Consider the following 46,299-nt stretch of genomic DNA (forward strand, 5'->3'; position numbering starts at 1 on the left):
GGGCCCTTCCGCGTCGCGCAGCCGGGCGCCGGCCTTGAAGTACAGGTGATGGCTGCTCCAGGCGCTGTCCAGTTGCAGGCCCAGATCACCGGTACGGGAACCCGCGCCATGGGCACGGACGGTGAGGACACCGCTGCGGGCCAGCTTGATGTCGTAACTGAAGCGACTGGCCAGCGGCAAGCGCTCCAGCAGGATCACATCCTTGGGATCGTCATCGGGACTTTCCCGCAGGCGGGCGATCAGCTTGCCCAGCTCCTGCTGGCCCTTGTCGGCCATCGCGCTGTCGACCCGGTAGACCAGTTGCAGCACGGCCTCGGCCGGCTTCAACGGTGCACTGGTCTGATCCTCGATCTGGCTGAGGATGACTTCGGGCCGCGAGGGCACCTGCTGCACGGCGGCCTCGGCCTGCAACAGTGCATCGGCCTCGCGATATTTCCAGGAATAGGCACTGCCGTCGGGCCGGGTTTCCCGCAGTTCGGTGGCGGGATAGTCATCGAAAGCCTGCGGGGTACCCGTGACCGGGACCCAGAACACCAGGGACCCGCCCTCACCCCGGTAGAGATAAGGACTACGGAAATTGCTGCTGTTCAGCTCGGCGGTCGTGACCTGGGCCACGGGCAAGGGCACGGGTACCGTCAGATTCCATTCGGCGAGATCGATCATGGGGTTCTCGGTTGCCAGACGCCTGACAAGCATCGCGCAGTTCGGCGATGCTGTCAGCGTGACGCGCCCGTCCCGGGCGCTTCCAGGGCGATCAGCCGTGCGGCTTGAACACCAGCAGGCCGAGTGGCGGCAACTGCAGGTTCAGCGACGCCGGCTGGCCGTGGGCGGCGATTTCCTCGGCCGTGACGCCACCGCCGTTGCCAAGGTTCGACCCGCCGTAGCGCTCGGCATCGCTGTTGAAGATCTCCTGCCATTGGCCCAGGGACGGCACACCCACGCGATAATCGTGGCGCGGGACCGGGGTGAAGTTGGCGATCACCAGCAGCGGACGCTGCTGGGCATCCTTGCGTAGCCAGGCGAAGACGCTGTTGCCATTGTCGTCGCCCACGACCCAGTCGAAGCCCTCGGGCAGGTGGTCGCGCTGATGCAGGGCCGGTTCGTGGCGATAGAGATGGTTCAGATCCGCCAGCAACTGCTTCACGCCACTGTGGGTGCCGTGCTCGAGCAGGAACCAGTCCAGCTCACGGTCATGGCTCCATTCCCGCCACTGACCGAACTCGCAGCCCATGAACAACAGCTTCTTGCCCGGATGGGTCCACATGAAGCTGAGATAGTTACGCAGATTGGCGAACTTCTGCCAGATGTCGCCCGGCATCTTCTCGATCAACGAGCCCTTGCCGTGCACCACCTCGTCGTGGGAAATGGGCAGCACGAAACGCTCCGACCACGCATAGACCAGGCCGAAGGTCATCTGATGGTGGTGATACTGGCGATAGACCGGATCTTCCTCCACGTAGTGCAGGGTGTCGTGCATCCAGCCCATGTTCCACTTGTAGTCGAAGCCCAGCCCACCTTCGCTCACCGGCGCACTGACGCCCGGCCAGGAGGTCGATTCCTCGGCAATCACCAGGGCGCCTGGTGCCTCTTCGTGAACCACCTCGTTGAGGTGCTGCAGGAAGGCGATGGTCTCCAGGTTCTCGCGGCCGCCATGGATGTTAGGAATCCATTCGCCCTGCTTACGGGAATAGTCGCGATAGAGCATGGACGCCACCGCATCCACCCGCAGGCCATCGATATGGAAGTGCTTCAGCCAATGCATGGCCGAGGCCAGCATGAAGCCATGTACCTCATGGCGACCCAGGTTGTAGATGTAGGTGTTCCAGTCCTGATGGAAGCCTTCGTAGGGGTGCTCGTACTCGTAGAGCGCCGTACCGTCGAAGCGGGCCAGGCCGTGTTCGTCGGTGGGGAAATGCGCCGGTACCCAGTCGAGGATGACGCCGATGTCGGCCTGGTGGCAGGCGTCGACGAAGGCGGCGAAATCGGCTGGCGTACCAAAGCGCGAGGTGGGCGCGAACTGGCCGAGCGGCTGGTAGCCCCAGGAGCCACTGAAGGGGTGCTCCATGATCGGCAGCAGCTCGATGTGGGTGAAGCCCATCTCGCGGATGTAGGGAATCAGGTGCTGGGCGAGCTCGCGCCAATTGTAGAGACGGCCCTCATCACCCCCCTCGCGACGCCAGGAGCCGGCATGCAGCTCGTAGATGGACAGTGGCGCTTCCAGACCCTGGCGTTCGCGCCGATGGGCCATCCAGTCCTGGTCGTGCCAGGTGAAGGGCTTGTTGTCGGCCACCACGGAGGCGGTGCGCGGTGGCAGCTCCGCGGCCAGGGCGATGGGGTCGGCCTTCAGCGGCAGCACGCCATGCTGCCCGAGGATCTCGTACTTGTAGGCGGTGCCGACTGGCAGGCGCGGGACGAACAGCTCCCAGACGCCGCTATTGGCGCGCAGGCGCATGGGCAGGCGGCGGCCGTCCCAGGAGTTGAAGTCGCCCACCACCGAGACACGCCGGGCGTTGGGCGCCCAGACGGCGAAGCGCACGCCTTCCACGCCATCGACCTGGCAGCGCTGGGCACCAAAGGTCTCGCCGAGGTTGCGGTGGCGCCCCTCGTTGAACAGATAGAGATCGGTCTCGCCCAGCAGCAGCCCGAAGGCATAGGGGTCCTCGGTCTCCTGCACCCCGCTCGGCCAGCGGATGACCAGCTTGTAGGGCGCCGCGTAATCCAGCCGGGCGACGAACAGTCCAGGCACGCGCCCGGGCTGCATCTGGGCCAGGGACCGGCCGCTCATGCGGTCGACCAGTTCGACGCCCAGGGCGTTGGGCAGGAAGGCGCGGACGATCACCCCGTCGCCGTCGGCATGGGGGCCGAGGATGGCGAAGGGATTGCCGTGCTCGCCACGTGCCAGCGACTCGGCCTCCGCGGGCGAGAGCCGGACGTCGTCCAGGGGGGCGACGGGGGCGGTGGTGTGATCGGTCATGCGCGGGCTCCAGACAAGAGGGTCTCGACGATGGCAGCGACGCCACGTAGCGGGATGTTGATCCAGGTGGGTCGATTGGCGGCCTCGTAGCCTATCTCATAAACCGCCTTCTCCAGGCAGTAGAGATCCAGTGCTGCCTGCTCCCCACACTCGCCCCATTGGTGGCCGATATCGGCCGCCGCAGCGCGGTAGGCCTCCAGGAAGGCCGCGTAGGACGAGGTGCGATAGGTCTCCGCAGCCTGGGCACGCAGGTGCAGATGCTCTTCCGAGGTGTCGGCACCGGCATTGCTGGACTGGGTGATCATGGCTGCCGCGTAGTCGAAGGAGCGCAGCACCCCGGCGACGTCCTTGTGCGGGCCGTACTTACCGCGCCGCTCTTCCAGCGACCGCGCCGGCTCGCCTTCGAAGTCGATGAGGATGGCATCGTCCTGGGCCACCAGCACCTGCCCCAGGTGCAGGTCGCCGTGGACCCGGATACGCAACCCGCCCGCCACGTCACCCGCCAGGGCTTCGATGCGCTTGGCCAGGGCGGCGCGCTTGCCGACCAGGCCTTCGAGCAGTTGCTGGCTGGTGGCATCCAGCTGGTCACGCATGCCTTGCAGCGTGTCCAGGGCGCCGTCCACCTGCTGTCGCACGCGCTGCGCCAGGGCCTTGGCGGCTTTGGCATCCACCTTCTCGGGTGCGAAGGCCGGATCCTTGGTGGGCTGCGCCAGCACGCGATGCATTTCGCCGAGACGCTTGCCCAGCACCCCGGCGAAGGCGATGAGATCGCCCATGGCGGTGAATTCGTTCTCCACCCCCGAGATGCCCCCGCTGAGCAGATCCCGGGTGACACGATCCAGGGTGTCCAGGCTCCACTTCCAGGCATCGCCCTGGTTGTGGATGTGCTCCTGCACCAGCATCAGCACATGGGGGGTGCCATCCGGCGCGATGCGCTGGGCCACGGCATGGGTCGCCGCGATATTGGCGAAGCCGGCCTGGGCCAGGTAGCGGCCCATCTCCACCTCGGGATGGATGCCGGGCGCCACCTTGCGGATCAGCTTGAGCATCAGATGATCGCCAACGATCAGCGAGCTGTTGGACTGTTCCACCCCCAGGTGCTTGATCTCGATCTCCGGGTCCAGTGCGAAGTCGGTGTCGTCGTAGACCTCGAAGCTAAGCTCTCCGGCTGGCGAGGCGATCTTCGCCCCCTTGCGGAAGGCGTCGAACACGCCGTGGACGAAGCTGGTGAGGGCGAAGGCATCGGTGACCAGGCCCACGCGCCGCACGTGGCGGATGCGCGAGATGGCCAGTTGGGTGGCCAGCGGACTGCAGTGCTGGTCTTCCTCGGCGAGGAAGCCGAGCGGCAAGGCATAGCGCTCCTCGCCCTTGGCATTGGTCACCACCACCTCGCTGAACATCACCGGCAGCTTGGGCGTGTTGATCTGGGCGGCGTAGTCCAGGCGCACGCTGGTGATGGCCTCGTCCTTGGAGCCGAACCAGCGACGCTTGGGCAGATAGACCGGCAACACCTCTTCGAAGATGCGGCGCGGCTCGCCGTCGAGCAGTTCCTGCAGGTTGCGCTTGATGACCACCGTCTGGTAGTCGGGCATCGGCGCCGGCGGCTCGGTGTGCCAGGCGGGCATCTGCTCGTTGCCGGCCAGGTAGAACCAATAGAAGCCGTAGGGCGGCAGGGTCAGCATGTAGGGCAGCTGGCCGATGGGCGGGAAGGCGCTGCCGCCGATCATCTCCACCGGCACCTGGCCGACAAAGCTGGACAGGTCCAGCTCCACCGCCTGGGCGGCGCGGGAGACGTTGGCCACGCAGAGGATGGTCTCGTGCTCGCCCTGGGCGTTGGTGAAGTCGCGCAGATAGGCCAGGATGCGCCTGTTGGTGGGCGACAGCATCTTCAGGGTGCCACGGCCGAAAGCCTTCTGCTGCTTGCGCACGGCGAGCATGCGTCGCGTCCAGTTGAGCAACGAATGCGGATCGCGGGACTGGGCCTCGACGTTGATCGCCTGGTAGCCGTACAGCGGGTCCATGATCGACGGCAATACCAGGCTTGCTGGGTCGGCGCGGGAAAAGCCGCCGTTGCGGTCGACCGACCATTGCATCGGCGTCCGCACGCCGTCGCGGTCGCCCAGGTGGATGTTGTCACCCATGCCGATCTCGTCACCGTAGTACAGCGTCGGGGTGCCGGGCATGGACAGCAGCAGGCTGTTGAGCAGCTCGATACGGCGACGGTCGCGCTCCAGCAGCGGCGCCAGGCGTCGACGGATGCCCAGGTTGATGCGCGCGCGGCGGTCCGAGGCGTAGTAGTTCCAGAGGTAGTCCCGCTCGCGGTCGGTCACCATCTCCAGGGTCAGTTCATCGTGGTTGCGCAGGAAGATCGACCACTGGCAGTTCGGCGGGATCTCCGGGGTCTGGCGCAAGATGTCGGTGATGGGGAAGCGGTCTTCCTGGGCGATGGCCATGTACATGCGTGGCATCAGCGGGAAGTGGAAGGCCATGTGGCATTCGTCACCGTCGCCGAAGTACAGCTGGGTGTCTTCCGGCCACTGGTTGGCCTCGGCCAGCAGCATGCGGTCCGGGTAGTTGGCGTCGATCTCGGCACGGATCTGCTTGAGCACCGCGTGGGTCTCGGGCAGGTTCTCGTTGTTGGTGCCGTCACGCTCCACCAGGTAGGGAATGGCGTCCAGGCGCAGGCCATCGACACCCATGTCCAACCAGTACCTCATGATGGAGATGACCGCCTTCATCACCTGCGGATTGTCGAAGTTCAGATCCGGCTGGTGGGAATAGAACCGGTGCCAGAAGTACTGGCCAGCGACCGGGTCCCAGGTCCAGTTGGACTTCTCGGTGTCGAGGAAGATGATACGGGTGCCGTCGTACTTCTGGTCGTCATCGGACCAGACGTAGAAATTGCGCGCGGCCGAGCCCTTCTTGGCGCGGCGGGCGCGCTGGAACCAGGGATGCTGGTCGGAGGTGTGGTTGATGACCAGCTCGGTGATCACCCGCAGGCCCCGAGCATGGGCCTCGGCGATGAATCTCTTGGCATCGGCCATGGTGCCGTAGTCGGGATGGATGCCTCGGTATTCGGCGATGTCGTAGCCGTCGTCACGGCGTGGCGAAGGATAGAACGGCAGCAGCCAGATGGTGTTGACGCCCAGGCTGGCGATGTAGTCGAGCTTGTCGATCAGGCCGGGGAAATCGCCGATGCCGTCGTTGTTGGAATCGAAGAACGACTTCACATGCACCTGATAGATGACCGCGTCCTTGTACCAGAGCGGATCGTCGATGAAGGCGGCAGGTTTGCGGGAACGAGCTTTATTGGGTTTTGCCATGTCGTCTGTTCCTTAACAGGGCGTTCGAATCGGAGGCGTACACAGGCCGCGCGGGCGGCTCGGGATAACGACGAATCCGGACGGCGCCGGCGCAGGGCTCTGCCCTGCTCCACACCGCCCGGTCCGCCTGGTCATGGCGTCAGAGAGCCGGCTGGATGCGCCAGATGCCGAAGGGCATCGCCGGCTCCAGGCGTGTCCATTGGGTCTTGCCGTGCCAGGCCCAGCGGTGGCCGGTCATCAGGTCCTCGCCGTGGGTGGTGGCGTGGTCGTCGAGCCCCAGTTCCCACAGGGGCAGCTCGAAATGACCTTCCTGGGCATTGAAGGGATCCAGGTTGATCGCGACCAGGACGAAGTTGCCCAGGTCATCGGTGCGCTTGCCGAAGTAGAGGATCTGGTCGTTCCAGCAGTTGTAGATCTTCAGCCCCAGGTGGGTCTGCAGCGCCGGGTTCTGCCGGCGGATGCGGTTGAGCTGGGCGATCTCGGCCATGATGTTGCCGGGCGCATAGAAGTCACGCGGCCGCAGCTCATACTTCTCCGAATCCAGGTACTCCTCCTTGCCCGGCGTGAGCGGCGCGCCCTCGCAGAGTTCGAAGCCGGCATACATGCCCCAGAGACCCGACCCCATGGTGGCCAGGGCGGCCCTGATCAGGAAGCCGGGCCGGCCACTGGTCTGCAGGAAGGCCGGGTTGATGTCCGGAGTGTTGACGAAGAAGTTCGGCCGGTAGCAATCGCGTAGCGGCGCCTCGTTCAACTGGGTGAAGTACTCGGTCAGTTCGGCCTTGGTATTGCGCCAGGTGAAGTAGGTGTAGCTCTGGCTGTAACCGACCTTGCCCAGGCGCGCCATCATCGCCGGCTTGGTGAAGGCCTCGGCGAGGAACATGACGTCGGCGTCACGGCCACGGATGTCGGCGATCAGCCATTCCCAGAACGGCAGCGGCTTGGTGTGGGGGTTGTCGACGCGGAAGATCTTCACGCCCTGCTCCACCCAGTGCCAGACCACGTCGCGCAGTGCCAACCAGAGGTCCGGGATGGCGTCCTTGGCGTAGAAGTCGACATTGACGATGTCCTGATACTTCTTTGGCGGATTCTCGGCGTAGCGCATGGACCCATCCGGTCGCCAGGAGAACCAGCCCGGATGCTCCTTGAGCCAGGGGTGATCGGGCGAGCACTGGATGGCGAAATCCAGGGCGATCTCCAGACCGTGGTCTGCCGCTGCCGCGACCAGGGCACGGAAGTCTTCCAAGGTCCCCAGCTCGGGATGCACGGCATCGTGGCCCCCGTCGGGACTGCCGATGGCATAGGGGCTGCCCGGCTGATCCGCCCCGGCGCCCAGGGTGTTGTTCTTGCCCTTGCGATGGGCCAGGCCGATGGGGTGGATCGGCGGGAAATACAGCACGTCGAAGCCCATGTCGCGCACGCGCGGCAGTTCGCCGATGACGTTGCGGAAGGTGCCATGGCGGTGCGGATCGTCGGTGATGGAGCGCGGGAAGAGTTCGTACCAGCTGGCAAACTCGGCACGCAGCCGTTCGATGTCCAGCGGATACTCGATGCTGTGGGTCAGGTGGACATAGGCATCCACGGGCGCCATCGCCTGGCTCGCCTCGCTGGCCAGTAATACGGCGACCTTGTCCCCCTCGCTGCCGGCCTGATCCAGGCGTTGCAACAGCGCCTCCAAGGAGCCGCGCTGCTCGCCTTCGGCGCGGGACAGCGCCTGCTCGACGTGGATGCGGCCTTCCTGCAACTCCAGGTTAAGAGGTACCGCGGCGGCGTGCTTCTTCTCGATCTCGTAGCGGTAGGTACCCCAGACGTCCCACCAGGCCTGCACCACGAATTCATAGCGTCCCACTACCGGCGGGGTGAAGTGCCCGCGCCAGAGGTCATTGGTTTCCAATACCAGCGGTGCCTGCTGCCAGTCTTCCTCGCCTTCGCGGCGCCAGAGGATGGCGGCGGCCAGCTTGTCGTGGCCATCGGCGAAGATCTTGGCGGTGACTTCGACGACCTTGCCGGCGATGCCCTTGGCCGCGAACTGGCCATTGTCGACCGCCGGCGTGACCGCTTCGATGGCGATGCGCGGCGTCTGGGCGGCGGTGGCGGGGTCGAGGGAAAGAGTGGAAAAAGAACCGGGGAGATCGGTGTTCGACATCGAGCCTGACTCCATCTTGAGACGCATGAAAGGCCATATCGCCAAGACGATACGGCCTAGGTCGTGACCCCGCGACTGCTGACGCCCCATTGGACAGCCAATTGACGACTGCTCCATGGGCGGAAGCCTGCTGCACCTGGAGCTATACGCTGCGAATCTCGCCAGCGATCGTCCCAGACAGCCGCGGCAGCTTCGCTACTGGGAACGCTCGCGCGGGTGTTTCTGAAAGAGTCTGAGCCACACGGTAGCGCAAAAGTTCAGCGCCCGCGCTTCGTTTGATGCCCTCCTGTATTTCAGATAAATATCCTAAAAACAGTAGGTTACGAAATTAATGAAAAGTGTTTTGTCACCTGCATAAATTGGCCCGGTGGACAGGGCCCATTCAGCCCGCATCCTGCTCGTATCAGATTCACTTCGATGAACCAGGTGACTATTCACTTCATCTATAGCCCATAAGCTACTGATTTAAGTCAAAAGGCGTATAGGGAAGATCGCGCTTGTGTGCACTGCGCCTATAGGTGTTGAGAATGATGTCCAAGGTGGCCGGGCTGACGGCCTTGCCTTCGAGAAAATCATCGATCTCGGCATACGTGATGCCGAAGGCGTCCTCGTCCGCCTTGCCGGGAGACAGGGATTCGAGGTCGGCGGTGGGTATCTTGTGCACCAGCTCGGCAGGCGCACCCAGCCATTCGGCAACGGCCCGTACCCGGCGCTTGTTCAGGCCGTGCAGGGGGGTGAGGTCACAGGCACCATCGCCGAACTTGGTGTAGAAGCCCATCAGGGCTTCCGCTGCGTGATCGGTGCCGATCACCAACCCACGCCGCGCACCCGCTACGGCGTATTGGGCGATCATGCGCTGGCGCGCCTTGATGTTGCCCAGGGTGAAGTCCTCGTGCAGCTCGTCGTCGAAGGCCACCCGCGCTTCCCGCACCGAGGCGAGCATGGCATCGCTGGCCGGCTTGACGTTGACGGTATGAGTCTCGTCGGGCTGGATGAAGTGCAGCGCGCGCTGGGCATCCTCTTCGTCGCGCTGTACGCCATAGGGCAGGCGCATGGCGATGAATCTCAATCGCGCATTGCCGCTCTCCTCCCGCGCCCGCTCTACCGCCAGTTGTGCCAGGCGACCGGCGGTGGAGGAATCCACCCCACCACTGATGCCCAGCACATAGCTCTCCTGCCGACTCTGGAGCAGGTAGTCCTTGAGGAATTGAATGCGCCGCTCCGCCTCGGAGGCCGGGTCGAAATATTCAGGGACCTGCAGGGCCTGGATGATGTCGCGCTGCTGGGCGTCGGTCATCGAGCATTCTCCTTGAGTTCGCGTTCAAGACGCTGGTGATAGGGCACTACATTCGCCAGGCTATGCCGGGCGGCGGCCAATTGAACGGCTTCGCGGTCGCCGGAAAAATGCTGGGTCTCAGCATAGAGCACGATGTCGTCACCCGTTCGATAGCCCCAGGCGAAACAGACGGTACCCTGGGGGATGCCATCGGCACCGCCCGGCCCGGCCAAGCCGGTGTTAGCGATGGCTACCCGGGCCGGGCTGTCGCGTAGGGCGCCGGCGGCCATCTCCCGCGCCACTTCCTCGCTGGTGAGGTTATGCCGCTCGATGGTCTCCGGCTTCACCCCCAGCAGGCGCTGCTTGGCCTCCGGGGAATAGACGACATAACCCGATTCGATACAGCTACCGCTGCCGGGCACTTCGGAGAGCAAGCCAACCACCTTGCCGGCGGTGCAGGACTCCGCCGTGGTGAGCTGCAGCTCGCGCGCCTTGAGATAGTCCAGCATGGACTCGATGATGTTCATGGACGTCTTCCACCACACAGCTTTCACCCCCGTTGGAAGCGCAGCGAATTGGGGAAGTTCGAGACCGGTCACGGCCGGTTTCTCCAGGTCGGCCGGGGTGTCGATGTCCAGCTGGATGCCGGCATCGGCCACCTCCAGCTCTAGCACCGAACCCAGGCGCAACAGCCGTTTCGCTCCTTCGTCGCCACTCAACTGGCCAAGCGCAGCGGCATAATTCCGACCAAAGCACACGGGATGCCCACGGCGCCCCGCGTGAACCGGCACGACGATTCGCTCGGGCCGGTTCAGCTCCAGCACCTGGCGAGCGGTCGTCGGATGAATGAAGGGCATATCGCCCAGGGCCACCAGCCATCCCCCGGCCGCGGACGTCGCCCGCACCGCGGCGGCCAGGCTGTCGCCCATCCCCGTGGTGGGCAGGCTCAACACCGGCAGCCCTTCCTGGCGAGCCAAGTCCGCGCGCCAGGGCGTGTCGCGGGAAACCACGGCCAGGCAAGGCAGGCCCAGCGTCTTCCAGAGGAGGAAGGTTGCCTGCAAGACGCTCAATTCGGCCAGCCCAGGTAGCGCCGCCTGGAGCTTGTCGCCCCCGCCCGCCGCGCGAAAGCGGCTGCCGGCACCGGCAGCCAGGATGATGATCTGTACCGGTGCCACCTTCAGGCGACCTGCTCCACCGCCACCAGGGCCCGCTTCTTCTGGGTGAGGGCGATGCCGTTCTTGACCGCCACCACCTCGGCCAGCAGCGACAGGGCGATTTCCGGCGGCGTATGGCTGCCGATGTGCAGGCCGATGGGCCCGTGCAGGCGATTGATGGCCGCAACCGGCACCTCCAGCTGCAGCAGTCTTTCGCGGCGCTTGTCGTTGTTGCGCAACGAGCCCAGGGCACCAACGTAGAAGGCGTCGGATTGCAGCGCCGTGAGCAGCGCCAGGTCGTCCAGCCGCGGATCATGGGTCAGGGCTACCACGGCGGTGCGCTCGTCCGGGCGGATCGCCAGCACGGCGTCGTCCGGCATACCGGCGATGAAACGTGCCTGGCGCGTTTCCCAGCCCAGGCGGAATTCCTCGCGCGGATCGCAGACCAGCACCTCGAAATCGAGCATGGCCGCCATGTCGGCCACGTACAGCGAGAGCTGCCCGGCGCCGATCAGCAGCAGGCGCCAGCGCGGGCCGTGGACCAGGCGCAACCGTTGGCCGTCCAGCGAGACGGGCTCGTCCCGGGTCGCCGGGGAGATCCGCACCTCGCCGGTGGCCAGATCCACCTCGCGCAGCGCAAGCTCATGGTGGTCACAGCGCTGCAGCAACTGCTCCAGCCATTGCCAGTCCTCGACCCGTTCCTGCACCAGGCGCAGGGTGCCGCCGCAGGGCAGGCCGAAACGCGCGGCTTCGTCGCCCGAGACGCCATAGGTGATGACCTCAGGGCGTTCACCGGCGAAATGACCGGCGTGCAGGCGGGCGATGAGATCGTCCTCGATGCAACCGCCGGACACCGAGCCGCAGACCTGGCCATCGTCCCGTAGCGCCAGCATGGCACCCGGCGGGCGCGGCGAGCTGCCCCAGGTCTGTACCACGGTGAACAGGCTCACACCCTGGCCGGCCTGGCGCCAGGCCAGGGCGGTGCGCAATACCTCTTGATCGACACTGTCCACGCCTACTCCCCTCTACCCTGCGCCTGCGGCGGCAAAATCATCGTTCGGGGGTAGAACCCAAGGACGAAGCGGGGTTCCCCGCGGCGGAACCCTGTGTATCGCCGGCCTATCCATAGGGGACACCCCACCCAGGAGAACGCCCATGCCCCGCTCGATCTGGAAAGGCGCCGTCAGCTTCGGCCTGGTGCACATCCCCGTTTCGGTCGTTTCGGCGACCCGCCCCTCGGGGCTCGACTTCGACTGGCTGGACGATCGCAGCCTCGATCCGGTCGGCTACAAGCGCATCAACAAGAACACCGGCAAGGAGGTACCCAGCGAGCACATCGTCAAGGGCATCGAGCACGGCAAGGGTCAGTACGTGGTGCTCAGCGACGACGAGATCCATGGCGCCCTGCCCGAGGCGACCCGCACCATCGACATCCTCGCCTTCGTCGAAGCACGGGAAATTTCCATCCTGCACTTCGAGAAACCTTACTACCTGGCGCCGGACAAGAACGGCGAGAAGGTCTACGCCCTGCTGCGCGACACCCTGAGCGCCGCCGGCAAGGTCGGGGTGGCCAATCTGGTCATGCACACCAAGCAGCATCTCGCGGTGATCATGCCGCTGGGCGACGCCCTGGTACTGAACACCCTGCGCTGGGCCGACGAGGTGCGCTCGGCAGAAGACGTGGGCCTGGACGGCTTGGGCGCCAAGGTGACCAAGAAGGAAGTGGACATGGCCCAGCGCCTGGTGGACGACATGACCGAAACCTGGGACCCGGCCCAGTACCACGACACCTTCAAGGACAACGTGATGGCCCTGGTCGAGCGCAAGCTCAAGGACGGCAAGCTCGAAGCCGTGACCGAAGAGCCCGAGTCCGAAGACAGCGGCGCGGATGTCATAGATCTGACCGAATTGCTGCGCCGCAGCCTGGGCGGCAAGGGTAAGGACAAGGCGCCCGCCAAGGGCAAAACCACCGCCCGCTCCACCTCTCGCCGCAGCGCCTCCGCCAGCCGCACGCGCAAGGCCAAGTGAGGACTGCATCCATGGCCAGTTCGTCCAGCGAATACAACCGCAAGCGCAACTTCGACATCACCGCCGAGCCCCGCGATGAACCCGAACGTCGGCGCAGGAAGAAGGGCACCCTGAGCTTCGTCATCCAGAAGCACGACGCCCGCCGCCTGCACTACGACTTCCGCCTGGAGCTGGACGGCACCCTCAAGAGCTGGGCGGTGCCCAAGGGGCCCAGCCTCGATCCCGGCGAGAAACGCCTGGCGGTGCAAGTGGAGGATCATCCCCTCGCCTACGGCAGCTTCGAAGGCAACATCCCGGAGGGCCAGTACGGTGCGGGCGACGTCATCGTCTGGGATCGCGGCGAATGGCAGGCCGAGGGCGATGCCACCGCAGCCTATGCGGCCGGCAAGCTCAAGTTCGAACTCAAGGGCGAGAAGCTGCATGGCCACTGGACCCTGGTTCGCACTCGCCTGAAGGGCAATGGCGACAAGCCTCAGTGGCTGCTGATCAAGGAACGCGACGACGAAGCAAGAGACAGCGCCGACTACGAGGTGACCGTCGCCGAGCCCGACAGCGTGTTGAGCGACAAGACCCTGCCGCGCTTGGCACAGCCCAAGGCCAAGACCAAGCGCAAAACCACCGCCAAACCCAAGGCCGCCAAGCCAACCAAAGCGCCGGCCCGCCAGACCACGGCCAAGGCGCGCAAGGCCAAGTTGCCGGAGGCCCTCGAGGCGCAACTGGCGACCCTGGTCGACAGCCCACCCGCCGGAGACTGGCTGTACGAGGTGAAGTACGACGGCTATCGCCTACTGGCCCGTATCGAAGGCAGCGAGGTCCGTCTCTTCACCCGCAGCGGCAATGACTGGACCGCGCGCCTGCCCGAACAGACCCAGGCCTTGGCCGCGCTAGGCCTGGAGAATGCCTGGCTGGACGGCGAGATCGTAGTGACCGACGAGCGTGGCGTCTCCCGCTTCCAGGCGCTGCAGAACGCCTTCGAGACCGGCAAGGCTAGTCGCATCGTCTATTACCTCTTCGACGTGCCCTATTTGAACGACGCCGACTTGCGCGAGGTGCCCCTCGAACAGCGTCGCGACCTGCTTGGCAAGCTACTGGAAGAACGTAATGACAGCGACCTGTTGCGCTTCTCCGAGGCCTTCGAGGTGCCGGCCGACCGCATCCTGGCCAGCGCCTGCGAGCTGGGCCTGGAAGGGGTGATCGGTAAGCGCCTCGGCAGCCCCTATAGGTCCCGGCGCAACAAGGACTGGATCAAGCTCAAGTGCGCCCACCGCCAGGAGTTCGTCATCATCGGCTACACCCCGCCCAAGGGCGGCCGCCAGCACCTGGGCGCCCTGCTGGTAGCCCTGCATGACGACCAGGGCCGTCTGCGCTATGCCGGCAAGGTCGGCACCGGCTTCACGGCGGCGAAACTCAAGCAGCTGCACGAGCGATTCCAGCCACTGATCATCGACCGACCTCCGGTGGTGGACCCGCCCAAGGGCGCGGCCTATCGGCAGGTGACCTGGCTCAAACCCGAGCAGCTGTGCGAGATCGCCTATGCCGAGATGACCCAGGACGGCATCGTGCGCCAGGGTGTCTTCCACGGCCTGCGGGACGACAAGCCGGCCCAGGAGATAGCTCTAGAAATGGCGACGCCGGCGCGTGAAGCGGAACGACCCGACACCGCTCCGCGCAAGGCGAGTGGCAAAGCCAAGGACGCCGAGGTGGACGGCGTGCGCATCAGCCACCCGGAGCGGGTCATCGACGAGGCCAGTGGCGCCCGCAAGTTGGACGTGGCCCGCTATTACGCGGCCGTGGCGGACTGGCTGCTGCCGCACCTGGCCGACCGGCCCGTCGCCCTGGTCCGCACGCCCGAGGGCATCGCTGGCGAACAGATCTTCCAGAAGCACAAGCAGACCCTGGCGATTCCCCACATCCGCGAACTAGACCCCGCGCTGGACCCGGGCCACGCCCCCTTGCTGGCCATCGACAACCGCGACGCCCTCATCGGCGCGACCCAGATGGGTACGGTGGAGCTGCATACCTGGAACGCCACCGCCGACCGCATCGAGCGACCCGACCGCTTCATCCTCGATCTCGATCCCGACCCCAAGCTGCCCTGGGCGCGCCTGCTCGAAGCCACCCACCTGGTCCTGACGCTGCTCGACGAGCTGGACCTGCAAGCCTTCGTCAAGACCAGCGGCGGGCGCGGGCTGCACTTGGTGGTACCCCTGGAACGGCGCCACGACTGGGATACCGTCAAGGCCTTCGCCCAGGCCGCGGCTCAGCACCTGGCCGCGACCCTGCCCAAGGTCTTCGTCGCCAAGATGGGCGAACAGAATCGCCGGGGCCGCATCTTCGTCGACTACCTGCGCAATCGCCATGGCGCCACCACGGTCAGTGCCTTCTCGTTGCGCGCCCGCCCGCACCTGGGCGTTTCGGTGCCCATCGCCCGTACCGAACTGGAGCGGCTGGAACGAAGCGACCAGTGGCACTTCGACACCCTGCTGAGCCGTCTCGAAGGGCTCAAGGACGATCCCTGGGCCGGCTATACCGAAGCGCGCCAGGGTCTCACCGCAGCACGGCGCAAGCGACTGGGTGTCGGTTAGGGCCCCACCTGCCGTCGCCAAGGTCCAGTCCTAGCGAAACCCCTTATCGCTGCCCGTGGTCTGCACTAACGAGCGTTGTCGTGGACAGCGCCGTTGTCAGCCATGGGATGGAGCCGATGTCGATCGATCTGGATAGCCTCCAAGACACCCTGGACGAGTGGACCTATGACGAGGTCACTCCAGCGTTGCTGCAACAACGTCTGCAGATTATCAATCAGTGTGGTTTGGACCGTCTGCCACTGCCGGGACAGGGACAGACGCTCGACCGCTGGCGCGCGTTAGCGATGGTGGCCAATCATGACCTGGGCCTGGTCAAGCTGTACGAGGGCCACACCGACGCTCTCGCCATTCTGAGCGAACTGGATGGCGCCATCCCGCCCCAACTCAGTCTCTGGGGCGTCTGGGCCGCAGAACCGCCGGATGCACGCTTGCTGGTGCGCTACGGCGCCGACAGCATGGTCACCCTGCACGGACGTAAATCCTGGTGCTCGGGTGCCGCCTTGGTCAGCCATGCCCTGGTCACCGCCTGGATGGACGATCACCCGATGCTGGTGGCGGTGGAGATGAACCAGCCGGGCGTCGAAGTTACCCAGGATGGCTGGCGCGCCATCGGCATGCAGGCCACCGGCAGCGTCGATGTGCTCTTCGACGGGGCCGCCGGAGTGCTGGTCGGCGCCCCCGGTCGCTACCTGCACCGCCCGGGGTTCTGGCACGGCGGTGGCGGTATCGCCGCCTGCTGGTACGGCTCGGCGACCGCGCTGGCCAACACCCTGCGCGCCTATTGCAAACGCCATCGCGAACCTCATGCGCTGGCCCATCTCGGCCATGTGGACGCCGCCCTGCTGGGCGCGGCCACCGCCCTGCGGCAAACGGCAGAGTGGATAGACCGCAACCCCAACGCCAATGCGCGCTATCCCATCTGCCAACTGCGGGCACTGGTGGAGCAGTGCGCCGAGATCGTCGTGCGTCATACCGGACGCGCCTTCGGCGCCGCTCCCCTGTGTCGTGACGCCTACTGCGCACGCCACATGGCCGACCTGCCCGTCTATCTGCGCCAGAGCCACGCCGAACGTGACCTGGCCGTGCTGGGCGATCTGAATCTGTTGGAGGGTGCACCTTGGCAACTGTAGGAGATCGCCAGATCGAGGGCGCGGGTACCACACCCGAGGCCTGGGCCCAATGGGCCGGCTTTTCCACCATGGCCGAGATCGAGGCGGCCCAGCTCGTCCCGGCCGGTCACCGCGCAGTAATCGTCGCCCCCCATCCGGACGACGAGATCCTCGGCTGCGGTGGCCTGCTCCATCTCCTCGGTGAACTCGGCCGGCGGCTCGCCCTGGTCGCGGTCACCGATGGCGATGGCAGCCACCCGCATTCCAGCCTCTGGCCGGCCAGCCGGCTGCGCAACACCCGGCCGCTGGAGACCCGCGAAGCCTTGCGCCGACTGCGCCTGGAGCGCGCCACCGTGACCCGCCTGGCGATCCCCGATGGCCAGGTTAGCGAACAGGAAGAGTCCCTGAAGCAACGCCTGCTGGATGTTCTCACGCCCCAGGACGTGGTTTTCGTCACCTGGCGCCTGGACGGCCATCCCGATCACGAAGCCACTGGCCGCGCAACCCTGGCAGCCTGCCAGCAACGCGGCGCCCGCTGCATCGAGGTACCGATCTGGACCTGGCACTGGGCGACGCCCGGTGATGCCCGGGTGCCCTGGGAACGCGCGCACCGCCTGAATCTGGACGCAGACGTGCTGGCCTTGAAGAAGCAGGCGGTGAATGCCTTCGGCAGCCAACTGAGCGCGGACGCCAGCACCGGCCAGGGCCCCATCCTGCCGCCAGCGGTGGTGGCCCGCCTCACCCGCGCCTGGGAGGTCTATCTGCTGTGACCGTCTCCATGAGCTACTTCGACTCGCTCTACGCCACCAGCGCCGATCCCTGGGATTACCGGCACCGCTGGTACGAGGCGCGCAAGCGCGATCTCACCCTCGCCAGCCTGCCCCACCGCCGCTACGCCAGGGGCTACGAGCCAGGCTGCTCCACCGGCGAGCTGTCCCGGCGCCTGGCGGAGCGTTGCGACCAGTTGCTGGTCAGCGATGGCAACGCCTCCGCGGTAGCCACTGCCAGCGCCCGACTGGTCGACCAGCGCCACGTCGAGATTCGCCAACTGCTGCTGCCGGAGGAATGGCCGAGCGGCTCCTTCGATCTCATCGTCATCAGCGAGATCGGCTACTACCTTGGCGAGCGCGGCCTCGCGGCCCTGTTGGATCACGCCCACAGCGCCCTGCTGCCCGGTGGCGTGCTGCTCGCCTGCCACTGGCGCCACCCCATCGAGGGCTGCGCCCTGACCGGTGACGAAGTGCATCAACGGCTGGGCGCCCTGCCCGGCCTGCATCGCCTGAGTCAGCTCGAAGAAGCCGACTTTCTCCTCACCCTCTGGTCCTCCGATCCCACCTCCGTCGCCCGCCGGGAGCAGCTTCTATGATAGGTGTCGTGATACCCGCCCATAACGAAGAGCAACATGTCGAACGCTGCCTGCTGTCGGTCCTGCGCGCAGCCCGGCATCCCGCCTTGCTGGGGGAAGACGTGGAAGTCGTCATCGTGCTGGACAGCTGCACCGACGGTACCGCCGAGATCGTCCGGCGCCTGCCGGTGACCGTACTGGAGGTCTGGGCCTGCAACGTCGGCATGACCCGCGCGACGGGGGCCGCGTACCTGATCCAGCGCGATGCCCGCTGGCTGGCCTGCACCGACGCGGATTCCGAAGTCGCCCCCGATTGGCTGGCTGCGCAATTGGCCTATGGCGCAGACGCCGTGTGCGGCGTGGTGGAAGTGGACGACTGGACCCCGCACTCCCCCAGCCTGCGTGCTCGTTACGAAGCGGCCTATCACGATCGCGAGGGCCACCAGCACATCCACGGCGCCAATTTCGGCATCGCCACTGCGGCCTATCTGCGCGCCGGCGGCTTTCCCGCCATGGCGGCGAACGAAGACGTCAGCCTGGTGGCAGCGCTCAAGGCTGATGGTGCCGACATCGCCTGGAGCAACCGCGTCCGGGTCCGTACCAGCTCACGCCTGGATTGCCGCGCCCGTGGTGGTTTCGGCGACTATCTGAGCCTGCTCGGCGCCACTGCCTAGCGTGTCGTACCTGGCAGGTACCTCGCTCGCCTGGCCTATCCAATCGCGGCCATGGCGGTCCGCCGCTGCAGCCGCTCCTACAGACACTCTAGGAGCGACTTTCTTTATCGCGGCCATGAGCCGCTCCTACGGTTACGTCGGTCCTGTAGGAGCAGCTGTCTTATCGCGGTAGGGATACATTAGGTAACGTGGAAAACGGCGCAGCCTTTTCCACCGGAGACTTTGTGGCGAGGAGGCGCTCTCCCAACCCTCTCCCGAGGGGAGAGAGGGCTATCCGAGCAGGCGTTCAGTTACATCAGTCATGGCAAGATCACGTTAAACCGGCGTGCCTCCTCCTGTAGGAGCGGCCCATGGCCGCGATAAGGAAACCCCAAGTCCGGCTTCAGGTCCGGCTACCGCGACCAGGCGCCACCCTGGTAACCCGTCGCAGCGCCGAACCGGACAAAGCCCCTCATCAATTCCTCGGCGAACGTCCGTACCCCACTAGACACCCAGGGCGAAGGCCCCAGGCGTCGCCCCGAACGTTAAACCGGCGTGCCTCCTCCTGTAGGAGCGGCCCATGGCCGCGATAAGGAAACTCTAAGTCCGGCTTTAGGTCCGGCTACCGCGACCAGGCGCCACCCTGATAACCCGTCGCGGCGCCGAACCGGACAAAACCCCTCGTCACTTCCTCGGCGAACGTCTGCAACACCCCACTAGACACCCAGGGCGAAGACCCCAGGCGTCGCCCCGAACTGACGGCGAAAGGCGGCGATGAAAGCCGACGGCGAGTTGTAGCCACAATCCAGCGCCACCTCCGTGACCGGCGCCCCACCCTCCAGGCGCTCCAGCGCGCTGATCATGCGCAGTCGCTGGCGCCAGGCTCTGAAGGTCAGCTGGGTATCGCGTTGGAACGCCCGACTCAGGGTCTTTTCCGATGCGCCGAGTACCTGCGACCACTGCGCCAGGGTGCGGTCATCGGCAGGATTGTTCGCCAGCGCCTCACAGAGCTGGCGCAGCCGACCGTCTTGAGGCGCGGGTAGCGACAGCCCGACCTCCGGGGCTGTGCGCAGTTGATCCAGCATCACCGACACCAGACGGCCTTCCGCGCCGTTCTCGTCGTACTCTCGGGGGAAGCCGCTGAAGGTCTTGATCAGCTCGCGAAACAGGGCACTCACCGCCACCACGCGACAGCGGCTGCCGACATAGGGCGCGGCCTCGGCACTGACGTATAGGCTGCGCATCTCCGCCCTGGGCGAAGACCGTACCTGATGCTCCACGTCCGCGGCGATCCATACCGCCCGTTGCGGCGGCGCCACGTAGCTGCCCTCGGCGGTGGTCACCGTGAGCACCCCGGTGATGGCATAGGACAGTTGCCCCCACGGATGACTGTGCCAGGGTGTCCAGGCCGGTTGCGCCAGGGATTCGACCCGCGCATAGAGCCGGCGCGGCAGGGTAAGCAGCTCAGGGACCGAACGTTCGACCGCAGCCTGTCCGTTGGACGACATCATTGGGGCTTTTCGCGTTAGTCGGATTGATTGCGGGACGATAGCCTTGAAGGCTATTCGCACACAACCTGAGAAAGACCATGGCTCGACCCCGTCTGCTGCCCGACAACTTCACCCTGATGCTGGTCGCCACGGTGATCCTCGCCAGCGTTTTGCCCTGCCAGGGCCTCGCTGCCCAGGTCGCCAACGTGGTGACCAACATCGCCATCGCCCTGCTGTTCTTCCTGCACGGCGCCAAGCTGTCGCGCCAGGCGCTGGTGGCCGGCGTCACCCATTGGCGCCTGCACCTGCTGGTCTTCGCCTTCACCTTCATCAGCTTTCCGCTGCTCGGCTGGGCGCTCCAGCCGCTGCTGGCTCCCCTGGTGACGCCCGAGCTCTATCTGGGCGTACTGTTCATGTGCGCCCTGCCGGCTACCGTGCAGTCGTCCATCGCCTTCGTCTCCATGGCTCGCGGCAACGTCCCGGCTGCGGTCTGCAGCGCCTCGCTGTCCAGCCTGATCGGCATCTTCCTCACCCCGCTGCTGGTGCGGCTGCTGCTCGACGCCCACGGTGGCTCCGATGGCCAGAGCACCCTGGATGCCATCGTCAAGATCTGCGTCCAGCTGCTGCTGCCCTTCGTCGCCGGCCAACTGCTGCGCCCGGTGATCGGCCATTGGGTGGACCGCCACAAAGGCAAGCTGAAGTTCGTTGACCAGGGCTCCATTCTGCTGGTGGTCTACACCGCCTTCAGCGCCGCGGTCATCGAAGGGTTGTGGCGGGAAACGCCCGTGCTGTCGCTGGTCGGCCTGGTGTTCATCTGCGCCACCCTGCTCACCTTGGTGCTGCTGGCCACGCGCTACACCGCGCGACTCATGGGCATGAGCAAGGAAGATGAAATCACCGTGGTCTTCTGCGGCTCCAAGAAGAGTCTGGCCACGGGCGTACCCATGGCCAAGGTGCTGTTCGCGGGAAGCACCATGGGACCGGTGTTGCTGCCCATCATGCTGTTCCACCAGATCCAGCTGATGGTCTGCGCGGTACTGGCCCAGCGCTACGCCAAGCGCGAAGTGATTGACGCCGCGCCGGCGGTGGCAGCTCCCCTGCCCAAGTAACTCAGCCGCGAGCGAGGCGCCTGCTCAGCGCGCCTCGTCTTCGTGAATCGGCTTGCGCATCGTCACCCACTCTTCGGCCGCGGTGGGATGGATGCCCAGGGTGTCGTCGAAACAGGCCTTGGTCGCCCCCGCCTTGAGCGCGATGGCCAGGCACTGGATCTGCTCGCCGGCATCCGGCCCGACCATGTGACAACCCAACACCTGGTCGCTGTCGGCATCCACCACCAGCTTCATCAAGGTCCGTTCCTGGACGTCGGTCAGGCTCAGCTTGGTCGGCCGGAAGCTGCTTTGGAAGATCTTCAGCCGATGGCCACGCTCGCGTGCGTCCTCTTCGCTCAAGCCGATGCTGGCCAGATTGGGCAGGCTGAACACGGCACTGGCGATCAGATCGTAATTCAGCGGGCGATAGCTCTCCGGGTTGAACAGATGGCGCGCCAGGGTCATGCCTTCGGCCAGGGCCACTGGGGTCAGCTGCACCCGGCCGATCACGTCACCGATGGCATAGATCGACGGCTCCGCGGTCTGGAAGGTTTCGCTCACCTGCACGAAGCCACGCTCGTCCAGGGCCACGGCGGTATTCTCCAGCCCCAGGTCGTCCAGCATCGGCCGGCGACCGGTGGCATAGAAGACGCAATCGGCCTCCAGGACGCGGCCATCCTTGAGCGTCACCTGCAGGCTGCCATCAGCGACCTTGTCGATCCGCGCCACGTCGGCGTTGAATTGCAGATCATGGCCGCGCTTCTGCATCTCGTCCCGCAGATGCTCGCGCACCCCGCGATCGAAGCCGCGCAGGAACAGCTCCCGGCGGTACAGCAGCGTGGTGTGCGCACCCAACCCCAGGAAAATCGAGGCGAATTCCACGGCGATATAGCCGCCACCCACCACCACCACCCGCTTGGGCAGCTCCGGTAGGTAGAAGGCCTCGTTGGAGGTGATGGCATGCTCGCGGCCGGGGAAATCCGGCACGTCCGGCCAGCCACCGGTGGCGATGAGGATGCGCTCGCAGCGATAGCGCTGGCCTTCCACTTCCACGGTATGGGGATCGAGGATGCGCGCATGGGCTTCCAGCAGGGTCACCCCGCTATTCACCAGCAGCGCCCGATAGATGCCGTTCAGGCGACGAATCTCATGGTCCTTGCTGGCGACCAGGGTGTTCCAGTCGAACGCCGGTACCTCGGCATCCCAGCCATAGCCCCGCGCCTGGCGGAATTCATCGCGAAAGGAGGCACCGTAAATGAAGTATTTCTTGGGCATGCAGCCCACGTTCACGCAGGTGCCACCCAGGTAGCGGCTTTCGGCCACCGCCACCCGCGCGCCGAAATCGGCGGCGAAGCGCGCGGCACGTACCCCGCCCGAACCGGCGCCTATCACGAAGAGGTCGAAATCATAGGTCGTCATGGAACACTCTCTTGGCTTCTGCTGGCGTCAGCATAACGCAAGCCATCAGGGGTCGCGGCAGCGGTGGCCGACCACCAGAAACGACAAGGCCACCCGAAGGTGGCCCGATCGACTGCACGTGGCGGCTTACAGCGCCTTGTACAGGTTCTCGAAGCAGAAGTTGGTGGCTTCGACGAAACCTTCTGCGCTACCGCAGTCGAAGCGCTGGCCCTTGAACTTGTACGCCAGGACGCAACCGTCCTGTGCCTGCTTCATCAGGGCGTCGGTGATCTGGATCTCGCCACCCTTGCCCGGCTCGGTCTGCTCGATCAGGTCGAAGATGTCCGGAGTCAGGATGTAGCGGCCGATGATCGCCAGGTTGGAGGGAGCGTCCTCCGGCTTGGGCTTCTCGACCATCTTGTTCACGCGGTAGATGTCGTCGCGGATCATCTCGCCGGCGATCACGCCGTACTTGTTGGTCTCGTTGGCCGGGACTTCCTGGATGGCCACGATGGAGCAGCGGAACTGGTTGTACAGCTTGACCATCTGCTTGAGGACGCTGTCGCCTTCCAGGTTCAGGCAGAGGTCGTCCGCCAGCACCACGGCGAAGGGCTCGTCACCGATCAGCGGGCGGCCGGTCAGGATGGCGTGGCCCAGGCCCTTCATCTCCACCTGACGGGTGTAGGAGAAGGTGCAGTTGTCGATCAGGTTACGAATGCCGACCAGGTACTTTTCCTTGTCGGTGTTCTTGATCTGGCTTTCCAGCTCGTAGCTGATGTCGAAATGGTCTTCCAGCGAACGCTTGCCACGACCGGTAACGATCCCGATCTGATGCAGACCCGCTTCCAACGCTTCCTCCACGGCGTACTGCACCAGAGGCTTGTTCACGATGGGCAGCATTTCCTTGGGCATGGCCTTGGTCGCGGGGAGAAAACGAGTGCCATAGCCGGCTGCCGGAAACAGACATTTGGTGATCATGGGAGTCCTTTGATCTGACGTGGAGGCAAAACGAACGGCGGTCTATCCAGCCGCTTGTCGCATACAATGCCCGAAGCGCGCGACGCTGGAAATAGCCAGACGAGGGCGCTCAGTGGACGTGCGGATACGACTCCAGGATTCCCCTCTGGTTCTGCGCAAAGCGTCAAAGAACTGCTATCGTCCAAAGTTTGGAACCAGCGTCACGACTCCGCGGATAGATCTCGACATGAAGAAATGGATGCTCCCGTTGCTGTGTGTTTCCCTTGCCGGCTGCTCCCTGAGCGGCCATCACGAGGCAGCCGAAACGCGCCCGCTCAGCGAGGAACAGACCACCCTGCTGCGCCAGAATGACCTGCTACAGGCCAAATTGCTGGTGCTCGGAGGCAGTGAAGAACAACTCCGCCTCGCCGATGCCCTGCTGCTGCGCAATGGTGGCCAGAGCACCGATGGCGAAGTGGAGTTCTACCGCGCGGTGATAGCCATCAAGCAAGGCCCGCAGACCGACGACGTCCTGGACCTGCTCAATCGCTCGGCCGACCGTCGCTATCCGCTGGCCTATGCCTTGCTCTATCGGATGTACGCCGATCCCTTCCTGATCGCCGAGGCCGACCCCATCCAGGCGCAGACCTACAAGAGCGCCTATGCGGAGCTGGCGGTAGCCAAAAGCGGCTATCCGTCCTTCGAGAAGGCCGTCGAAGTCACCCGCCAGCTGGCTCCCTGAGGCCCCAGCCGCCCCTCTGGTACGACCTTTTGCGGCCGTTCACACTCTGGCGATGGCAAATGAGGCGCCGTTCGGGCTTTGGCAGGATGAATGATATCAATTGGCCGCATAGAGATAGCATCGCGCTACCTCGTCATGCAGCCAAGAGCCTCGTCCATGTCCACGCTTGGCAAGACCTCTCCCGACATCGCTGCCCCTCGCCAGGCGACTCGCCGCCTGGTCCTGGCCCTGACGGCCATTCTGGCGCTCGCCCTCCTGCTCACCCAGCTACCGACCTTCATCAATGCCTCCAGCGGCGAGACCTGGCAGTTGCGTGGTGGCCCGATCCCGCTCATGCAGAACCCCTCCATGCCCGAGCGCAGCGTGCTGGCCAACCGGCAGCGGATCGCCATGCTCAAGCCCGGAGATCGTGTGCTAGTGCTGGAGAGTCTTCCCTTTCGTCCGTGGAAGAAGGTGATGGTGGTGGGCGAGGACGACCACATCGGCTGGATCCGTGTCACCCCGGCACTGGGCGCGGTCAGGGTGCAGTGACGCCACCCGCTGGCCGCGTCGACAGCACCTGCGCGATCCTGGTGACGTGCCAGAGATACCAGCTCTCACGCCCTAGCCGCTGGGCCTCGCGATGCTCGGGATGGGCACTCCAGGCCGCAGCGGCGGCCTGGTCTACCCAGTAGGACAGGGTGATGCCCACCCCATCGCTGCCCCGCGCCGACTCCACGCCGATAAAACCGGGCTGCTCGGCTGCCAGCGCCAGCATACGCTCGGCCATCCGCGCGTAGCCCTGATCTTCCGCCGAGCGTTGCGAGATGAAGACGACCACCACGCAACCCTCGGGCAGCTCCAGCCGGTTCATAGCTCACCCCCGCGCCGAGCGACGACCGCCTCCAACCAGGCGCGTACCGCCAGCGGAACCCGACCGTCGAGCGCCTCGCGCTCGGGTTGGTACAGGGTACCGAAATGACACGCCTGGCCTGCCAGTTCGAAGGCCACTGGTAGTCCTTCGTCGTCCCACGCCAGGATTCGCCAGCCCGCCGCGAGCAGTGCCGGCAGGTAGTCAGGATTCACCCCGAACCGGCAGTGATAGGCGGCCTCTGCCTCCTCCCGGCCATCCGCCCCTATCAGTCGCGAACCGGGTAGCAGCCTGAGTCGATTGCGAAAGTCGATGCGCGCACAGCTCAAGGGCGTCAGCAGCGCTCGCTGGGCCGCAGGATCTTCCTCAGCGTGGGCCACGTCAGACCATCCCGGCAGCGTCCGCGCCTGTTCCAGAAGGGCATGCTGCAAGCCGCCACAGGTACCCAGGAAGGGGATGTCTCGCTCGCGAACCGTGCGAATCACGGCTAGCGCGCCCTCGCGATTCCGGTAAGGGCTGCCCGGTACGCACCAGAGTCCGTCGCAGTCGGCGAGCGCGCCGTCCGCCATTTCGGTGGGTAGCCAACGCGTTCGCAGCGAAATGTCCAGCGCCGCGGCGGCAAGCGCCAGCGCCTTGGGGATGGCCTGGTGCGCGACGATGGTGGGGTCTTGGTCACCCAGCAGCACAATTTCATACGAGGACATGGCGTACACCTGCAATAGCGAGTCGAGGTCCGCGCCACCTTAGAATGGCGGGTGCAGGTGTTTAATAGGCGTTGGGGTAAGGAGGACTGGCGCCCGTGCACTATCGTCTGGCGCAGAGCGCTCTCGTCCTGATCCTGCGCCACCCTCGCCCGGACGACAGCCCTGCTGGCACAGGACACCTCATCATTCGGGGACGACCGCGGAGGCACCGCTGGAGGCCCGGCCGGGGGTGATGAACGGTGACGTGGTCTGGTGCGCTTGAGCACCACCAAGGTGATGCTCGCAAGCCTTCTGCTAGCTAGCGCCGCTGTCCGAACTGCGGCAGCTTTACCCAAGCTTCCGCTGAGCTGCGCACCGATAACGCCTTCCTCGCACCTGCGCAGGCCTTCAACCAGCTTTGATCTATTACACCGGCCTCGGCGCCGCCTGGTTACCCGGCTATCTGAGCGCCCCGCCTGATCCGCACGCGCAGGCCCCGGGATCTACCAGCGGCCGGCCTCTAGCGCCTGGTGCGGCCGGGCTGTCGGGCGATACGCCCGGTACCGGCACCAGGCACCAGGCACCAGGCACCAGGCACCAGGAGACGCCCTCGCGAGCGGCTGGCTCAGGGCGCCGGATTCGGCTGGGCGACGTGGATGGCCTCGATGGCCCGCAGCGTCTCGGCATCCAGCTCCAGTTCGCTGCTCGCCAGATTGCTTTCCAGCTGGGCGATCGAAGTGGCGCCGATGATATTGCTGGTCACGAAGGGCCGGCTGGTGACGAAGGCCAGGGCCATCTGCGCCGGGTCCAGACCGCGCTCGCGGGCCAGTTCGACATAGGCCTGGGCTGCGCGTTGCGCCTGGGGGTTGCTGTAGCGCTGGAAGCGCTCGAACAGCGTCAGCCGGGCACCTGCTGGCCGTGCGCCGTCCAGGTACTTGCCGGCCAACACGCCAAAAGCCAGCGGCGAATAGGCCAGTAGCCCGACTTGCTCGCGAATGGCCTGCTCGGCCAGGCCCACCTCGAAACTGCGATTGAGCAGGTTGTAGGGATTCTGGATCGAGACCACCCGCGGCCAGCCTCGGGTTTCGCTCAGATGCAGGAACTGCTGGACGCCCCAGGGCGTTTCATTGGAGAGCCCTACATGACGCACCTTGCCCGCACGGACGAAACCGTCCAGGGCTTCCAGCGTCTCCTCGAAGGGCGTAAAGGCCGCGTCGCTGTGCTCATAGCCCAGTTGGCCGAAGAAGTTGGTGCGCCGATCCGGCCAGTGCAGCTGGTACAGATCCAGATAATCGGTGTTCAGGCGCTTGAGGCTGGCATCCAGGGCGGCGGTGAGGTTGGCCTTGGTGAATTCCAGGCCGCCATCGCGGATGTAGTCCATGTCGCGGCCAGGGCCCGCGGCCTTGCTCGCCAGCACCCAGTCGGCCCGGTCACCGTGCTGACGGAAGTAGTTGCCGATGATGGTCTCGGTACGGGTATAGGTTTCCGCCCGCGGCGGCACCGGATACATCTCGGCGGTATCCAGCAGATTGACGCCGGCCGCCTTGGCGACCCGGATCTGCTCGAAGGCTTCTGCCTCGGTGTTCTGCTCGCCCCAGGTCATGGTGCCCAGGGAAATGGCGCTCACCTTCAGCTCGGTTCGGCCCAGGGATCGATAGTGCATGGCAAGCCTCTTTCGCGGTTGAAACCGCAACGTTAACAGGACTTCCAAGCGCAGCCCAACTCGTCAGACAATTTGAACTCCCGCCTGAATCGGGTTGCCCTCCCCTTGGTGCAACGGCCATCGCCGCTTCGCCCACGGATGACCTCAACCTACCCAGGCGGGTGCCCGTAGAGGACCGGCGCGGCACTCCGGAGTGACATCATGAAAGCTGTGGTCTATCAGGGCCCGCGCGACGTCGCAGTCCAGAACGTCGCGGATGCCCGTATCGAAAAACCCACCGACGTCCTCGTCAGGATCACCACTACCAACATCTGCGGTTCCGACCTGCACATGTACGAAGGCCGCACCAGCTTCGAAAGCGGTCGGGTCTTCGGCCACGAGAATCTCGGTGAGGTGGTCGAGGTCGGCCTCGGTGTCGATCGCATCAAGGTCGGCGACCGGGTCTGCCTACCCTTCAACATCGGCTGCGGTTTCTGCGAGAACTGCGAGCGCGGGCTGACCGGCTTCTGCCTCACCGCTAACCCGGGCGTCGCCGGTGCAGCCTACGGCTTCGCCGACATGGGCCCCTACCAGGGTGGCCAGGCGGAATTGCTGCGAGTGCCCTACGCCGACTTCAACTGCCTGGTCCTGCCCGAAGACGCCGCGGAGCGCGAAGACGACTACGTGATGCTGTCCGACATCTTTCCCACCGGCTGGCATGCCACCGAGCTGGCCGGTCTGCGCCCGGGGGAATCCATCGCCATCTACGGTGCCGGTCCGGTCGGCCTCATGGCCACCCACGCCGCCATGATCCGCGGCGCCTCCGAGGTCTATGTGGTCGACGATCAACCCGATCGCCTGGCCCTGGCGGAAAAGCTGGGAGCCAAGGCCATCCATGCCAAGGAGGGCGATGCGGTCGAGCAGATCCTCAATCTCACCCACGGACGGGGTACCGATCGCGGTTGCGAGTGCGTCGGCTACCAGTGCTGCGATCACCACGGGCACGAAGTCAATCACCTGACCATGAACAACCTGGTGGCCTCGACCCGCGCCACCGGTGGTATCGGCGTGGTTGGGGTGTTCGTACCCCAGGACCCGGGCGGCCAGAACGACCTGGCCAAGCAAGGCAAGATGGCCTTCGACTTCGGCAACTTCTGGTTCAAGGGCCAGAAGATCCGCACCGGTCAGGCCAACGTCAAGAACTACAACCGCGAGCTGGCGCGGCTGATCCATGCGGGCAAGGCGCGCCCCTCGCAGATCATTTCCCATCGCCTGAGCCTGGCCGAGGCGCCAGATGCCTATCGCCATTTCGATGCGCGGGATGATGGCTGGACCAAGGTGGTGCTGAAGCCGGCCGCCTGAGCCTCTTCAACCTCATAGGGAGCGCTCCAGGAGGAGCCGCTCCCACCCTTCTGGCGCCCCCGGCAGCCGTTCGCTGGTGATAGGCGCCTTATTTAGGCTAGGATGGCGCCGCCCCGAATCCGGGGCCTGGGTTCCCTCACCCCAGGCACTTTCAAAAAGGCCCGCTCATGCTCGAACGTCTCGATTCCGCACGCCGCCCGGCGATCGCCGCGCTGGTCGCTTTCCACATCCTCATCATCATCGCCAGCAACTACCTGGTGCAGCTGCCGTTGCAACTCTTCGGCTGGCACACCACCTGGGGCGCCTTCAGCTTCCCCTTCATCTTTCTCGCCACCGACCTCACGGTGCGGGTCATGGGCAAGGCGCCAGCGCGCCAGGTCATCGCCCGGGTGATGATCCCGGCGCTAGTGGTGTCCTACGTTGTCTCGGTCCTGTTCCAGGACGGCCATTTCCAGGGCTGGGCCGCGCTGGCCGCGGTCAACGTCTTCGTCCTGCGTATCTCCCTGGCCAGCTTCTGCGCCTACGTCCTCGGCCAACTGCTGGACATCCAGGTGTTCGACCGCCTGCGCCGCTCGCGCCACTGGTGGCTGGCGCCAACCGTCTCCACGCTGTTCGGCAATGCCCTCGACACCCTGGCCTTCTTCTCCGTGGCCTTCTGGCACAGCGACAATCCCTTCATGGCCGCCCACTGGCCGGAGATCGCCCTGGTCGACTATGGCGTGAAGCTGACGGTAAGCCTGATCCTCTTCGTACCTCTCTACGGCATGCTGCTGCGGTCTCTGCTGCCCCAGGCGCTGGCGCGTCGCCCAGGCCTGGCTTGAGCCCGTAACGGCGGCCGTCGCGCCCTGGTTCCTGTACGAAAAGTCGGCGAGCGCCGGCACTTTTCGGTGAGAACCCGGGCCTAGAGTGAAGCTCCAGTCACTTAACCAGGTCTCATCATGCTCGCCACCGCCCTCGCCCGCTTTCCTCGCCTGGAATTGCAGCCCTCCGTCACCTCGCTGGACTTCCTGCCGCGGGTGTCGGCCGAGCTGGGACGACCGATCTACTGCAAGCGCGACGACACCACCAGCCTGGCCCTGGGCGGCAACAAGGTGCGCAAGCTGGAGTATCTGGTCGCTGAAGCCCTGGCCGAAGGTGCCGATACCCTGGTCACCGCGGGCGCCATCCAGTCCAACCACGTTCGCCAGACCGCCGCGGTCGCCGCCCAGCAGGGGCTGGCCTGCGTCGCCCTGCTGGAAAATCCCATCGCCACCCAGGATGAGGACTATCTCCACGGCGGCAATCGCCTGTTGCTCGACCTCTTCGGCGCCGAGATCCGGCCAGTGGCCGCTCTCGACGATCCGCACCACCAGTTGCTGGCCGAGGCCCAGCGCCTGCGCCAACTGGGTCGCAGGCCCAAGGTGATTCCCGTCGGCGGCTCCAATGCCCTGGGCGCCCTCGGCTACGTCCGCGCGGGCCTTGAACTGGTCGGGCAACTTGACGCTCTTGAACTGCAGCCGGCCGCCATCGTCGTCGCCTCCGGCAGTGCCGGGACCCAAGCCGGTCTGGACCTGGCCCTCAACGAGGTGCGCCCTGCCGTCCCGGTGATCGGCATCACCGTTTCCCGCACCGTCGACGAGCAACTACCCAAGATCACGTCGCTGCGGCAACAGTTGGCCGAGCTGCTCGGCCTCGCCGATCCTGCGGTGCCCCCGCGGTTGCGCGACGGCTACCAAGGCCCCCGCTACGGCGAGCCCAACCTCGGCACCCTGGCGGCCATCCGCCGGCTCGCTCGCCTGGAGGGGCTGGTGCTGGACCCGGTCTATACTGGCAAGGCCATGGCCGGCCTGCTGGACCTGGTCGCCCGCGACGAACTACCGCCCGGCCCGCTGGTGTTCCTGCATACCGGCGGTACCCCAGGCACCTTCGCCTATCGACAGTGGCTCGCCTGCTAGCGATGCGACCGCCAGTGGTGGCATAACGTCAGCATTTTTTCGACTAAGGCTGTCTGACCAGACACCTTCATAGTGGCGCCCCCATACCTACAAGGATCCCATCCATGCGCAAGCCCCTCTCCCACCGTCTGTTCCGCAGCGCTGCCCTGCTGCTCGCCCTGGGCCTGGCTCACCAGGCCACTGCCCAGGCGGAAGACCTGTTGCAGACCGTCAAGCAACGCGGTGAATTGGTCGTCGGCCTGGAAGGCACCTACCCGCCCTTCAGCTTTCAGGACGAGCAGGGCCAGTTAGCCGGCTTCGAAGTGGACTTCGCCAAAGCCTTGGCCAAGGAGCTGGGGGTGAAAGCCAAGATCGAGCCCGGCAAGTGGGACGGCCTGCTGGCGGCCCTGGAATCGCGCCGTCTGGACGTGGTGATCAACCAGGTGACCATCAGCGAGGAGCGCAAGAAGAAATACGACTTCTCCACGCCCTATACCGTCTCCGGCATCCAGGCCCTGGTGCGCAAGGACGACGCCAGCACCATCAAGACCGCCGCCGACCTCGCCGGCAAGAAGGTCGGTGTCGGCCTGGGTACCAACTACGAGCAATGGCTACGCCAGAACGTACCCCAGGCGGACGTCCGCACCTACGAAGACGATCCCACCAAGTACCAGGACCTGCGCGTAGGGCGCATCGACGCCATCCTCGTCGACCGCTTGGCCGCCCTGGAATTGCTGTCCAAGACCAAGGATAAGCTGGCCCTGGCCGGCGAGCCCTTCAGTCGCCAGGAGTCGGGCATCGCCGAGCGCAAGGGTGATCCGGAATTCCACGCTGCTGTCGACCAGGCGATCGCCAAGCTGCGCGCCGACGGCACCCTGGCGAAGATCTCCGAGAAGTGGTTCAAGGCCGACGTCACCCAATGAGCGGCACCCTGCAACTCCTCCTCGATTCGCTGCCCTTCCTGCTGAAGGGCGCGATCTGGACCGTGGTCCTGAGCCTCGGCGGCATGTTCTTCGGACTGCTGCTAGGCTTTGGCCTGGCTCTGCTCCGACGCTCCGCCAACCTGCTGCTGCGGAGCGTCGCGCGGCTGTACATCTCCTTCTTCCGCGGCACACCGCTGCTGGTGCAACTGTTCGTCATTTACTACGGGCTGCCCGAGCTCGGCCTACAGCTCGATCCGCTACCCGCGGCGCTGATCGGCTTCTCGCTGAACATGGCCGCCTACACCGCCGAGATCATCCGCGCGGCCATCGGCGCCATCGACCGCGGCCAATGGGAAGCCGCCGCCAGCATCGGCATGACGCCGCTGCAGACCCTGAGGCGCGCCATCCTGCCCCAGGCCCTGCGCATCGCTCTGCCGCCGCTGGGCAACAGCTTCATCGCGCTAGTGAAGGACACCTCGCTGGCCGCCACCATCCAGGTACCCGAGCTGTTCCGCCAGGCCCAGCTGATCACCGCCCGCACCTTCGAGATCTTCAGCCTCTATCTGGCTGCCGCATTGCTCTATTGGGTGCTGGCCAGCCTGCTGTCCACGCTGCAGAACCGCCTGGAACGGCACTACGGTCGCCACATCAACGAACGGGGTCAGTCATGATCGAGGTAGAGGGACTGTCCAAGTCATTCCGGCAACAGACCGTGCTGCAGGGCATCGACCTCAGCGTGGCCCAGGGCGAGGTGGTCGCCATCATCGGCCCCAGCGGCTCGGGCAAAACCACCCTGTTGCGCTGCCTGAATCTGCTGGAAACACCCGACGCCGGCACCATCCGCGTAGGCGATCTGAGCATCGATGCGGCGCGCCCCCTGAGGGCCCAGCAGGGGGCGATTCGCAAGCTGCGCCAGAGCGTCGGTTTCGTCTTCCAGAACTTCAATCTGTTTCCCCATCGCACCGCGCTGGAGAACGTCATCGAGGGGCCGATCATCGTCCAGGGGGAAAGCCGCGATACGGCCCTCGCCCATGGTCGCGAGCTACTGGCCAAGGTCGGTCTGGCGGACAAGGCCGACGCCTATCCAGGCCGGCTCTCGGGCGGCCAACAACAGCGCGTCGCCATCGCCCGGGCGCTGGCCATGCGCCCCCAGGCAATCCTCTTCGACGAACCCACCTCGGCGCTCGACCCGGAACGGGTGGGCGAGGTGCTGGAAACCATCCGCGACCTGGCCCGGGAAGGACGTACCCTGCTGATCGTCACCCACGAAATGGCCTTCGCCCGCGACGTCGCCCACCGGGTACTGTTCATGGACGGCGGGCGCATCGTCGAGCAAGGTAGCGCCGCCGAGGTCTTCAACCACCCCCGCGAAGAACGTACCCGGCGCTTCCTCGCCAAGTTCGTCCGCGACCAGGCTGCCGACTACTCCTGAGCCAAGCCGGCGCAGCCCTGCAGACTGGCCTGACTCACATTGCTGTTGGCCGGTACCCCATGGGTCAGCCAGACGTTGCCGCCGATAGTCGAACCCTGGCCGATGGTGATGCGACCAAGGATGGTGGCGCCCGCATAGATCACCACGTCGTCCTCGACGATGGGATGCCGCGGATGCCCCTTCTTGAGGCTGCCATCGGCGTCCGCCGGGAAGCGCTTGGCGCCGAGGGTCACGGCCTGATAGATGCGCACCCGGTCACCGATGATGCAGGTCTCGCCGATCACCACGCCCGTACCATGATCGATGAAGAAACCCTCGCCGATCTGGGCGCCGGGATGGATATCGATGCCGGTCGCCGAATGCGCCCGCTCACTGACCATCCGCGCCAGCAGCGGCAAGCCGCTGCGGTAGAAGTGATGGGCGATGCGGTGGTGGATCATGGCGTAGATGCCGGGATAGCAGAGCAGTACCTCGTCCACGCTGCGCGCCGCCGGGTCGCCTTGGTAGGCAGCGATGACGTCGGTATCCAGCAGACGCCGCAGGTCAGGCAGGGCCAGGGCGAAGGCCTGCACCAGGCGCCGGGCCTCGTCGGTGCGGTTGACGCCGTTCTCGCCCCGCTGCTTGGCGAAATAATCGAGTTCCAGCTTCGCCTGGATCACCAGGGCATTGAGCGCCCGCTCCAATTCGAAGCCCACATAGAAGTCCTCGCTCTCCTGCCGGAGCTGATCCGGGCCGAGGCGCAAAGGAAAGAGCGCACCGCTGAGGGATTCGATCACCGTTGCCATCACGCTCCGCGAGGGCAGTTCGCGCCCACTGAATTCGCGGAAGCGGCCGTGGGTCTCGCGCCAGTGGCTACGGGCGGCATGCAGCTCGCCCACGATGCGACCCAGCTGCCAATCATTGCCACCGGTGGATTGCCCGTTAAATTCGTTCATGAGTCTTCTATCCAGTTGCCAGACTGCCGAGGATAAAGTATCCGGTCATCCCTGACAGCCCACGCCGCCCAACGCGCGGTAAGCTGTCGTCCCTCGCCAACCAAGGAGCGCCCCATGCTCGCCTCCCCCCTGGTCACCGCTACCTGGCTGCAGGAACAACTGGGCCGTACGGACCTCATGCTGCTCGATGCCAGCCTCTACCTGCCCACCGAGCCCCAGGTAGCCGATGAGATCTACCGGCAGCAGCACCTGCCCGGCGCCCTGCGCTTCGACATCGAACGCTTCTCCGATCCGGATACCGCGCTGCCGCACATGGTGCCCAGTGTCGGTCGCTTCGCCCGCCTCGCCGGCGAGCTGGGCATCACTCCGGATACCTTCATCGTCGTCTACGACCAGAAAGGCCTGTTCTCCGCGGCCAGGGCCTGGTGGCTGTTCCGCCTGTTCGGTCACGAGCGCATCGCCGTGCTCGACGGCGGTCTGCCACTCTGGCGCAACCTGGGTCTGCCGCTCGAAGCCGGCGAGAACCACGCCGAACCTAAGCAACCGTACCCCACCGCCCTGAACTACCGCCTGCTCTGCGGACTGGGCGACGTCCAGACCGCTCTTAGCGTCGGCCAGACCCAGGTGCTCGATGCTCGCGGTGCCAAGCGCTTCGCCGGCGAAATCGCCGAGCCCCGGCCGGGTGTCGCCCCAGGGCACATGCCCGGCAGCCTCAACCTGCCCTACGACAGCCTGCTGAACGCCGACGGAACCCTGTTGCCACCGCAAGAGCTGCGCCAGCGCTTCCAGGCTCTCGGCGTCGACGGCCTGCACCCGGTCATCGCCAGTTGCGGCAGCGGCGTCACGGCAGCGGTGCTGTTGCTCGCCCTCAACGCCGCCGGGTTGCCGGATGGCAGACTCTACGACGGTTCCTGGAGCGAATGGGGCCAGCACCCGAGCACGACGAAAGTCCTGGGTCATGACTGAATCAGGCCTGGAAGCGCCTAAGTCACTGATTTGCAATAAACGCTGTAGTATTCGATAGAGACGCCCAATCGCCGACATCGCCTTTAACAATGAGGCGAATCGTCAAAAGGCGATTAGTATGCGTCCTATCGATTTCAACCCTTACCTTCCAACCCTCAAGGAGTCATCAATGTCCCTGATCAACACCGAAGTGAAGCCTTTCACCGCGACCGCTTACCACAATGGCAAGTTCGTCCAGGTGACCGAGGCCGATCTGAAGGGCAAGTGGTCCGCCATCGTTTTCTACCCGGCTGACTTCACCTTCGTGTGCCCCACCGAGCTGGAAGACCTTGCTGACCTGTACCCCGAGTTCCAGAAGCTGGGCGTCGAGATCTACGGCGTGTCCTGCGACACCCACTTCGCTCACAAGGCCTGGCACGACACCTCCGAAGCCATCAAGAAGGTCAACTACCCGCTGGTAGGCGACCCCACCGCTCGTCTCGCCCGTAACTTCGAAGTCCTGATCGAAGAAGAAGGCCTGGCCCTGCGTGGCACCTTCCTGATCAACCCGGAAGGCCAGATCAAGCTGTGCGAAATCCACGACAACGGTATCGGCCGTGACGCCAGCGAACTGCTGCGCAAGGTCCGCGCCGCTCAGTACGTCGCCAACCACCCGGGTGAAGTCTGCCCCGCCAAGTGGAAAGAAGGCGAAGCGACCCTGACCCCTTCGCTGGACCTGGTCGGCAAGATCTAACGCCCGCCCGATCTAGCCCGAGCGCCCGGGCGCCTTGCCCGCGCGCTCTTTTTTTGCCCATTTTTTACGGAAGCCACGCCGCCATGTTGGACGCTAATCTGAAAGCCCAGCTCAAGACCTACCTCGAACGCGTCACGCGCCCCATCGAGATCGTCGCGTCCCTCGACGACGGCGCGAAGTCCCGTGAAATGCTCAGCCTGCTGCAGGACATCGCCGGTCTGTCCGACCAGGTCAGTCTCAGCACCGACGGCAGCGATGCCCGCCGTCCCTCCTTCGCCCTGCTGACTCCCGGTCAGAACATCGACCTGCGCTTCGCCGGTCTGCCCATGGGCCACGAGTTCACTTCCCTGGTACTGGCCCTGTTGCAGGTGGGCGGTCATCCGTCCAAGGCCAGCCAGGACGTCATCGAGCAGGTCAAGGCGCTCGACGGCGACTACCAGTTCGAAACCTACTTCTCGCTGTCCTGCCAGAACTGCCCCGACGTGGTCCAGGCCCTGAACCTCATGGCCGTGCTCAACCCCCGGGTCAAGCACGTGGCCATAGACGGGGCCCTGTTCCAGGACGAAGTCGAGCGCCGCCAGATCATGGCCGTGCCCAGCGTCTACCTCAACGGCGAACCCTTCGGCCAGGGCCGCATGGGCCTGGAAGAGATCGTCGCCAAGCTGGACACCGGCGCCGCCGCCCGCTCCGCCGACAAGCTCAACGCCAAGGACGCCTTCGACGTCCTGGTCATCGGTGGTGGCCCGGCCGGTGCCGCAGCCGCCGTCTATGCCGCGCGCAAGGGCATCCGCACCGGCGTGGCCGCCGAGCGTTTCGGCGGTCAGGTGCTGGACACCTTGGCCATCGAGAACTTCATCTCCATCAAGGAAACCGAAGGTCCGAAACTGGCCATGGCCCTGGAGGAGCACGTCAAGCAATACGAAGTCGACATCATGAACCTGCAGCGTGCCTCTCAGCTGATTCCGGCCCACGACGCCGGCGGCCTGCACGAAGTCCGCTTCGCCGATGGTGGCTCACTCAAGGCCAAGACGCTGATCCTGGCCACCGGTGCCCGCTGGCGCGAAATGAACGTGCCGGGTGAACAGGAATACCGCAATCGCGGCGTCGCCTACTGCCCGCACTGCGACGGCCCCTTGTTCAAGGGCAAGCGCGTCGCCGTCATCGGGGGTGGTAACTCGGGCGTCGAAGCTGCCATCGATCTCGCCGGCATCGTCGCCCAGGTCACCTTGATCGAGTACGACGGCCAGTTGCGTGCCGATGCCGTACTGCAGCGCAAGCTGTTCAGCCTGCCCAACGTGACCGTCATCACCAGCGCCCTCACCAGCGAAGTCAAGGGCGATGGCCAGAAGGTCAACGGCCTGGTCTACAAGGATCGCAACTCCAGCGAGTTCCACCACATAGACCTCGAAGGCGTCTTCGTCCAGATTGGTCTGGTGCCCAACACCGACTGGCTCAAAGGCACCGTGGAGCTGTCGCCGCGCGGCGAGATCGAAGTGGACGCCCGTTGCCAGACCTCGCTGCCTGGTGTCTTCGCCGCTGGCGACGTCACCACCGTACCCTACAAGCAGATCATCATCGCCCTGGGCGAAGGTGCCAAAGCCTCCCTGGCTGCCTTCGATCACCTGATCCGCACCAGCGCCTGATCCGTGAGAACTGTCCAAGCCCGGCCTTTGCCGGGCTTTTTTTCGCCCGCCGGTTCTCCGCCTTGGCATGCTTCTGGCTGCGCTCTAACCAAGCGTCATAAAGATGGGCATGAACGGTCTATGGGTTCCCAGCATACTTTCGTTAGGATCTTATGACCGAGCCCCCAGACTCGGCAGCTCTTGCGGTTGAGGATCAGGCACCCTATGCATAGTCAGAGTTCTTCCAGCGTTTTCGACTCCTACCCGCCCAAGCTAGCGCCTGCTACCCCCCTCACCCATCCGGAACTGGTCGCTTCCCTGGAAGCCACCTTGGAGCAACGCCAACCCGGTCCCGTCTGGCTGTTCGCCTACGGCTCTCTGATCTGGCGTCCGGAATGTCCGGCGGTCGCGGTCCAGCGCGCACGGGTCCACGGCTATCACCGCGGCCTCTACCTCTGGTCCCAGCTCCACCGCGGTACGCCCGAGCAGCCAGGACTGGTGCTGGGCCTGGATCGTGGTGGCTCCTGCTCGGGCTTCGCCTACCAGCTGCCGGACGAACAGCTGGACGGCCACCTGCTGGCGTTGTGGAAACGCGAGATGCCGGATGGTTCCTACCGTCCGCGCTGGCTCAATTGCCACTTGGAAGACGGCAGCAAGGTCCAGGCGCTCGGCTTCGTCCTCAGGCGCAACCTGCCCTGCTATGCCGGCAGTCTTCCCGACGACATCCTCAACCGCGTCCTGACCGAAGCCTGCGGCCATTTCGGCACCACCCTGGACTATGTCGAACGCACCATCTCGGCGCTCAGGGCCCACGCCATGCCCGATCGCAACCTCGAGGCCCTACTGCAGCGCTATCGTCGTGCCCCCTTGCTGGAAGCCATCCAGGGATGAGTGGTAGACGCATCAATCCCCACAAGCTGCTGAACAGCAAATGGACGGCAACTCAGCCCCGCGAACGCCAACGGCACTTCATCGTCACCCGCGTGCATCTTCCCGAAGTCGATACCGACCCGATCAAGCTGATAGATCTACAAGCCGTTCTCACTCGACGCACCTGGACGCTGGACTGGCACGAGCTGCTGGATGCAGAATGCTGGTTGCAAGGCTGGCAATGAAATCCCGAACGCAGGGCTGTGATTTGCGACTAGCATCGCGATAAGACAGCACTCCTCTGCAAAGGTGAAACCCTGTAGCAGCCACTGCTGTCACAGTGCCATCTTTGAACAGGAAGCTTTTTCGGATGACCCTCTATGTTGAACTCGCCAGCGCCTTCAATACCCTGAAAGGCGGCTTCGAGCCGTTGCGCTGCGTGATTTCGACCCGAGATCAGCGCGCCTACGACGTCGAGGTCTTCTCCCGCAGCGGTCAATCCGTCCTCAAGCGTCCCATCGCCCGCACCGAGCTGCTCGACGCCGCCATGCTCGAAGCCTTCATCCTCGACAGCCGCTCCCGCATCGAGCGAGACGCGGATGAAACACCCTACTGGACGATCCCTTCCTGAACGAAAAAGGCCACTCACGCAAACGTGAGTGGCCTTTTTCTTTGGATGGTACCCGAGGCCGGAATCGAACCGGCACGACCGTTAAGTCGAGGGATTTTAAGTCCCTTGTGTCTACCAGTTTCACCACTCGGGCAGAACCGAACCCACAAATGATCGGGCCCGTAAAACCTGATCCAGTATTCACACATCGCTGGATGATGAAAAGCCCCGTAGACCTAGGATCTACGGGGCTCTCAATAGTGGAGGCCGAGGTCGGAATCGAACCGGCGTACACGGATTTGCAATCCGCTGCATGACCACTCTGCCACCCGGCCTCAAACCTGAATGTCTTGCGACACTCATGTAAAACATGGAGCGGGAAACGAGACTCGAACTCGCGACCCCGACCTTGGCAAGGTCGTGCTCTACCAACTGAGCTATTCCCGCTTGGTGACGGGCGCCATTCTATATCAGCCACCCAGCATGTCAACCTATTGATTCAAAAACTTATTTTTTTTTCTCAGCGTTCATCAGGTGCGGCCAGGCGGCCATCAGATAGGTGCACATAGACCACAGTGTCAAAGCCGCGGCGACGATGAGCAAGGCGTACCCGCTGATCACCCAGAAGGTCAGTTGCGGCGGATTGGCCAGCAGGATGACCAGTGCCAACATTTGCGCAGCGGTCTTCCATTTACCCAGGCTGGATACCGCGACCTGGGCCCTGGCACCCAGCTCAGCCATCCACTCGCGCAGCGCCGACACCACGATTTCGCGGCCGACGATGATTACCGCCGGGAGGGTCAACCAGGCATTGGCGTGCTCCTGTACCAGCAATACCAGCGCCACCGCCACGATGAGCTTGTCAGCCACGGGATCGAGAAAGGCGCCAAAGGGCGTGCTCTGCCCCAGCCGACGGGCTAGGTAGCCATCCAGCCAATCGGTGGCACAGGCGATGGCGAAGACCGTACTGGCCGTCCAGTAACTCCAATGCACCGGCAGGTAGAAGAGCACAACGAAAAGGGGAATGAGGAAGACGCGCAGTACGGTAAGCAGATTTGGGATATTCATTGGCGCGGCTATTGATGAACGTGGGGCGATTCTACTCGCTGTGCAGGGCGGCATAAATCTGCTCGGCCAGCTTTTTGCTGATGCTGGGAGACTTGGCGATCTCCTCGATACTTGCACGCTGCAATTCTCGCAAGCCGCCAAAATGCTTCAGCAGCTCCTGCCGACGCTTGGGCCCTATCCCTGCCACTTCTTCCAGGGAGGAGGTTCGACGCGCCTTGCCCCGACGAGCACGATGCCCGGTAATCGCAAAACGGTGCGCCTCATCGCGGATCTGCTGGATGAGGTGCAGCGCGGGTGAATGCGCCGGCAGGGTGAACTCGTTCGAAGGATCGTCCAGATACAGGGTCTCGAGACCGGGCTTGCGGGTGACGCCCTTGGCAACGCCCAGCAGCACCAGGTCAGGCACCGCCAGCTCGCGCAACACTTCCCGCGCCATGGCCAGCTGTCCCTTGCCACCATCTACCAACAGGATATCCGGCAGCTTGCCCTCACCCGCCTTCAGGCGACTGAAACGCCGGGTGAGCGCCTGATGCATGGCGGCATAGTCGTCACCCGCCGTCACGCCTTCGATGTTATAGCGTCGGTAATCGGACTTGAGCGGCCCCTCGGGGCCGAAGACCACGCAGGATGCCACCGTCGCCTCGCCGCTGGAATGACTGATATCGAAGCACTCCAGCCGCTGTGGTGGTTCGGGTAGGTCGAGGGCCTGTACCAGGGCATCGAAACGCAGCCCCATGTGCTGACGATTGGCCAGACGAGTGTTCAGCGCCTGCTCCGCATTCGTCACCGCCAGTTGCTGCCAGCGTGCTCGGGTACCTCGCACGCGGTGGGTAATGGCCAGTTGGCGCTTGTGAACCTCGGCGAAGGCATCGATCAGAGTGGCGAAGTCTTCGTGAAGCGAATTCACGATGATCTCTTCGGGCAAATCTCGCTCCAGGTAGGCCAAGTAGTACTGCTCGAGGAACGCGGCCAGCACCTCGCTGGAATCCTCCTCAATACCTACCTCCGGGAAGAAGTTCTTGCTGCCCAACACCCGTCCACCTCGAACGGTAACCAGGTGTACACAGGCCCCGCCAGGATTGACCATGGCGGCGATGACATCGACGTCCCCGCTGCCGCCCTCGATGCTCTGCTGATCCTGCACGCGCCGGACCAAGGCTACCTGATCACGCAGTTCGGCCGCTCGCTCGAACTCAAGATTGATTGACGCCTTTTCCATCTTGGCCTGCAGCTCTTCAGCCAAGGCATTGCTGCGTCCTTCGAGAAACATGGCGGAGTGGCGAACGTCCTCCGCGTACTCCTGCTCACTGACCAAGGCGACGCAAGGACCTTTGCATCTCTTGATCTGATACTGCAGGCAAGGTCGGGTCCGATTACGGAAGTAGCTGTCATCGCACTGCCTGACCAGAAAGGCCTTTTGCAGCAGGTTAAGACTTTCGCGAATAGCACCGGCGCTGGGATAGGGCCCGAAGTAACGCCCCTTCCCTTTTTTCTCACCGCGGTGGATGGTGAGCCGAGGATACTGATCTTCGGTCGAGAGATAGACGTAGGGATAGGACTTATCGTCCCGCAGCAAAATATTGTAGGGCGGACGCCACTGCTTGATGAGGTTCTGTTCGAGCAGCAGGGCTTCGGTTTCGTTGCCGGTGATGGTCGTCTCGACCTGGGCAATCTTCGAAACCATCGAAGCCGTCTTAGGCGCCAAACCGGTCTTTCTGAAGTAGCTGGAAAGCCTGTTCTTTAGGTTCTTGGCCTTGCCGACGTAAAGCAACTTGCCAGCCTCGTCGAACATCCGGTAAACACCGGGACGTCCGCTGCAGCCGGCTAGAAAAGCTGCAGCATCGAAAGATGAATTCATATCAACTCGTGGCGTCTACCATGCCGTGACGAACGGCCAACATGGCCAGTTCGACATCGCTGGTAATCGATAATTTCTCGAAGATCCTATAACGGTAGGTATTCACGGTCTTGGGCGACAGGCAAAGTTTGTCGGATATGACCTGGACCTTCTGACAACCGGCAATCATCAAGGCGATCTGGATCTCGCGCTCGGACAACTGATCGAAAGGCGAGGCCTCGGCCTTCGACTGGAAGGGCTTCAAGGCGAGTTGCTGAGCGATCTGGGCACTGATGTAGCGGCGACCGGCGAATGCCTGCTTGATGGCCGTGATCATCTCCTCGATGTCGGCGCCCTTGGTCAGATAGCCAGACGCACCGGCCTGCAGGAGGCGGGTAGGAAAGGGATCTTCCTCGCAAGCGGTAACGACCACGACCTTCATGTCTGATTGGCTGCGGAGAAGCTTGCGAGTGGCTTCGAGCCCACCGATACCGGGCATCCTGACATCCATCAGCACTACATCAGGATTCAGTTCTCGGGCTAGCTTGAGTGCGCTTTCCCCGCTGTCTGCCTGGCCAACGACCTGAATTCCCGCTACATCCGCCAGCATCCTGACGATGCCGGTACGGACAAGATCGTGATCGTCGACAACCAGCACTTTGATCAAAATCGAATCCTCTTCACAGACGCTGTCAGCGCCTGTATTCACCCAAACGAAATATCCAGGAACCTTACCGACCCGCGGGATAAGATCCTAGGGCCCAAGGTAAATTTTGCCGGTACGGCAAAAAAAAGGGGTACGACGCTGCGCACCCCTTGACTGTCAGCCCCAAGGCTGTTGGTCATTGTATACCGAAAAAACGCAGAAGAATGAAGCGCATCCAGCGTCTCGCTGGCAAAGGAGATGTTCTGGCTATCAGCGGTACGCACTACCTGGGCCTGAGGGTCTGTAACTCTTGCGCTGCGTTTCGGACTAGCCCCACCACCCTCCTGGCAGTCCATCCCGCCCCCACCTCCTCGCACAGCTCTTCATCCCCTCTTCCCCCGAGAAAAGGGGAAGCTGAAGGAACGGCTAGCTTCAGAGCTTCATGCGAGCTGCCTGATCGCGGCCATGGGCCGCTCCTACGGTAAAACTCCTGCAGGAGCGGCCGCATCGGCGGACTACCATGGCCACGATAACAGTCCGGCGCAGCCGGGCTGCTTTTGCTCTTGCGCTCTTGCAGACTCTCAGTCGCGCGTTATCCAACGGACACCCCTCAAGCCTGCCAGGTGCACCGCCCTTGGCCCCCTCTCCCCGGGGGAGAGTGCTCGAACTCCCGTTCGACTTTCTTCCGCCCCAAAGACAACACCCCCGTCAGAGTGAACTGAGCGGGGGTGCTGGGTATTAGGCGCTTGACGATGACCTACTCTCACATGGGGAAACCCCACACTACCATCGGCGATGCATCGTTTCACTTCTGAGTTCGGGAAGGGATCAGGTGGTTCCAATGCTCTATGTTCGTCAAGCAATTCGGTTGGCTGACCAGGCGATAACGCTGCCTGGCTGGCCCAATTGGGTCGGTGATCGAAGTAGACAACTCGTCTTGGGTCTTGCGAACCCACGCGCCGTTTTCGGCATCGTCTTCCTCACGCTCTGACACGCGGTCAGATTGTTTGGGTGTTATATGGTCAAGCCTCACGGGCAATTAGTATCGGTTAGCTCAACGCCTCACAGCGCTTACACACCCGACCTATCAACGTCGTAGTCTTCGACGGCCCTTCAGGAAGCTCAAGGCTCCAGTGAGATCTCATCTTGAGGCAAGTTTCCCGCTTAGATGCTTTCAGCGGTTATCTCTTCCGAACATAGCTACCCGGCAATGCCACTGGCGTGACAACCGGAACACCAGAGGTTCGTCCACTCCGGTCCTCTCGTACTAGGAGCAGCCCCTCTCAAATCTCAAACGTCCACGGCAGATAGGGACCGAACTGTCTCACGACGTTCTAAACCCAGCTCGCGTACCACTTTAAACGGCGAACAGCCGTACCCTTGGGACCTACTTCAGCCCCAGGATGTGATGAGCCGACATCGAGGTGCCAAACACCGCCGTCGATATGAACTCTTGGGCGGTATCAGCCTGTTATCCCCGGAGTACCTTTTATCCGTTGAGCGATGGCCCTTCCATTCAGAACCACCGGATCACTATGACCTGCTTTCGCACCTGCTCGAGCCGTCACTCTCGCAGTCAAGCTGGCTTATGCCATTGCACTAACCTCCTGATGTCCGACCAGGATTAGCCAACCTTCGTGCTCCTCCGTTACGCTTTGGGAGGAGACCGCCCCAGTCAAACTACCCACCAGACACTGTCCGCAGCCCGGATTACGGGCCTACGTTAGAACACCAAACATTAAAGGGTGGTATTTCAAGGCCGGCTCCACGCAGACTGGCGTCCGCGCTTCAAAGCCTCCCACCTATCCTACACATCAAGGCTCAGTGTTCAGTGTCAAGCTGTAGTAAAGGTTCACGGGGTCTTTCCGTCTTGCCGCGGGTACACTGCATCTTCACAGCGATTTCAATTTCACTGAGTCTCGGGTGGAGACAGCCTGGCCATCATTACGCCATTCGTGCAGGTCGGAACTTACCCGACAAGGAATTTCGCTACCTTAGGACCGTTATAGTTACGGCCGCCGTTTACCGGGGCTTCGAACAAGAGCTTCTCCTTACGGATAACCCCATCAATTAACCTTCCGGCACCGGGCAGGCGTCACACCGTATACGTCCACTTTCGTGTTTGCACAGTGCTGTGTTTTTAATAAACAGTTGCAGCCAGCTGGTATCTTCGACTGCCTTCAGCTCCACCCGCGAGGGGTTTCACCTACCGACAGCGTGCCTTCTCCCGAAGTTACGGCACCATTTTGCCTAGTTCCTTCACCCGAGTTCTCTCAAGCGCCTGGGTATTCTCTACCTGACCACCTGTGTCGGTTTGGGGTACGATTTTGTGTTACCTGATGCTTAGAGGCTTTTCCTGGAAGCAGGGCATTTATCACTTCAGCACCGTAGTGCCTCGTCGTCACGCCTCAGTGTAAAGTGAACCGGATTTGCCTGGAACACACACCTACACGCTTAAACCGGGACAACCGTCGCCCGGCTGATATAGCCTTCTCCGTCCCCCCTTCGCAGTAACACCAAGTACAGGAATATTAACCTGTTTCCCATCGACTACGCCTTTCGGCCTCGCCTTAGGGGTCGACTCACCCTGCTCCGATTAACGTTGAACAGGAACCCTTGGTCTTCCGGCGACAAGGTTTTTCACCTTGTTTATCGTTACTTATGTCAGCATTCGCACTTCTGATACCTCCAGCAGCCCTCACAGGCCACCTTCGACGGCTTACAGAACGCTCCCCTACCCAACAACGCATAAGCGTCGCTGCCGCAGCTTCGGTGCATGGTTTAGCCCCGTTACATCTTCCGCGCAGGCCGACTCGACCAGTGAGCTATTACGCTTTCTTTAAATGATGGCTGCTTCTAAGCCAACATCCTGGCTGTCTGGGCCTTCCCACATCGTTTCCCACTTAACCATGACTTTGGGACCTTAGCTGGCGGTCTGGGTTGTTTCCCTCTTCACGACGGACGTTAGCACCCGCCGTGTGTCTCCCGTGATAACATTCTCCGGTATTCGCAGTTTGCATCGGGTTGGTAAGCCGGGATGGCCCCCTAGCCGAAACAGTGCTCTACCCCCGGAGATGAGTTCACGAGGCGCTACCTAAATAGCTTTCGGGGAGAACCAGCTATCTCCCGGTTTGATTGGCCTTTCACCCCCAGCCACAGGTCATCCGCTAATTTTTCAACATTAGTCGGTTCGGTCCTCCAGTTAGTGTTACCCAACCTTCAACCTGCCCATGGCTAGATCACCGGGTTTCGGGTCTATACCCTGCAACTTAACGCCCAGTTAAGACTCGGTTTCCCTGCGGCTCCCCTATACGGTTAACCTTGCTACAGAATATAAGTCGCTGACCCATTATACAAAAGGTACGCAGTCACACCACGAAGGTGCTCCCACTGCTTGTACGTACACGGTTTCAGGTTCTGTTTCACTCCCCTCGCCGGGGTTCTTTTCGCCTTTCCCTCACGGTACTGGTTCACTATCGGTCAGTCAGGAGTATTTAGCCTTGGAGGATGGTCCCCCCATATTCAGACAGGATACCACGTGTCCCGCCTTACTCATCGAACTCACAGCCTGTGCACCTTTGTGTACGGGAGTATCACCCTGTACCCTGCGACTTTCCAGACGCTTCCACTGATGCACAAGCTGATGATGGTTCTGGGCTCCTCCCCGTTCGCTCGCCGCTACTGGGGGAATCTCGGTTGATTTCTTTTCCTCGGGGTACTTAGATGTTTCAGTTCCCCCGGTTCGCCTCATACAGCTATGTATTCACTGCATGATAGTGTGACGAGTCACACTGGGTTTCCCCATTCGGGTATCGCCGGTTATTGCGGTTCATATCACCTTACCGGCGCTTATCGCAGATTAGCACGCCCTTCATCGCCTCTGACTGCCAGGGCATCCACCGTGTACGCTTAGTCGCTTAACCTCACAACCCACAGGCGTTT

The 46,299-nt window shown here is 63.8% G+C and carries 38 protein-coding genes, 3 tRNA genes, 2 rRNA genes and 1 pseudogene (1 of these 44 cut by a window edge); 21 read left to right on the top strand and 23 right to left on the bottom strand.

Going from position 1 to position 46,299, the window contains the following annotated elements; genetic code table 11:
- The 8 genes and pseudogenes from QZ471_RS09390 to QZ471_RS09425 form a co-directional block, all read right to left on the bottom strand.
- Window positions 1-663: the 5' portion of a polysaccharide lyase family 7 protein gene (locus QZ471_RS09390; RefSeq protein WP_295463008.1), read on the bottom strand. It extends 66 nt beyond the left edge of the window; 663 of the gene's 729 nt are visible here — the first part of the coding sequence; it begins with the start codon at window positions 661-663; its stop codon lies beyond the left edge, outside the window.
- Between the two features lie 91 nt (window positions 664-754).
- Window positions 755-2,974 carry a 1,4-alpha-glucan branching protein GlgB gene (gene glgB, locus QZ471_RS09395; protein WP_295463011.1) on the bottom strand — a complete coding sequence of 740 codons (2,220 nt, stop codon included), beginning with the start codon at window positions 2,972-2,974 and terminating at the stop codon, window positions 755-757.
- The gene (gene treS / locus QZ471_RS09400) at window positions 2,971-6,297 is read right to left on the bottom strand and encodes a maltose alpha-D-glucosyltransferase (RefSeq protein ID WP_295463013.1); all 3,327 of its coding nucleotides are present in this window, start codon (window positions 6,295-6,297) and stop codon (window positions 2,971-2,973) included. The genes glgB and treS overlap by 4 nt, the downstream gene beginning before the upstream one ends.
- A gap of 139 nt (window positions 6,298-6,436) precedes the next feature.
- Window positions 6,437-8,440 carry an alpha-1,4-glucan--maltose-1-phosphate maltosyltransferase gene (locus QZ471_RS09405; protein ID WP_295463015.1) on the bottom strand — a complete coding sequence of 668 codons (2,004 nt, stop codon included), beginning with the start codon at window positions 8,438-8,440 and terminating at the stop codon, window positions 6,437-6,439.
- A 457-nt stretch (window positions 8,441-8,897) separates the two neighbouring features.
- On the bottom strand, window positions 8,898-9,737 hold the full coding sequence (nadE, locus tag QZ471_RS09410) for an ammonia-dependent NAD(+) synthetase (protein ID WP_295463017.1): 840 nt from the start codon (window positions 9,735-9,737) through the stop codon (window positions 8,898-8,900).
- Window positions 9,734-10,243 carry a CinA family protein gene (locus tag QZ471_RS09415; protein WP_295463083.1) on the bottom strand — a complete coding sequence of 170 codons (510 nt, stop codon included), beginning with the start codon at window positions 10,241-10,243 and terminating at the stop codon, window positions 9,734-9,736. The genes nadE and QZ471_RS09415 overlap by 4 nt, the downstream gene beginning before the upstream one ends.
- A gap of 168 nt (window positions 10,244-10,411) precedes the next feature.
- Window positions 10,412-10,891, bottom strand: a pseudogene (locus QZ471_RS09420) (NTP transferase domain-containing protein); the annotation flags it as partial.
- A gap of 2 nt (window positions 10,892-10,893) precedes the next feature.
- Complete coding sequence (locus QZ471_RS09425; protein ID WP_295463019.1) at window positions 10,894-11,883, bottom strand: XdhC family protein; 990 nt, start codon at window positions 11,881-11,883, stop codon at window positions 10,894-10,896.
- A 142-nt stretch (window positions 11,884-12,025) separates the two neighbouring features.
- On the opposite strand from QZ471_RS09425, the gene QZ471_RS09430 reads away from it, so the two are divergent.
- The 6 genes from QZ471_RS09430 (at window position 12,026) to QZ471_RS09455 (ending at window position 18,611) form a co-directional block, all read left to right on the top strand.
- On the top strand, window positions 12,026-12,898 hold the full coding sequence (locus QZ471_RS09430) for a Ku protein (RefSeq protein WP_295463021.1): 873 nt from the start codon (window positions 12,026-12,028) through the stop codon (window positions 12,896-12,898).
- Window positions 12,899-12,909: 11 nt separating this feature from the next.
- Window positions 12,910-15,483: a DNA ligase D gene (gene ligD, locus QZ471_RS09435; protein ID WP_295463023.1), complete on the top strand. Its 2,574-nt coding sequence runs from the start codon at window positions 12,910-12,912 to the stop codon at window positions 15,481-15,483.
- An 80-nt stretch (window positions 15,484-15,563) separates the two neighbouring features.
- Window positions 15,564-16,613, top strand: a complete 1,050-nt coding sequence (locus QZ471_RS09440) for an acyl-CoA dehydrogenase family protein (RefSeq protein WP_295463025.1) — start codon at window positions 15,564-15,566, stop codon at window positions 16,611-16,613.
- Complete coding sequence (locus QZ471_RS09445; RefSeq protein ID WP_295463027.1) at window positions 16,601-17,362, top strand: PIG-L family deacetylase; 762 nt, start codon at window positions 16,601-16,603, stop codon at window positions 17,360-17,362. Before QZ471_RS09440 ends, QZ471_RS09445 begins: the two co-directional genes overlap by 13 nt.
- Complete coding sequence (locus QZ471_RS09450; RefSeq protein ID WP_295463029.1) at window positions 17,359-17,958, top strand: class I SAM-dependent methyltransferase; 600 nt, start codon at window positions 17,359-17,361, stop codon at window positions 17,956-17,958. The genes QZ471_RS09445 and QZ471_RS09450 overlap by 4 nt, the downstream gene beginning before the upstream one ends.
- A complete protein-coding gene (locus tag QZ471_RS09455) occupies window positions 17,955-18,611 on the top strand; it encodes a glycosyltransferase (protein ID WP_295463031.1) in 657 nt (218 codons plus the stop codon). The genes QZ471_RS09450 and QZ471_RS09455 overlap by 4 nt, the downstream gene beginning before the upstream one ends.
- A gap of 695 nt (window positions 18,612-19,306) precedes the next feature.
- Here the strand turns inward: QZ471_RS09455 and QZ471_RS09460 are convergent.
- Window positions 19,307-20,101 (bottom strand): helix-turn-helix transcriptional regulator, encoded by a 795-nt coding sequence (locus QZ471_RS09460; RefSeq protein ID WP_295463033.1) that lies wholly within the window; start codon window positions 20,099-20,101, stop codon window positions 19,307-19,309.
- Window positions 20,102-20,178: 77 nt separating this feature from the next.
- On the opposite strand from QZ471_RS09460, the gene QZ471_RS09465 reads away from it, so the two are divergent.
- Window positions 20,179-21,189, top strand: a complete 1,011-nt coding sequence (locus tag QZ471_RS09465) for a bile acid:sodium symporter family protein (protein WP_295463035.1) — start codon at window positions 20,179-20,181, stop codon at window positions 21,187-21,189.
- 24 nt (window positions 21,190-21,213) lie between these two features.
- Here the strand turns inward: QZ471_RS09465 and gorA are convergent, their stop codons facing one another.
- A complete protein-coding gene (gene gorA / locus QZ471_RS09470) occupies window positions 21,214-22,587 on the bottom strand; it encodes a glutathione-disulfide reductase (RefSeq protein ID WP_295463037.1) in 1,374 nt (457 codons plus the stop codon).
- A gap of 126 nt (window positions 22,588-22,713) precedes the next feature.
- On the bottom strand, window positions 22,714-23,544 hold the full coding sequence (galU, locus tag QZ471_RS09475; RefSeq protein WP_058778310.1) for a UTP--glucose-1-phosphate uridylyltransferase GalU: 831 nt from the start codon (window positions 23,542-23,544) through the stop codon (window positions 22,714-22,716).
- A 238-nt stretch (window positions 23,545-23,782) separates the two neighbouring features.
- Between galU and QZ471_RS09480 the strand changes: the two genes are divergently transcribed.
- Window positions 23,783-24,265, top strand: a complete 483-nt coding sequence (locus QZ471_RS09480) for a hypothetical protein (RefSeq protein WP_295463040.1) — start codon at window positions 23,783-23,785, stop codon at window positions 24,263-24,265.
- Window positions 24,266-24,421: 156 nt separating this feature from the next.
- On the top strand, window positions 24,422-24,796 hold the full coding sequence (locus QZ471_RS09485) for a hypothetical protein (protein ID WP_295463042.1): 375 nt from the start codon (window positions 24,422-24,424) through the stop codon (window positions 24,794-24,796).
- Here QZ471_RS09485 and QZ471_RS09490 read toward each other — a convergent pair.
- The 3 genes from QZ471_RS09490 to QZ471_RS09500 all read right to left on the bottom strand — a co-directional run bounded on the left by QZ471_RS09490 (window position 24,783) and on the right by QZ471_RS09500 (window position 27,461).
- Window positions 24,783-25,118 (bottom strand): antibiotic biosynthesis monooxygenase, encoded by a 336-nt coding sequence (locus tag QZ471_RS09490; RefSeq protein WP_295463044.1) that lies wholly within the window; start codon window positions 25,116-25,118, stop codon window positions 24,783-24,785. The genes QZ471_RS09485 and QZ471_RS09490 overlap by 14 nt on opposite strands.
- Window positions 25,115-25,819 (bottom strand): hypothetical protein, encoded by a 705-nt coding sequence (locus tag QZ471_RS09495; RefSeq protein ID WP_295463046.1) that lies wholly within the window; start codon window positions 25,817-25,819, stop codon window positions 25,115-25,117. The genes QZ471_RS09490 and QZ471_RS09495 overlap by 4 nt, the downstream gene beginning before the upstream one ends.
- A 604-nt stretch (window positions 25,820-26,423) precedes the next feature.
- Window positions 26,424-27,461: an NADP(H)-dependent aldo-keto reductase gene (locus QZ471_RS09500; RefSeq protein WP_295463048.1), complete on the bottom strand. Its 1,038-nt coding sequence runs from the start codon at window positions 27,459-27,461 to the stop codon at window positions 26,424-26,426.
- 201 nt (window positions 27,462-27,662) lie between these two features.
- Between QZ471_RS09500 and QZ471_RS09505 the strand changes: the two genes are divergently transcribed.
- The 6 genes from QZ471_RS09505 to tcyN all read left to right on the top strand — a co-directional run bounded on the left by QZ471_RS09505 (window position 27,663) and on the right by tcyN (window position 33,070).
- Window positions 27,663-28,802, top strand: a complete 1,140-nt coding sequence (locus QZ471_RS09505) for a glutathione-independent formaldehyde dehydrogenase (protein WP_295463050.1) — start codon at window positions 27,663-27,665, stop codon at window positions 28,800-28,802.
- A 167-nt stretch (window positions 28,803-28,969) separates the two neighbouring features.
- A complete protein-coding gene (locus QZ471_RS09510; protein ID WP_295463052.1) occupies window positions 28,970-29,623 on the top strand; it encodes a 7-cyano-7-deazaguanine/7-aminomethyl-7-deazaguanine transporter in 654 nt (217 codons plus the stop codon).
- Between the two features lie 117 nt (window positions 29,624-29,740).
- Entirely contained in the window at window positions 29,741-30,736 is a 996-nt protein-coding gene (locus QZ471_RS09515; RefSeq protein ID WP_295463054.1) for a D-cysteine desulfhydrase, read from the top strand.
- A gap of 104 nt (window positions 30,737-30,840) precedes the next feature.
- Window positions 30,841-31,638 (top strand): cystine ABC transporter substrate-binding protein, encoded by a 798-nt coding sequence (gene tcyJ / locus QZ471_RS09520; protein ID WP_295463056.1) that lies wholly within the window; start codon window positions 30,841-30,843, stop codon window positions 31,636-31,638.
- A complete protein-coding gene (gene tcyL, locus QZ471_RS09525; protein ID WP_295463058.1) occupies window positions 31,635-32,309 on the top strand; it encodes a cystine ABC transporter permease in 675 nt (224 codons plus the stop codon). Before tcyJ ends, tcyL begins: the two co-directional genes overlap by 4 nt.
- Window positions 32,306-33,070: an L-cystine ABC transporter ATP-binding protein TcyN gene (gene tcyN / locus QZ471_RS09530; RefSeq protein WP_295463060.1), complete on the top strand. Its 765-nt coding sequence runs from the start codon at window positions 32,306-32,308 to the stop codon at window positions 33,068-33,070. The genes tcyL and tcyN overlap by 4 nt, the downstream gene beginning before the upstream one ends.
- On the opposite strand, the gene epsC is transcribed toward tcyN, so the two are convergent.
- Window positions 33,061-34,005, bottom strand: a complete 945-nt coding sequence (epsC, locus tag QZ471_RS09535; RefSeq protein WP_295463062.1) for a serine O-acetyltransferase EpsC — start codon at window positions 34,003-34,005, stop codon at window positions 33,061-33,063. The two genes, tcyN and epsC, sit on opposite strands and share 10 nt — an antisense overlap.
- Before the next feature lie 114 nt (window positions 34,006-34,119).
- Here epsC and sseA point away from each other — a divergent pair, with 114 nt between their 5' ends.
- The 6 genes from sseA (at window position 34,120) to QZ471_RS09565 (ending at window position 38,827) form a co-directional block, all read left to right on the top strand.
- Window positions 34,120-34,971 carry a 3-mercaptopyruvate sulfurtransferase gene (gene sseA, locus QZ471_RS09540; protein WP_295463063.1) on the top strand — a complete coding sequence of 284 codons (852 nt, stop codon included), beginning with the start codon at window positions 34,120-34,122 and terminating at the stop codon, window positions 34,969-34,971.
- A 169-nt stretch (window positions 34,972-35,140) separates the two neighbouring features.
- Window positions 35,141-35,704, top strand: coding sequence for an alkyl hydroperoxide reductase subunit C (ahpC, locus tag QZ471_RS09545; RefSeq protein ID WP_007161854.1), 564 nt, complete (start codon window positions 35,141-35,143; stop codon window positions 35,702-35,704).
- Window positions 35,705-35,787: 83 nt separating this feature from the next.
- A complete protein-coding gene (gene ahpF / locus QZ471_RS09550) occupies window positions 35,788-37,347 on the top strand; it encodes an alkyl hydroperoxide reductase subunit F (protein WP_295463067.1) in 1,560 nt (519 codons plus the stop codon).
- Between the two features lie 204 nt (window positions 37,348-37,551).
- Window positions 37,552-38,217, top strand: a complete 666-nt coding sequence (locus QZ471_RS09555) for a gamma-glutamylcyclotransferase (protein WP_295463069.1) — start codon at window positions 37,552-37,554, stop codon at window positions 38,215-38,217.
- Complete coding sequence (locus QZ471_RS09560) at window positions 38,214-38,441, top strand: TIGR02450 family Trp-rich protein (protein ID WP_295463071.1); 228 nt, start codon at window positions 38,214-38,216, stop codon at window positions 38,439-38,441. The genes QZ471_RS09555 and QZ471_RS09560 overlap by 4 nt, the downstream gene beginning before the upstream one ends.
- 125 nt (window positions 38,442-38,566) lie before the next feature.
- Window positions 38,567-38,827, top strand: a complete 261-nt coding sequence (locus QZ471_RS09565) for a hypothetical protein (protein WP_059228066.1) — start codon at window positions 38,567-38,569, stop codon at window positions 38,825-38,827.
- 46 nt (window positions 38,828-38,873) lie between these two features.
- On the opposite strand, the gene QZ471_RS09570 is transcribed toward QZ471_RS09565, so the two are convergent.
- The 8 genes from QZ471_RS09570 to QZ471_RS09605 all read right to left on the bottom strand — a co-directional run bounded on the left by QZ471_RS09570 (window position 38,874) and on the right by QZ471_RS09605 (window position 46,280).
- Window positions 38,874-38,960, bottom strand: a tRNA-Leu gene (locus QZ471_RS09570).
- A 107-nt stretch (window positions 38,961-39,067) separates the two neighbouring features.
- Window positions 39,068-39,141: transfer RNA gene (locus QZ471_RS09575), tRNA-Cys, on the bottom strand.
- 36 nt (window positions 39,142-39,177) lie between these two features.
- Window positions 39,178-39,253: transfer RNA gene (locus QZ471_RS09580), tRNA-Gly, on the bottom strand.
- A gap of 60 nt (window positions 39,254-39,313) precedes the next feature.
- Window positions 39,314-39,874: a CDP-diacylglycerol--glycerol-3-phosphate 3-phosphatidyltransferase gene (pgsA, locus tag QZ471_RS09585; protein WP_059228064.1), complete on the bottom strand. Its 561-nt coding sequence runs from the start codon at window positions 39,872-39,874 to the stop codon at window positions 39,314-39,316.
- Between the two features lie 31 nt (window positions 39,875-39,905).
- A complete protein-coding gene (gene uvrC, locus QZ471_RS09590) occupies window positions 39,906-41,732 on the bottom strand; it encodes an excinuclease ABC subunit UvrC (RefSeq protein ID WP_295463075.1) in 1,827 nt (608 codons plus the stop codon).
- A gap of 1 nt (window position 41,733) precedes the next feature.
- Complete coding sequence (gene uvrY, locus QZ471_RS09595; RefSeq protein ID WP_295463077.1) at window positions 41,734-42,378, bottom strand: UvrY/SirA/GacA family response regulator transcription factor; 645 nt, start codon at window positions 42,376-42,378, stop codon at window positions 41,734-41,736.
- A 723-nt stretch (window positions 42,379-43,101) separates the two neighbouring features.
- Window positions 43,102-43,217: ribosomal RNA gene (gene rrf, locus QZ471_RS09600) — 5S ribosomal RNA — on the bottom strand.
- Between the two features lie 158 nt (window positions 43,218-43,375).
- Window positions 43,376-46,280, bottom strand: a 23S ribosomal RNA gene (locus QZ471_RS09605).
- Window positions 46,281-46,299: the final 19 nt, after the last annotated feature.

Origin of the sequence: uncultured Pseudomonas sp. (genome assembly GCF_913774235.1) — a bacterium.
Taxonomy (GTDB): Bacteria; Pseudomonadota; Gammaproteobacteria; order Pseudomonadales; family Pseudomonadaceae; genus Chryseomonas.

What these genes read in the sequence shown, in the direction of transcription:
- QZ471_RS09495 (WP_295463046.1), bottom strand. Translation starts at nt 25,819, where the DNA reads ATGTCCTCGTATGAAATTGTGCTGCTGGGTGACCAAGACCCCACCATC.
- ahpF (WP_295463067.1), top strand. Translation starts at nt 35,788, where the DNA reads ATGTTGGACGCTAATCTGAAAGCCCAGCTCAAGACCTACCTCGAACGC.
- gorA (WP_295463037.1), bottom strand. Translation starts at nt 22,587, where the DNA reads ATGACGACCTATGATTTCGACCTCTTCGTGATAGGCGCCGGTTCGGGC.
- nadE (WP_295463017.1), bottom strand. Translation starts at nt 9,737, where the DNA reads ATGACCGACGCCCAGCAGCGCGACATCATCCAGGCCCTGCAGGTCCCT.
- sseA (WP_295463063.1), top strand. Translation starts at nt 34,120, where the DNA reads ATGCTCGCCTCCCCCCTGGTCACCGCTACCTGGCTGCAGGAACAACTG.
- treS (WP_295463013.1), bottom strand. Translation starts at nt 6,297, where the DNA reads ATGGCAAAACCCAATAAAGCTCGTTCCCGCAAACCTGCCGCCTTCATC.
- ligD (WP_295463023.1), top strand. Translation starts at nt 12,910, where the DNA reads ATGGCCAGTTCGTCCAGCGAATACAACCGCAAGCGCAACTTCGACATC.
- tcyJ (WP_295463056.1), top strand. Translation starts at nt 30,841, where the DNA reads ATGCGCAAGCCCCTCTCCCACCGTCTGTTCCGCAGCGCTGCCCTGCTG.
- glgB (WP_295463011.1), bottom strand. Translation starts at nt 2,974, where the DNA reads ATGACCGATCACACCACCGCCCCCGTCGCCCCCCTGGACGACGTCCGG.
- tcyL (WP_295463058.1), top strand. Translation starts at nt 31,635, where the DNA reads ATGAGCGGCACCCTGCAACTCCTCCTCGATTCGCTGCCCTTCCTGCTG.
- QZ471_RS09510 (WP_295463052.1), top strand. Translation starts at nt 28,970, where the DNA reads ATGCTCGAACGTCTCGATTCCGCACGCCGCCCGGCGATCGCCGCGCTG.
- QZ471_RS09430 (WP_295463021.1), top strand. Translation starts at nt 12,026, where the DNA reads ATGCCCCGCTCGATCTGGAAAGGCGCCGTCAGCTTCGGCCTGGTGCAC.
- QZ471_RS09455 (WP_295463031.1), top strand. Translation starts at nt 17,955, where the DNA reads ATGATAGGTGTCGTGATACCCGCCCATAACGAAGAGCAACATGTCGAA.
- QZ471_RS09505 (WP_295463050.1), top strand. Translation starts at nt 27,663, where the DNA reads ATGAAAGCTGTGGTCTATCAGGGCCCGCGCGACGTCGCAGTCCAGAAC.
- galU (WP_058778310.1), bottom strand. Translation starts at nt 23,544, where the DNA reads ATGATCACCAAATGTCTGTTTCCGGCAGCCGGCTATGGCACTCGTTTT.
- QZ471_RS09490 (WP_295463044.1), bottom strand. Translation starts at nt 25,118, where the DNA reads ATGAACCGGCTGGAGCTGCCCGAGGGTTGCGTGGTGGTCGTCTTCATC.
- tcyN (WP_295463060.1), top strand. Translation starts at nt 32,306, where the DNA reads ATGATCGAGGTAGAGGGACTGTCCAAGTCATTCCGGCAACAGACCGTG.
- QZ471_RS09460 (WP_295463033.1), bottom strand. Translation starts at nt 20,101, where the DNA reads ATGATGTCGTCCAACGGACAGGCTGCGGTCGAACGTTCGGTCCCTGAG.
- QZ471_RS09560 (WP_295463071.1), top strand. Translation starts at nt 38,214, where the DNA reads ATGAGTGGTAGACGCATCAATCCCCACAAGCTGCTGAACAGCAAATGG.
- QZ471_RS09555 (WP_295463069.1), top strand. Translation starts at nt 37,552, where the DNA reads ATGCATAGTCAGAGTTCTTCCAGCGTTTTCGACTCCTACCCGCCCAAG.
- epsC (WP_295463062.1), bottom strand. Translation starts at nt 34,005, where the DNA reads ATGAACGAATTTAACGGGCAATCCACCGGTGGCAATGATTGGCAGCTG.
- uvrC (WP_295463075.1), bottom strand. Translation starts at nt 41,732, where the DNA reads ATGAATTCATCTTTCGATGCTGCAGCTTTTCTAGCCGGCTGCAGCGGA.
- QZ471_RS09465 (WP_295463035.1), top strand. Translation starts at nt 20,179, where the DNA reads ATGGCTCGACCCCGTCTGCTGCCCGACAACTTCACCCTGATGCTGGTC.
- QZ471_RS09565 (WP_059228066.1), top strand. Translation starts at nt 38,567, where the DNA reads ATGACCCTCTATGTTGAACTCGCCAGCGCCTTCAATACCCTGAAAGGC.
- QZ471_RS09515 (WP_295463054.1), top strand. Translation starts at nt 29,741, where the DNA reads ATGCTCGCCACCGCCCTCGCCCGCTTTCCTCGCCTGGAATTGCAGCCC.
- QZ471_RS09480 (WP_295463040.1), top strand. Translation starts at nt 23,783, where the DNA reads ATGCTCCCGTTGCTGTGTGTTTCCCTTGCCGGCTGCTCCCTGAGCGGC.
- pgsA (WP_059228064.1), bottom strand. Translation starts at nt 39,874, where the DNA reads ATGAATATCCCAAATCTGCTTACCGTACTGCGCGTCTTCCTCATTCCC.
- QZ471_RS09500 (WP_295463048.1), bottom strand. Translation starts at nt 27,461, where the DNA reads ATGCACTATCGATCCCTGGGCCGAACCGAGCTGAAGGTGAGCGCCATT.
- QZ471_RS09485 (WP_295463042.1), top strand. Translation starts at nt 24,422, where the DNA reads ATGTCCACGCTTGGCAAGACCTCTCCCGACATCGCTGCCCCTCGCCAG.
- QZ471_RS09415 (WP_295463083.1), bottom strand. Translation starts at nt 10,243, where the DNA reads ATGAACATCATCGAGTCCATGCTGGACTATCTCAAGGCGCGCGAGCTG.
- ahpC (WP_007161854.1), top strand. Translation starts at nt 35,141, where the DNA reads ATGTCCCTGATCAACACCGAAGTGAAGCCTTTCACCGCGACCGCTTAC.
- QZ471_RS09405 (WP_295463015.1), bottom strand. Translation starts at nt 8,440, where the DNA reads ATGTCGAACACCGATCTCCCCGGTTCTTTTTCCACTCTTTCCCTCGAC.